This window comes from Salinispora sp. CH2A1_6, assembly GCF_056820975.1.
The window spans coordinates 169,149-215,000 of the sequence record NZ_JBXEDG010000001.1; the positions used below are offsets into that span (position 1 = coordinate 169,149).

Genomic DNA, 45,852 nt, shown 5'->3' on the forward strand with positions numbered 1-45,852 from the left:
GACCCGCGCCGACATCGCTGACCTGGTGGCCGACCGTACGGTCTTCGTCGGTGCCGCTCCCGCCCAGGTCCAGGCGGTGGTGCAGCGAGTCGCGGCGGTTCTCGACCGCCACCCTGGCGCCGCCGGGTACAGCCCGCCGCCGATCCTCTGATCGCCGCCGTCCTGGCCCCGGCGTCCTCGGCCACCGGCGTCGGTCCTCGCGGGTCGGGACGCGGTGGGTCAGGGTTCGGGGGTGGGGGTCTCGGCCGCGCTCCGCAGGTCGGGGGCGGTGGCCGGCTCGCCGATACCGCTGGGCTCGGGCGTGATCGTCGGCTCGTGTGCGGTCTCCGCCGCCACCAGGGGCTGGTCGGCGGGCATGACGTCGGGGACCCGGGGCACCACGATCACCGCCGTGCCGTAGGCGCAGATCTCCATCCACATCTCGCCGCAGTCCCGACTGTCGAACCGCATCCCGATCACCGCGTTAGCGCCGAGCCGGCGGGCCTCCTCGCCGAGGCGGGCCACCGAGTCGGCCCGCCAGCGGGTGAGGTTGTCCGGCGCCATCGGGTCGTACGCGCCGCCCCGGAGGTTCTTCACGCCCTCGCGGTACGGGTTACGGGTCCTGGCCATCGAGGAGACCACCTCGCCGAGGATCTGGCGGACGTCATAGCCGGGTAGTTGATCCGTCGTCACGACCAGCACGCTTCTGATGCTGTCAGCCGGCGCTGGGGTCGAACGTGGGCCTTGTTCACCTGATCGGATGGTGAAAAACAACGCAGCGCGGACGGTTGGCGCTTGCGCGGTCACCTGCGTCGTGGAGGCGTTAACTGTCAGACACCGGAAATCGAGATGATCCAGGAACGGTTCTTCGCGGCACTGCCGCCGGATCCGCAGTCCGACGCCGCTGGCGACGCGGACCTGCTGGTTGATGGGACTCCGGAGCCGGTTTCCCGGATATGCATTGAAGAGGCTAGATTGATTTGGGTATGTCGCCCGGTGGTGGACCCCTTCCCTACGCGATAGCTGGCAACGAAATCGCATCGGGAGTACAACGGAAAGGCATCGGTCTTGGTGCTCGGCCTTAACCACGCCGGAGATGGCCCAAACCGCGTGCGGCCGGTGCGGCCCGCGGGATATCTGCCAGGTAGGCTGGCTCCGCTCGCCCCTAGTGGGTCGGCACCCAACTGCGTACACAGTCAGGAGTGCCCAGTGCCTCGCGTCGTCGTCGACGTCATGCTCAAACCTGAGATCCTCGATCCGCAGGGACAGGCCGTCGCTAACGCGCTGCCCCGGCTCGGCGTCACCGACGTCGCCTCGGTCCGGATCGGCCGACGGATCGAGATCGAGTTCACCGGGGAGCCAGATCTGAACCAGACCCGGGAAATCGCCGACAAGCTGCTCGCCAACCCGGTCATCGAGGATTTCACCATCCGTCTGGCCGAGGATGGCGAGACCGTGGACGCCCAACCGTGACCGCCCGAGTAGGCGTGGTCACGTTCCCCGGTTCGCTCGACGACGGGGACGCCGCTCGGGCTGTCCGGATCGCCGGCGCCGAGCCGGTCCGCCTCTGGCACGCCGACCCGCAGCTGCACGGGGTGGATGCTGTCGTCCTGCCCGGCGGCTTCTCGTACGGCGACTATCTGCGCTGCGGCGCCATCGCCCGGTTCGCCGGTGTGATGGAGACGATCGTGGACGCCGCCCGAGCGGGTCTGCCGGTGCTCGGTATCTGCAACGGCTTCCAGATCCTCTGCGAGGCCCACCTGCTGCCCGGTGCGCTGACCCGAAACCAGCACCTGCACTTCCGTAACCGGGACCAGGTCCTGCGCATCGAGTCGGCCGGGACCGCCTGGACCAACGCGTTCCAGCCCGGCCAGGAGGTGCTGATTCCGGTCAAGAACGGCGAGGGCTGCTACGTCGCGGACGCCGCGACGCTGGACCAGCTCGAAGCCGAGGGTCGGGTGGTCGCCCGCTACGTGGGCAACCCGAACGGGTCCCAGCGGGACATCGCCGCGATCACCAACTCCGCCGGAAACGTCGTCGGCATCATGCCGCACCCGGAGCACGCGGTGGAGGAGCTCACCGGCCCCTCCCTGGACGGCCTCGGCTTCTTCACCTCGGCGCTCAAGCACCTGGTGGAGACCGCGGCGTGACCGCAGGCGCCATCATCGGTCGGCTTACCCGCCCGACGGGCGGCCCGCTGCGTAACAAGGAGAGGCCATGACCACGCAGGACCCGGCCCGGGACACTTCAGCGGCCGCAGCAGCCGGACCGACGGCTGCGCTGGACCGAGGCGCCGACGTTATCGGCTGGGCCGGGGGCGTGGACACCGTCCCCCATGCCGGCGACAGCCCGGACGAGCTTCAGCCCTACGCCGACCTCGGTCTCCGGGACGACGAGTACCAGCGGATCCGGCAGGTGCTTGGCCGACGGCCCACCCAGTCCGAGCTGGCCATGTACTCGATCATGTGGAGTGAGCACTGCTCCTACAAGTCGAGCAAGGTGCACCTCCGCCAGTTCGGGGAGAAGGCCCCGGCCAGCGACCGGCTACTCGCCGGTATCGGGGAGAACGCGGGTGTGGTTCGGGTCTCCGACGAGCTCGCGGTGACCTTCAAGGTCGAGTCGCACAACCACCCGAGCTTCGTCGAGCCCTACCAGGGGGCGGCGACCGGGGTCGGCGGCATCGTCCGGGACATCCTCGCCATGGGTGCGCGTCCGGTTGCGGTGATGGACCCGCTGCGCTTCGGCGCGGCCGACCACCCCGACACCGCTCGTGTGCTACCCGGCGTGGTCGCCGGGGTCGGCGGCTACGGCAACCGCCTCGGTCTGCCGAACATCGGCGGCGAGGTCGTCTTCGACCCCTGCTATCAGGGCAACCCACTGGTCAACGCTCTCTGCGTCGGGGTGCTGCCGATCGACCGACTTCAGAACAAGGCCGCCGCCGGCGACGGAAACGTCGTGGTGCTGATGGGCGCCAAGACCGGCCGGGACGGCATCGGCGGCGTGTCGGTGCTGGCCAGCGCCACCTTCGATGAGGGCAGCGAGCAGCGCCGCCCCTCCGTGCAGGTGGGTGACCCGTTCATCGAGAAGCTGCTCATCGAGGCCTGCCTGGAGCTCTACGACGAGCAACTCGTCGTCGGCATCCAGGACCTCGGCGGCGCCGGGCTGACCTGCGCCCTCGCCGAGACCGCCGCCGCCGCGGGTACCGGGATGCGGGTCTGGCTCGAACGGGTTCCGCTGCGGGAAGCCTCGATGGAGCCGCACGAGATTCTCGCCAGCGAGTCCCAGGAGCGGATGCTGCTGGTGGTCGAACCGGAGAAGCTGGAGGCGGTACTCAAGACCGCCGAGAAGTGGGGCGTGCTCGCCACCGCGATCGGCGAGGTCACCCCGCGCGGTGCGGACGGGGAGCCGGGCCGCCTGGTCGTAACCTGGCGAGACCATCTGGTCGTTGACGTCCCGCCGGGTTCGTTGGCAGACGACGGTCCGGTATACAACCGGCCGATGCGGGAGCCGGCCGACCTGATCCTGCTTCAGGCCGACCGGGCGGAGACCCTGCCCCGGCCGAGTGATCCGGAGGCCCTGCGGCAGACGGTCCTGCGGATGATCGCCTCGCCGAACCTCGCGGACAAGACCTGGGTCACCGAGCAGTACGACCGGTACGTTCTCGGCAACACCGTGCTCGCCCAGCCCGAGGACTCGGGTGTGATCCGGATCGACGAGCGTAGTGGTATCGGCATCGCGCTCTCCGTTGACGGCAACAGCCGGTACGCGCGCCTCGACCCGTACCACGGTGCCAAGCTCGCGTTGGCTGAGGCGTACCGGAACGTGGCGGTCAGCGGCGCGAAGCCGATCGCCGTCACCGACTGCCTCAACTTCGGCTCGCCGGAGGACCCGGGCGTGATGTGGCAGTTCGCCGAGGCCGTCCGGGGCATCGCCGACGGCTGCGGTGAGCTGGGCATCCCGGTGACCGGCGGTAACGTCAGCTTCTACAACCAGACTGGTGCGGCAGCCATTCATCCGACCCCGGTGGTGGGCGTTCTCGGTGTGCTGGACGACGTGGCCGACCGGGTCCCGATGGGCTTTGTCCCGCGGGATGACGGTCACGACCAGATCTACCTGCTCGGTGAGACGCACGTGGAGTTGTCCGGCTCGGAGTGGGCGTGGGCTACCCACGAACACCTCGGCGGCGTACCTCCTCGGGTGGACCTCGACCGCGAGCGGTCGATCGCCGACCTGATGGCGGTGGCAGCCCGGGGTGGGCACCTCAGCTCCGCGCACGACCTCTCCGACGGCGGTCTGGCGCAGGTTCTGGTCGAGTCCTGCCTGCGCCGGGGCGTTGGTGCCCGGGTCACCCTGCCGGAGCGGTTCACCCACGGCTCGATGCCGTTCGTCTTCCTGTTCAGCGAGTCCGCTGGCCGGGTGTTGGTCTCGGTGCCGCGCGGGCACGAGAAGGCGTTCACCGGGCTGGCCGCCGAGCAGGGCGTGCCGTGCGAGCTGATCGGCGTCACCGATCCAGCAGGTGGTGCACTGGAACTGCACGGGCAGTTCCAGCTCAGCCTGGCGGAGCTGCGTGCGGCGCACAGTGCGACCCTGCCCCGCCTCTTCGGCGGAGCGGAACTCGTCACCCCGCCGGTCGGACAGCAGGCCGAAGAGTCGGCCGCGACCGCAGCGCCGACTGCGCCGGTTGAGGAACCGGCCGTGACCGCTGCACCGGTCGAGATGGCGACGCCCGCCAGCGTCGAGTCGGAGCCGGGGGGACCGAGCGAATCGGCGTGACCACCGCCGCACCGGCCCCAACCGGTTCCGGCACCCGATCCGAGTAGGGAAGATCCGGCCCGGCTGATCTCAGCCGGGCCGGATCTGCTGCCGGAGGATCAGCGCAAACCCCAGGACAGACGGTTGAGGGCCACCCGAAGTCGGGTGGCCCTCAACCGTCTGTTGTCAGTCGTCCAGCCAGTCCAGCCGGCGACCACCCCGGTCCGGCGGGGGAGCGTCGGACCGGGCCCGACCGGCCTGCGTCGGGTCCCCGTAGCCACCACCGTAGCCGCCCTGGCCGTAGCCGCTGTGCTGCGCGGGTGGCTCCTGGCCGTAGCCGCTGTGCTGTGCGGGTGCTTCCTGGCCGTAGCCGCTGTGTTGTGCGGGTGGCTCCTGGCTGTAGCCGTCGTAGCCGCCGCGTTGGGTTGGCAGGTCCTGGCCGTAGCCGCTGTGCTGCGCGGGTGGCTCCTGGCTGTAGCCGTCGTAGCCGCCGCGTTGGGTTGGCAGGTCCTGGCCGTAGCCGCTGTGCTGCGCGGGTGCTTCCTGGCCGTAGCCGCCGTAGCCGCCGCCCTGTTGGTCGTAGCCGTAGCCCGCGTAGCCGCCCTGTTGGTCGTAGCCCGGGGCCGGCTCGGCACCGTGTCCGTACGCGGGTTCGGCCTGGCCGTAGCCGGCGTCCTGCTGGTACCTCCCGGTGGGGTATGGGTCGGCCGGGGCCGGGTACTGCGTGACGCCCGCTTGGTAGCGGCCGGTCGCTTCGTCGTACCGCTCCTCGTGACCGTAGGACCCGCCGGAGGTGGGGGGGTAGCCGGTTCCGGCCGGCGAGGACATGCCGTAGTCGTTGGCGCCGTAACCACCGCCGGAGGCGGGAGATGCGGCGCCGTAGCCGCCGTCGGCCGGCCCGCTGACACCGAAGTCCCCGGTGCCGTAGCCGCCTGGCTTGTCGCCGTAGCCGCTGTCGGCCCAGGTGGACTGGCCGGCGGCCGCACCGTAGGGCTGCGGTGGAGCGCCGTAGGGGTCCGGTGGGACGTCGTTAACCACCGGGCTGTGCATCATTGTGGGCGCCTCGGCGAGGGACGGGTCCCCGCCGACCATCGTCGGCGTCGCCGCGGTCGGATTCACGATCCGCGTCTGGTCGTCGGCGCCACCGTAGCCACCGCCGGCGACCGGGACGGTACCTGTGGCCGCGCCGGAGGGGTGGACGCCCGCCTCGTCCTCGTCGTCGCTCTCCTTGCGGCGCAGCCAGAGCAGCACCATGGTGCCGACGCCGGCTGCCACGAGGAGGCCACCGAGCAGGATGATCAGCAGTGAGCCGGTGCCGCCGGAGTCCTCGTCGCTGGCGTCCGCGACGGGGGCATCAACGATGGCTTCGACCGGCTCCTCGGTTACCTCCTCCACCCCGACGGTCGGTGCGGGCTCGACACTCGAAGACGGGGTGGGGCTCGGGGTCGGCTCCTCCTCGATCTTGAGCGAGATTCGCTGGCCAGAGACGCTCTGCCCGGCGGAGGCATTCAGTGTCTTGGTGGCGTTGGTGCCGTCGATGCTCGCGCCGATGGCGAGTTGGCCGGGGGCGATCGGGTTCTGGGTGCTGCCGGTGAACCGGAAATTTCCGCCGTTGTCGGTGATGGTGTCGAATCTGTTGTTCTGGGAGTCCTTGAGGATGACCTGGGCTCCCGGTACCGCGCTGCCGGTGCTCTGGTTGACCACCTCGCCGGAGACCGATTTCACCGTCTGCACCTGGGGGGCGGCCGTGGTCGGGCTGGGCTGCGGCTGCGGCTCCGGCTTGCCCACCAGGGTGACCTTGGTGGTCCCGCTATGATCATCGCCGTCGGTTTCGTCGGCGGTGACAGTGATTGTCGCCTTTCCGTCGGCGGCGTCGTCCGCCAGTCGGAAGGTGGCCTCGAAGTTCGCGCTTGCATCGACGTTGCCATGGCTGCAACCGCTGACGCAGCCGAGCTTGCCGTTGTCGGATGACACCGCCACATTGACGGTCGTGCCTTCCGAGACCTCGACCGAGAAGCGGACCGTCGTGCTCCCGCCCGCCTCGACCCGGCTCGGTGAGGCCGAGACATTGCTGACTTTGGCGGCGGCGGAGGCCGGGGTGGCGGGGACGGTGAGTAGGGCGCCGAAGAGCAACGCCACGACCACGCCGGCCCGCTGCTTCCAGGCACGTCGGTGTGTTGACACGTCCACCGCCTTCCACTGGAGTCCCACGTGGCCGGCGGTCGCCGGGCCGGGATCATCACGGTACGAATACGCCGTGGGCTACTATGCCTTGTCCAGTCGGATCGGCGCGACCCAGGGCCGGTGTGAGAGCATCCGCGCGTGCGCCGTATCGTCCCGCTGTGCCCCCTTCGTACGCTAGGACGCCTGCCGTCGCGGCAGCGCTGTCGGCGCTCGACGCGGGGTATGCCCCCGATCGTCCGGTGCTCCGGGCGGCGGTCCGTGCCCTGTTGACCCTGCTCGCGGAGCGGGTACCCGGTCGGTCGGTGGAGGTGCGGGTCCCGCCCTACGGCGCGGTGCAGTGTGTCCCGGGTCCCCGGCACACCCGCGGCACCCCCGCGAACGTGGTCGAGACCGACCCGGAGACCTGGTTGCGGGTCGCGACCGGGCGGGTCCCCTGGGCGGAAGCGGTTGCCGAGGGTCGCGTACGGGTCAGTGGGGTGCGGTCGGACCTAGCCGCTCACCTGCCGCTTTAGCAGGTGGCAGCGGGCTGGGCGTTACAGGATGCAGTGATTTCGTGACTTTCTGTGTAGGTGGGGGTTCGCGTACACTGTCAGCGACGACAAGCGGTCCCGGCCGAGGAGCGAATCCCGTGATTCGCCTGGCCAGTCCAGCAAGAGGGAGCGGCAGGTGCCCCGAGGCGATGGCCGGTTGAGCCACGACCTTGACCCCCAGCGTCCCGGCCCCCAGGACGCCTGCGGCGTCTTCGGTGTCTGGGCGCCCGGCGAAGAGGTCGCCAACCTGACCTATTTCGGGCTGTACGCGTTACAGCACCGGGGGCAGGAGGCGGCTGGCATCGCAGTCAGTGACGGCACGGGCGTGGTGGTCTACAAAGACCTTGGCCTGGTGGCCCAGGTCTTCGACGAGCCAACCCTGGCCAGTCTGCGCGGGCATGTGGCGGTCGGCCACGCGCGTTACTCGACCACCGGCGCTTCCACCTGGGAGAACGCCCAACCGACCATCCGCTCCACCGCCTCCGGCACGACGATCGCCCTGGCCCACAATGGCAACCTGGTCAACACGGCCGAGCTGCAGCGGGAGGCCGGCGAGCGGGCCATGGCCGGTGACGGGGCCACCAACGACACCTCGCTGGTGACCGCGCTGCTGGCCAGCCGGCCCGACCTCTCGGTGGAGGCCGCCGCGCTGGAGGTGTTGCCGCAGCTACGGGGGGCGTTCAGCTTCGTCTTCATGGACGAGTCAACGCTCTACGCGGCCCGCGATCAGCACGGGGTCCGTCCGCTGGTGCTGGGCCGGCTGGAGCGCGGTTGGGTAGTGGCTAGTGAGACGGCCGCGCTCGATATCGTTGGTGCCAGTGTGGTCCGCGAGGTCGAGCCGGGTGAGTTGATCGCCATCGACGAGGATGGGCTGCGCTCTGCCCGCTTCGCCGCCCCGGAGCCGAAGGGCTGCCTCTTCGAATACGTCTACATCGCCCGTCCAGACGCCACGATCGCCGGCCGGAACGTACACGCGGCTCGGGTGCAGATCGGTCGACAGCTGGCGCGGGAGCACCCGGTAGCGGCCGATCTGGTGATCCCCGTGCCCGAATCGGGCACCCCCGCCGCGATCGGCTACGCGGCAGAGTCCGGCATTACCTTCGGGGCCGGTCTGATGAAGAATCCGTACGTCGGGCGCACCTTCATCCAGCCGTCGCAGACGCTGCGGCAGCTCGGTATTCGGCTCAAGCTCAACCCGCTGCGGGAGAACGTACGGGGTAAGCGGCTGGTCGTTGTGGACGACTCCATCGTCCGCGGCAACACCCAACGGGCCATTGTGCGGATGCTGCGCGAGGCCGGCGCGTTGGAGGTGCACGTTCGGATCTCCTCACCGCCGGTCGCCTGGCCGTGCTTCTACGGCATCGACTTCGCGACCCGCGCCGAGCTGCTCGCCAATGGTCTGGATAACGAGGGCGTCCGGCGGTCGATCGGCGCCGACACGCTCGGTTACGTGTCGCTCAGCGGTTTGATCGCGGCCACCGAGCAACCGAAGAGCCGGCTCTGCCGTGCGTGCTTCGACGGCGACTATCCAATCGAACTGCCCGCTGACAGCTTGATCGGCAAGCACGTGCTCGAGGGGGTTGGTCGGCGGGTCGCCGCCGAGTCCGCCGAACCGCACGTCACTCCGTTCGTCGCCGCCCAGAGCGGTTATGACGCGTTCAGCTCGGCGCGGGTGCCGCGCCCCGACCCGGAAGAGCCGAAAAACCACATCCGGTAGCACCGCCCGGGTGCGGTCCGGCCACCGCCGGTTCGCACCAGGACCATCTAAGGGGAGAACCGTGACGCACGTGTCCGAGCGCAGCGGCGCAGGAAGTAGCCAGACCGGTGCCGGCGGCGACCGCCAGCCCTGGACCACCGCCACCGGGCGCCCGGTGCGCAAACGCTCGGCCTCGTACCTGGATGCCGGTGTCTCGATCGAGGCGGGCGACCGCGCGGTTGAGCTACTCAAGTCGAAGGTGAAGCAGACTCGGCGGCCAGAGGTCATGGGCGATCTGGGGGGCTTCGCCGGCCTGTTCCGGTTGGATACGAAGAAGTATCAGAATCCGATCCTCGCCTCCTCCACCGATGGCGTCGGTACAAAGCTGGTGATCGCGCAGCAGCTCGACATTCACGACACGGTGGGCATCGACCTGGTTGCCATGGTCGTGGACGACCTGGTGGCGTGTGGTGCCGAGCCGCTGTTCCTGCTCGACTACATCGCCACCGGGGAGGTTGTTCCAGACCGGGTTGCCGAGATCGGCGCGGGTATCGCCGATGGTTGCCGATACGCCGGTTGTGCCCTGCTGGGTGGGGAGACCGCCGAACACCCCGGTGTCCTCCGTCCGGATGAGTACGACATCTCGGCCACTGGCGTGGGGGTGGTGGAGGAGAGCGGAATCCTCAGCTCCGAGCGGGTGGAGGTCGGCGACGTAGTGATCGCGATGCGCGCCTCCGGCCTACACTCGAATGGATTCTCCCTGGTCCGGCATGTGCTGCTCGGTGCCGGCCGGATGCGGCTGGACGTGGTCATCGAGGACTTCGGCCGGCAACGCACCCTCGGTGAGGAGCTGCTGACTCCCACCAAGATCTATGCGCAGGACTGCCTGAAGCTGATCGCTGAGGCGGAGGTCCGGGTGTTCGCCCACGTGACCGGGGGCGGCATTCCGGGGAACCTGGTCCGGGTCCTGCCGGAGCACGTGGACGCGGTGGTCGATCGCGCTACCTGGAAACCGCAGCCGATCTTCGACCTGGTGCAGTCCAAGGGGCGGATTGAGGCGCCGGAGATGGAGGCGACGTTCAACATGGGCGTCGGCATGTTCGCGATCGTCTCCGCCGAGGATGCCGACCGCGCGCTGGCCACCCTCACCGGCCGTGGCGTGGACGCGTGGCAGGTCGGCGAGATTGTCGAGGGCACGGGCAATGTGCAGATGGTCGGGCAGCACACCCGTGGCTGATTGCTGCGGTGCGCGGTCGGACTGCCGATCAGGGCTTCACCCGGGTGGCCGACTCCGCCTAGCCTGAGGAGTGCCCTCCACGTCGCCAGGCGCGTCGGGGTGTCGACACCGCGCCCAGGCCTGGTAGAGGAGGGCGATGGCGGTACGCGGGCAGTCGACAGGTGGGATGCGCGGTTTGGCCGCCGTCCCAGCCTATGTGGTTATGCAGCCCACCACGCTCTGCAATCTCGACTGTGAGTACTGCTATCTCCCGCTCCGGAAGGTCGACCGGCGGATGCCGGTCGAGGTGGCGGAGGCGGTGGCCGCATCGGTCAATCCATGGGCGCGAGCTGGGCGATTCTCCGTGGTGTGGCACGGTGGTGAGCCGCTCGCCGCCGGGCAGGAACTCCTTGCCGCGCTGATTGCCCCGTTCGGGCCGGAGGTCGAGCATCATGTCCAGACCAACGCGACGCTGATCGACGACTCCTGGTGTCGGTTCTTCGCGGAGCACCGGGTCCGGGTGAGTGTCAGCGTGGACGGGCCGCGGGAGCGCAACGCGGATCGGGTCACCCGGGGTGGGCGTCCCGCGTACGCCCAGATCATGCGGGGAGTCGAGGCGCTGCGTCGACATGGGCTGCCGTTTTCGGCGCTGGCAGTGGTGGGGCGCCCCGAGCCGAATCTCGCCCGCGAACTGTACGATTTCTTCCTCGACCTCGGCCCGGACGTGTTGGGCGTGAACATCGAGGAGACCGAGGGGGTCAATACCCGGGCCAACCGCCACGACGCGGCTGCGGTGACGGCCTTCTGGGCAGAGCTGGTGGCGGCCTGGCGCCGGAACCCCCGCATCCACCTGCGGGAGATCGAGTGGTCTCTGCGGTACGCCGCGGCGGTGTTGGACGGCGTCGAGGAGCAGCTGCTGCCCCGTCGGCTGGACCCGATTCCCACCGTCGGGCACGACGGTTCGGTGACCGTGCTCTCGCCCGAACTGGCCGGCTTCACGAACCCCCGGTACGGCGACTTCAGCAGCGGAAATGTGCTGGTCACGCCGCTGGCGGAGATCCTGGCCGAGGCCGCCGGGACATCCTGGGTCGGGGAGTTCCTCGCCGGGGTGGAGGCGTGTCGGGAATCGTGTTCCTACTTCGGCTTCTGCGGCGGTGGCCATGCGGCCAATCGCTACTTCGAGCAGGGACGATTTGACGGTACGGAGACCGAGCACTGCCGCAACAGCAAGATCCACCTACTGGAGGGAGTGTTGGAGCATGCCCGAGAACACCGGTTCCCGGCAACCTGAGCGTACGGTGGGCGCGATCTCGGACGACGTGGTTGATCGGGTCCGCGCCGCTGGCGCCGACCTCACCACGTTGCTTCACGAGGCCGAGGCGGCCCGCCACCTACGGGCGGAGGCGGCGGGAGACGGCACCTCCAGCGCGGTCTGCGCCTGGAATCATTTCGAGAACATCCCGACGTTCTACAACTGGAACAACCGCCCACGCTGAGCCCTGACTGGCCGCCCTGGGGCCGACTGGCCACCCGAGCCCTCCATGCTGCGCTGGCGCTCCCCGGTACCTGCCGAACAGGGCGTGTCTCGGAGCCATTGCCAGTCACTCCGAGACACGCCCTGCCTCCGTCGGGGACCGCTGACCGATGGGCACAGACATGAGCACGCGGATCGACCGCGTGCTCAGTTGCGACCAGGGGTCAGCGGTGGGGACGAGCCCGGTTGTCCGGGTCGTCGTCCACGTGGTCCTCGTCATCGTCGTCGACATACTCTTTGTAGTCGTCGTCGAAGTCGTGGTCCGACTTGTGGCTGCCGCCGAGTTCGCGTTGCAAGGCGGCGAGGTCGGTGTTCGGGGAGTGGTACTTCAACTCCCGGGCCACCTTTGTCTGCTTGGCCTTAGCTCGGCCGCGCCCCATGGCTCGACCCCCTCGCACAGAATGCGGGGCAGCCCGAAGGCGGGCCCCGATGACGTCAGGCATCTCTCGTGGCTCTTACGGTACATGGAGATGCCATCGTTCGGCACCTCGGGTTACCGTCGCCCGGCTCCGCGCGTCGCGGCGGGCCGGTCGTCACCCAGTGTACTCGGTAAGGGCCAATCCCGGGAGCGCCCCTAACAGCAGGCGAATCACCGTGAATCCAGCTTAACCGCGTCGCGTCGCTGCGGCGGCCCAGGGGCGGAACCAGCCCGACCCGCCCCCGGGACGTGATCAGGGCAGCAGAATGGTCCGCAGCCGGCCCACCTCAGCCATCCGCCGCTCGGCCAGCCGGTCCGCGGCCACCGCCGGTGGCACCCCTTCGGCATCGGCGAGCGCCAGGATCTCCCGGGTGGTCTCGTAGATCTTGGTCGCCCGGAGCTTGGCGCGTTCGAAGTTGAAGCCCTCGATTTCGTCGGCGACCTGGATCACGCCACCGGCGTTGACCACGTAGTCGGGCGCGTACAGGATGCCCCGATCGGCGAGGAGTTTTTCGATGCCCGGGTGGGCGAGCTGGTTGTTCGCCGCCCCGGCGACCACCTTCGCCCGCAGCGCCGGGACGGTGTCGTCGTTGAGCGTGCCCCCAAGCGCGCACGGCGCGTACACATCAATGTCGGAAGCGGTCAGCGCGGTGGCATCGTCTATCAGCGTCACCTGCGGATGGTTCGTCCGCGCCCAGGCCAGGGCCCGTGGGTTCACGTCGGTCGCCACGACCTCGGCGCCGTCGTCGAGGAGGTGGCCGACCAGGTACTTGCCGACCTTGCCCAGGCCGGCCACGCCGACTCGTCGTCCGCGCAGCGTCGGCGTGCCCCAGGCGTGCTCAGCCGCGGCACGCATGCCCTGGAACACGCCCCAGGCGGTGAGGATCGAGGAGTCGCCGGCGCCCCCGTGCTCCCGGCTTCGGCCGGTCACGAACCGGGTCTCCCGGGCGACCACGTCCATGTCGGCCACGTAGGTGCCAACGTCGCAGGCGGTGTAGTAGCGGCCGCCCAGGGTGTCCACGAAGCGGCCGTAGGCGCGCAACAGGGCCTCGCTCTTGAGCTGTTCGGGATCTCCCCAGATGACTGCCTTGCCGCCGCCCAGGTCCAGCCCGGCGAGAGCGTTCTTGTACGCCATCCCGCGGGAGAGGTCGAGCACGTCGGCGAGGGCCGCCTCCTCGCTCGCGTACGGGTAGAACCGGGTGCCGCCGAGCGCGGGTCCCAGCGCCGTGGAGTAAATGCCGATGATCGCCCGAAGGCCGGACTGTTTGTCCTGGCAGAACAGAACCTGCTCGTGGCCGACCGACCCGGGGTCGTCGGTGGTGGCGAATACGCCCATGACTCACTCCTGGTGTGGTGTGCGGCCTTGTGGGCCGCGGACCTGCGGACGCCGGCGGGATGCTGCCGGTGCCGCTGAGCCTAGTATCGGCCGACATCGTCTCCGTCGTGACCGGCGTGTGCGTCCGTACGGCGGAGTCAGCTACGCGGCGACCCCGGAGTGCACCCGAAACTGTGCCACCAGGGATTCGCAGCCGACTCATGGGAGGATCGCGCCGTGCCCTCGCTCTTCGCCGCATACCTGCGCGTGTACGAACCGTTGACCGCCTTCGACCGTGACCGCCAGGCGTACTGGCGGAGGTACGTCGAGCAGGGACGGGCTGTCGCCCCGGCGGAGGGGCCCGGCCGGCAACTCACGTCGGTGATCGAGGCGCTCGGGGCGGGCTGGACGCGGTTGCCGAATCTGCCGGACGAGGCGTACGTGCTGGAGGCCGACGACACGCTGCTGGTCTGCCCGTGGAACCTGCGCATCCGGGTCGCCGAGGCGGCGCTGAACGCGCGGGATGGCGTACCCCCGGTGTTGGCTGACGCCTTTGTGCCGCCGGTGCTTGCCGGGAAGGCCAAGGCGGTGGTTGACGACTGGCGTAGCGGGGCGCGTGTCCTGGAGCACGGCGTTCCCCGGGTGCACGAGCAGATCGCCACGTGGGGCGTGCCGCTGCGATGGTTTGTCCTCTTCGAGCCGGCGGAGCGGCACCAGGTCACCGAGCCCGGCCGGCGGGCGCTGCGGTACCGCACCGAGATTTCCAAGGCCCGCCGTCGCTCGTCGCGGGCCCTTGCCGTGTTACGCAAGTCGGTCGGTGCCGCGCCGATCACCGAGGCGGTGGAGGAGGCCGCCCGCTGGCTGGAGGAGTTCCATCCACGGTCGGTGGTGGAACTGGACTACGGCGGGCTGGTGTCGCTGCTCTCCGACGAGACCCTTGCGGCGGACGACTCGCCGGAGTTGGTCGCCGCCGGCCTGGCCGGGCTGGCTCGGGGCGAGGCGGAGGAGGCGTCAACGGCTTACGACAAGCTGGTCGCACGGTGGCGTGCGGTGCAGTTGCTCGAGCGGTGCAACTGACCCCGATCCGGTCGATTGTCCCTCGTTGAACCCCGGGAGCCATTCACGATTGATACGTCACGAGCCGTTATCGTGAGACCACATGAGGTGCCTCCTGTCATATTAAAGGCGAATAATTCGGTCATGGTTCATCCGTCCGTCTAGGGACGTTCGGCCGTTCGGCCCATGTCGGACATCGGGGACTAGCCGGACCATGGGAGACGCGTCGGCCGGCGGGACCCCGGCCGGTGTCTATACATGTGGAGGAGTGACCCATGGCATCGCGAACGCACGAACCGGAGCCGCTGCTTACGCCGGCCGAGGTGGCGTCGATGTTCCGTGTCGACCCGAAAACGGTGACCCGTTGGGCCAAGGCCGGCAAGCTGAGTGCAATCCGGACTCTTGGCGGGCACCGCAGATACCGGGAGTCGGAGGTCAGAGCGCTGCTGCAGGGGCAGATCCCACAGCAGCGTCAGGGGGACTGATCGGGTGAGAGCCAGCGGACAATGCGCGTAGGGCGGTGGACGATCAGTCCACCGCCCTACGGCATTTCTGCGGGGGCGGACGCGGCCCGGCCCGGAAGGGCTCGACATGGCTCAGCCCCGGGAGGGCTCGACCGCGGCTCCGCCCCGGGAGGGCTCCCTGGGCGGGCGCGACTCAGTCCTTGAGCGTGACCCGAACCCCCACCGTGCCCTCCTCGCCGCGGCGTAGCCGGCTCCCCAGCAGGGTGAGCCGGCCGAGTACTCGGTACTTCTCCTTGATCAGGCCGCGGACCCGCCGGGTCCCCGCCGAGTCGGCGAGCGCGGCGTATCCGGGGACCGCCGGGCCGTGCGGTCGACCTCGGACATCGCAGGGGGCGACGGTCACATCGCCGCTGCGCCGGATCCGCTTCACCTTGCCGGAGCTGGCAACTGTCCACACTACGAGCGCATCGCCGTCACGGACCGCCCAGACCGGGGTCGGCACCGCACGGCCGTCCTTGCGGAAGGTCGTGAGCAGGATGTATTTCTCGGTCGCGAGTCGGTCCAGCGTGGTCACGCCGCCAGGATACGGCCCCGCGGCCGGTTGACCGGGCAGTAAGCCGGACCGGCGTGCCGTACACCGCAGAACTGGTCGTGGAGCTGCCGCAGCGGTGTCCATCCGGGAATTTCCGCCCGGTGCCGGGCTGCCGCGTGCCGCCACCCAACCAATAGGGTCGCGGGGACGAGCGACACGGACAGGCGGGACGGCGTGGGTGATCCGGGTCCCCGCCGGAGGGAGGAGGCGCCATGGGCGACCGTTGGGTCGTGATCGGGGCCGGCACGATGGGCCTTGGGATCGCGTACGCGGCCGCCGGTGCCGGCTACGACGTGGACCTGGTTGAGGTTGATCCGGTCCGGGGTGAAGCCGCCGCGGTGCGCCTCGGTGAGCTGTGGGACCGGGCCGTTGGCCGCGGCCGGATGACGGTTGAGCAGGCCGGCGCCAGCCGGTCTCGGGTGACTGTTCGGGGAACCCTCACCGAGCTCGGTGCCGGCCCGGACGTCGTGGTCGAGGCCGTCCCGGAGCGGGCCGACCTGAAGCGCTCCGTGCTACGCGACGCCGAGAGCCTGAGCCCCGCGCTGTTGGCCAGCAACACCTCCAGCATCTCGATCGCCGAGCTGGCCGAGGGGCTGACCCGCCCGGACCGCTTCCTCGGCCTGCACTTCTTCAACCCGGTCTGGGCGATGACGTTGCTCGAGGTCGTGGTCGGCCCGGGGACCGCACCGCAGAGCACGGACGCGGCGGTCGCGCTCGCCGCTCGGCTGGGCAAGGATCCGGTCGTCGTACGGGACCTGCCCGGCTTCGCCACCTCCCGGCTTGGGGTGACGCTCGGTCTGGAGGCGATTCGAATGGTCGCCGACAAGGTGGCGGAACCAGCGGACATCGACAAGGCGATGGTGCTCGGCTACCGGCATCCGGTGGGGCCGCTGGAGCTCACCGACCTGGTCGGACTGGATGTGCGGCTCGATATCGCCCGCACCCTGGCGGCCGCGTACGGGGAGCGGTTCGCGCCGCCGCCGCTCTTGGTCGAGATGGTGGCCGCCGGGCACCTCGGCAAGAAGTCCGGCCAGGGTTTCTACCGGTGGGAGAACGGGGTGAAGGCGTGAGGGGCCTGCGGATCGACGAACAGGCCGACCGGGTGGTGGCGGTGCTGGACCGCCCGGAGAAGCGCAACGCCATCGACGTTGACCTCGTCCACGCGCTCCACGAACTCTGTGCCGAGTTGGAGGCCCGGCCCCGGCTGCTGCTGCTCACCGGAGGCGCTGACGGTATCTTCGCCGGGGGCGCCGACATCGGGCAGCTCCGCGAGCGCGACCGGCTGGATGCCCTCGCCGCGATCAACTCGGCCGTCTTCGCCCGGATCAGGGCGCTGCCGATGCCGACCGTGGTGGCTGTCGACGGGCCGGCCCTGGGCGGCGGCGCCGAGTTGGCGTACGCCGGCGACCTACGGGTGTGCACCTCGCGGGCCGTCTTCGGACAGCCCGAGGTGCGGCTCGGCATCCTGGCCGGGGCGGGGGCGACGCACCGGTTGCCGGTGCTGGTCGGCGAGGCGCGGGCGAAGGAGCTGCTCTTCACCGGCCGGCGGGTGGACGCTGCGGAGGCCCTGCGGATCGGTCTGGTGAACCGGGTGGTCGCTGAGCCCGCCGAGCTGCTGCCGGCGGCGCACGCCCTGCTCGACGAGGTGGCGAAGGGCTCCGCGCTCGCGTTGCGGCTGACCAAGCTGGCCGTGGACGCTCCGGCCGCCGCACACCCGCACCTGGATCTGGTCAGTCAGGCGGTGCTCTTCGAGGACGAGGAGAAGCACCGGCGGATGACCGACTTTCTCGAGCGTCGGCGCCGGCCCTGAGCCGGGGTGACGTCGGCGGCGCGGGGCACGTAGCTGGCCGAGTGGGTGCCGGGCCGGCCGGGTGGGTGCGTAGCCGGCGGGGCGGGTGCGTAACTGGCCACGTGGATGCGTAGCTGGCCGGGCGGGGCCGCACCGTGCTTCGGTGCGGCCAGCACCCGACTGCGGCTCAGCGGTGCAGCGGCACCCCTGCGTCGGCGAGGGCCCGGATCAGCCCAGCCGACTCATTGAACCCAATGATCACAACAGCGTCGGACCCAGCTTCCTTGATCTCGCGGACCACGGACGTGAAGTCGACCGGTGCCGCCTCGGCGCCCTCCGGTGGCTGATAGGTGTTGAGCTTGAGCCGGCCCGCGTCGATGCCAGCCCGTTCCAGCTCGGATCGGACGATCTCCTGTAGCCCCTCGCCATAGGAATCCTGACGGGCCACGATGGCGATCTGCTGCGGGCCGTCCCGCAGGATGACGTCAGCCAGTGCCCGGCCCTGCAAGCTGTCTGGCGGAGCGGTCCGGAAGTAGCGGTTCTCGTCGTCCAGGTCGGTGAGGCTCGCTTCGGTGTTCGATGGGGAGAACAGCACCATCCCCGCCTGCACCACGTCGGGTAGCACCGCCCGCGAGACGCCTGATGCGCCGGCGCCGATGATGACGTGGACGCCGGCGGCGGCATGGCTGGCCACCGTCGCCTTGGCGACCGCCGGATCGGTGCCGTCATCGCCGTCGATCCAGGTAACCGGGGCGCCAAGGACGCCACCGGCAGCGTTGATCTCCTGGATGGCGAGCGCGGCGCCGGCGGCGAGGGGTGGGTTGGACAGCACGAGGGCGCCGGTCTGCGGTAGCAGGCCCCCCAGCACCAGCGGGGCTCCGTCCTCGTCAGCCGCCCCGGCCCCCGGCGGTGACGTGTCGCTCGCGTCGGACTCGAAGCCCGCACCGACGAACTCCGTCTTGGCGTCGTTGATCTGCGTGCCGTCGAAGTGCAGGGTGGCGTAGCTGGCGGTGGAGGGCTCGCCGGCGGCAGTGAACCCGCCTCGGGTGATCGAGACGCTGCGGTACTCGATGTCCTGCCCGTCCCGGGCCAGCGTGAGGCAGGTCACGGCGGTCTCACACCGCTGGCCACCGTTGGTGATCCCGACGATCTGTGCGGCGATAGCCGCCGGATCGGTGGTGCCCGCGAGCTGCGCGGCCAGCGCGCTGATCAGCACCGCGTCGTAGGCCTCCGCCGCGTAGACGAAGCTGGTCAGATTGGAGTCGATCGACCGCAACCGGTCCTTGAAGTCCTCCGGCAGCGGCGTCAGCGGTGTGGTGCCCTTCATCCCGTCAACCAGGTTGGCCTGGGCCCCCAGCTCGGTGGGAAACGAGTTGAGCATGGTGCTGTCGGTGCCGTAGAGACGTACCGAGGTAGCGGTGGCCTCGTCGGAATCGTCGGCCCCGCAGGCGCTGCTGGCGAGCAGGAACGTCGCACAGGCGGCCAGGGTGGCAGCTCGCGTGGCGCGTGGGATCAGCATCGCAGTCCTTCCTCGGGCGAAGTAACGCTGCGCAGAGTAGCGCGCCGGGCAAGCTGCCCGGGACTCTGGCTGTCGCTATCCGCAGGTCGGCCGCCTTGGTTACGCAGCGTGTTGAAAGTGGTGGGGTGCAATCGAGCCAGTGCCTCAGCCCAGGGTGCGCTTCGCGACCACGATCGCGTAGCGGGCGAGGAGTTCGGACCAGCCAGCGGTCAACGCTCGGCGGTAGCCCTCCGCGGCCGGGCCGTGCCGATCGAAGTGTCGGTGTTCCACCTCCACGCGGGTCTGCCCGGACCGGTCGGGCCGGAAGAGTGCCTCGACCTCGCTGGCCCGGGCCGGATCGGGCGCTGGGACGCGGTCTGCCCCGATCTGCCAGGTGAAGACGAGCCGGCGGGGCGGGGTCCAGGTCAGCACCCGGCCCCAGTCGTTGCGGAAGCCGTGCGGGCCGATTTCGTACAGCATCCCGCCGGTCCACGGTTCCATCTCCAGCGTGGTCAGTAGGCCGGGGCCGGACCAGGTGTACTCCATGACCCACCAGTCGGCTATCGCGCCGGTGAATACCGCGAATGCCTGCTGCGTCGACGCGGGAACGAGGAGCGAGCTGCGGAGTGAGTGCCATGCGAAATCCTGCTGGACATTGATTGGATCGACCATCCCCTGTCCCATAAGCCCGGACCATACCGGCTGATGCGTGCCGGTGCAGCATTGTGAGGTGCGTGATTCCCGCTGTTTAGCTGCAGTCACGCAGAAGGGCAGATCGTCAACACCTCCCTCGGGAATATATTCGTGGTGGAAATTCTCGTATTTCGCTCTGGCCTGGTTTTCGTCCCAGGTCTAATTTCTTGTTTAGAAAGTTCTGAACGTTCGAGACTATTGCATCAGGAGGGGAGCTTATGGACCCGGAGGCTGCCCGGCGGTACGCCGAGGAGGTCGGCGTCGTCCTGGCTCGGATGGGCACCACCCCCGCCTTCGGCAAGTTGCTGGGCTGGCTGCTCATCTGCGACCCCCCGAAACAGACCACCGCGCAGTTGTGCGAGGCGATGGGGCTCTCCAAGGCCTCGGTATCCACCGGTATGCGGGTGCTGGAACAGTCCGGCCTGGTCCGACGGGTGCCGAGCCAGGGCCGGGCACACGCGTACGAGATGCATCCGGATGCCTTCGCCCGTGCCATCGACCCCACCGACAAGATGCGCGTCTTCATCGAGCTGATGCAGCGCGGTATCGATCTGGTCGGCGACGCGACGGCACCTGAGGCCAGCCGGTTACGCCACACCCGTGACTTCTACGCCTTCATGGTCGAGCGCACTCCAGCCCTGCTGGAGGAGTTCCGTCGACAAGCACGAAAGGACAGCTAGGATGCGAATCCTTGTGATCACCGTAGGGTCGCGAGGGGATGTCCAGCCGTATGTGGCCCTCGGCAAAGGTCTCCAGTCAGCCGGCCATGACGTCACTCTGGCCACCTGCGCCCGGTTTCGGTCGTTCGTCACCGACCAGGGTCTGGCGTACGGCGAGCTCAGTGATGACATATTGCAGCTGCTGGATTCGGCAGCAGGTCGGGCCGCGATGGAGGACACCACCGGGGTGCTCGGGGCGGTCAAGACCAACATCAGGCTGGCCCGTCAGGCGAGTCCGCTCAACCGGCGACTGCTGGCCGATGCCTGGACGGCAGCCCGGCAGGCCACGCCAGATCTGGTCGTCTATCACCCGAAGGTGCTGGCCGGTCCGCACATCGCCGAGAAGCTCGGAGTGCCGGTAGTACTGGCCCTGCCCGTGCCGGTCTCCGTGCCGACCGGTGACTTCCCCCTCGTCGGGCTGCCCGAACTGCCGCTCGGCCGGTGGTACAACCGACTGACCTATCGGCTGGCCGGCGCCGGATACCGGATGTACGACGGCATGGTGAACACGTTTCGTCGGGACACGCTCGGACTCGCGAAGACCAGCGGTGCCGCGCTGACCACCCGGCTCCCCGACGGGCGGCCGATCCCGGTGCTGCATGGCATCAGTGAGCACGTCCTGCCGCGCCCCGCCGACTGGCCCGGGCACGCGCACCTCACCGGCTACTGGTTCCTTGACGACGCCACCAGCTGGCAGCCCCCGACCGCACTGGTCGACTTCATCGCGGCGGGCGACCCGCCGGTCTACGTCGGCTTCGGCAGTATGGCCGGGCGCGACCCGCGCCGACTCACCCGCCTCGTCGGCGAGGCGCTGCGTCAGTCCGGTGTCCGCGGCATCGTCGCCACCGGCTGGGGCGGCCTGGCGGAGACCGAGCCGTCAGACACCATCTGGCACCTCACCCAGGCCCCACACGACTGGCTCTTCCCGCGGATGTCCGCCGTCGTGCACCACGGTGGGGCCGGCACCACCGCGGCGGCGCTACGCGCTGGCAAGCCCTCGGTGATCTGCCCGTTTCTCCTGGACCAGTTCGTCTGGGGACGGCGGGTCTTCGCGCTCGGCGCGGGCAGTGCGCCCATACCGCAGCGGAAGCTCACCGCGCAACGGCTGGCTACCGCCATCCGTACGGTCACCACCGACGCCGACATCCGGGCCACCGCGGTCAAGCTGGGAAGGAGCCTCGCGGCCGAGGACGGCATCGCGAACGCGGTCCGCAGGATCGACGCTCTTCTCCACTCGGCGGGTTAGGGCCACCAGCGGCACCCAGGGGCTGCGCCCGGGGCCGCCCCTGACCGGAGAACGGCTGCGGCTTCCGGGAAACGACACCGGAGAGTGACGTCGGGGAGTGCTGCGACGCGTCACTGTGCCCGATCACCATCAGTAGCGCAGTGGGACGTACTCGCGCCCCATCCCCGTTCCTACCTGCGATCTCGCGGCGATCGCCACACTACGCAGCCCCCGTGGCTGGAGTAGGTTGTCTGATTTGCCGGCTTGGCTAATCTACGAATTCACCATATCCTACCGGTGTAGCACCTGTTGCCTCCGGCCCTGGCGGGTCGGAGGCTGTGTTTGGGCCCTGAGTTTGCAATCCGGAGTAAAGGGAGTCAAAGCGTTGACCGACGAGTCCGGTAAGGCCAACTTCAGCGGAATCTACAACCAGGAGACGCCGAGCGCGTATTACGCTAACCTGCGCCGGTTGAAATACGAGATCCCGCAGCATGGGGCTACCGTATTCAACCAGCTGATCGATGCCCAACCGTGGGGTGACGGCTATCGCCCCACCGTGCTCGACGTGTGCTGTTCCTACGGCATCGTCGGGGTGCTCACCAAGACCGATCTTGAGCTGGACGACGTGTACTCGTACTACCAGGGTGCCAGCGACGACGGGCGTACCGTGGATCAGGTGCGCCGCGCCGAGAACGAATTTCTAGGTCAGCGGGCCCGGCCGGACGCTCCGCACGTCATCGGTTTGGATGTCGCCGAGAATGCTACTCGGCACGGGGTGGCAGTCGGTGCGCTCGACGATGCCTTTGTCGAGAACCTGGAGGCGACAAAGCCATCGTCAGAATTGGCAAAGAAGATGCCGGAGGTTGACCTCATCACGACCACGGGTGGCATTGGCTATGTCACCGAGCGAACGTTCGAGCGGCTACTCACCTGCACCGAGGATCCGCCCTGGGTCGCCGCGTTCTGCCTCCGGACGTACGACTACGAGCCGATTTCAGACGTGCTCGCGCAGTACGGGCTCGTGACTGAGAAGGCGGATCAGGCTGTTCGGCAGCGGCGGTTTATCGACGATACCGAACGGCAGTGGGCGATGGCGGAGCTGGCGACGCGGGGTGTCGACCCGGCCGACATGGAGAGCGCGGGATACCTGTACGCCGATTTCTACCTCTCCCGGCCGCGAGAAGATGCAACGGAGAAGCCGCTGGCAGATCTGGTGACGATTCCCGCCAACTAGGTGACTCTGTCCCCGGCCTCGTCAACACTGCGCTGGAGGCGTTAGGTGAGTCGGTGAGAGCGCCGTCCTTCGGGCTCGCGGGAGCACGGTTGCGGTGACTTCTGCCGCCCGGTTCGAGGGCTGCTACGACGTGGGAATGGGGCTTGGGGACTGCTGCCCTGGACGGGAGCGAAGTCCCCAAGCCCCTCCCAGGTGGATGTGGTGTTGGGGACCCGGGCGTTGAGCTCGCCCCGGGCGGTGCCGGTGGCGCCGGCGATGTTACGTCGTGCCCCGCATGAGGCCGAGCAGCATTCCACACACGATCACCGTTTGGATCGAGTGCGGAATGACCGAGAGCCACATGCTCCGATAGCGCCGCACCGGCAGCGACATGATCACTCCGCTGGTCAGCATGATGCCGCCGGCGGTCCAGGGCTGATGCACGTGGTACAGGCCGAACAAGAGTCCGTTGACGAACCAGTCTGCTGACCCGAACACGCCCTGCATTCTGGGTAGGAGGATTCCGCGGAAGAGGAACTCCTCACCGAGGAAGACGTTGAAGATGCTGAGCGTCAGGAACAGTGCGAGAAACCACCACGCCCCTTTCATCTGTGGGGCGACTTCGGCCGAGAACAGCGTTTCGGCTTTTTGGAAGGGCAGTGGAGCCGGTCCGGGTAGCAGGTACTGCTGCAGGTTCTCAACCACCGGTGCCACGTACATCATGTTGAGCACGAACGCGATTCCCAGTGGTGCTAGCAGCCACAGGAGGCGTTTGCGGGGTCGGCCGTTCACCGGGTCTCTGGGAACCTGTAGCCACAGCCGACGGACCATGGCGGCGCGACCTATCGACCCCTCCTCGCGCCGAAGTATCAACAATGCCAGCACGAACTGCCAGATCAGGCCGGCCGCCAACGTGACGGTAGCCAGCACCACGGTGTCGTAGGGGCCGTCGGCGAACGCGGGGGTAACCACCCAATAACCCAGTCCCATGGGTAGGGTGGCGGCCGCCCAGATTCCCAGGATTTTCGCCAGCGAGTACTGCACCGGCAGGCCAGTCGACGCCGGGGGGGATGTGCCCGGCGGGCCCAGCCGATTCTGTGTGGTGCCACCGCCCATGCCGCTCAGCTCCTCGAAATGTGCTGCGCCCCTGGCTTCGGGCCTAATTCTGGTGCCGGCTTAAGGCGTCCGTCCATGGCGGTCAGCCCGCCAATCTCGGGCAGGGGTACCCCTACCGTCCGGCTTGGGGTTCTCCCTACCTCTCTGCCGGGATTCAAGAACGCTTCGGCGTGCACGGGGTTCGCTGCCGCCCTACCCGTAAGCGTTTTTGGTGGTTATCCGGATAACTGTCGGTATTCGTGCCCGCTGTCGTCATCGCTGACAGCGCTCGGACACTTGCATGTATAGCGATGTGAGCATATGTTCGTGGCGGCGGTGATTGGCGAGAAGGGAGAGGCGGATGGGTGCGGGGCATGATCACGGTCAACAAGCGGCGCGGGCCGGTGCGAAGCACCGGGGTCGGCTGTGGGCGGCCTTCGGGCTGCTCCTTGCCTTTATGGCGGTGGAGGCGGTCGCGGCGGTTATGACCGGTTCCTTGGCGCTGCTCTCCGACGCCGGCCACATGTTCACCGATGTCCTCGGCATCGGTATGGCCCTGGCCGCGATCACCGCCGCCAGCAGGGCGTCCCGGTCTGGCCAGCGCACGTTCGGGCTCTACCGGATGGAGGTGCTGGCGGCGTTGGCCAACGCCGTCCTGCTGTTCGCGGTGGCCTGCTACGTGGTGGTCGAGGCGGTACGTCGGTTCAGTCAGCCGCCGGAGGTGCCGGCGGTGCCGATGCTGGCGGTGGCGGTAGCGGGCCTGGCGGCCAACGTCGTCGCCTTCTTTCTCCTGCGTGCGGGCTCGCGGGAGAGTCTGAATGTGCGGGGCGCCTACCTGGAGGTTTTGGGAGACCTGTTCACCTCCGTCGGCGTGATCGTCGCCGCGGTCGTGATCGCCGTGACCGACTGGTGGTACGCCGACCCGCTGATCGCGGTGGCGGTGGGGCTGTTCATCCTGCCCCGTGCGTACCAGTTGGGTCGCGCCGCGCTGCGGGTGTTGGTGCAGGCCGCGCCGGCACATCTGGACATCTCCGCGGTGCGGGCGGCGCTACTCGCCGTGGATGGGGTAGCCGACGTGCACGACCTGCACGTATGGACGCTAACCTCAGGGATGGACGTTGCTTCGGCGCACCTGGTGCTCGAGCGTGATGCCGATCTTGCCGCAGTGCTGGCCCGGTCCCGGCGGCTGCTGCAGGATCGTTTCGCAATCGAGCACGCCACCCTGCAAGCCGAACCGGCGGAGCCGGCCGACGCGGACGCTGTCTGCCACGGGAGCGGGTGGTGACCTGCGTCGCTCCTGGAACCAGCGGGCGCAACCGGCCGACTACCTGATGTCTCGCCACCTATCTGGGAGCTGTTCGTGAACCGCCCATCCAGCCCGACTTCCCGCCGGGCCGCCGCCTCGCGGGAAGTCGCCGGTCTTCGGCCGGTCCCCCGCCACCTGCGTCGGTTGGCGACCCGGTGATGAGTCTCGCCACCGTCCGGCATCGGCCGTTTCTGCTGTCGGCGGGGACGGTGCTGGTGGCCGCCGCCGTCGGTGCGGTGCTGCTGTGGTGGGGTGGCGGTGCGGTCGCGGAGGCCCCGCCCGGGCTGCCGGACCCAGGACCAACCACAGCCTGGTTGCTGCCGGCCTCCCGACTGGGCATGCAGATCAGCGCGGTCGCCACGGTCGGTTTACTGCTGGCGGCGGCGGCGCTCTCGCCCCGGGACGACGGCGGTCGGTTGTCCCCGATCGGCTACCGGCGCATGCGCGCTGCCGCCGGCGCGGCCTCGGTGTGGGCTGCGACGTCCACGGTTGCGCTCTGTTACGCCCTGGTCGATCTCTTCGGTCTCCCCGCCGCGCAGGTGTTGTCCTTGCGGGCGGTGCTCAACTTCGCCACCACCGTTTCGCTCGGGCAGTCCCTGGCGCTGAGCGGCGTCCTGGCCCTGACCGCGGCGGTGGTCGCGGCGACCAGTTTGCGGCCCGGCGGCGCGCTGACCGCTCTGCTGCTGGCGCTGGGCGGCCTGGTGCCACCGGTCTTCACCGGGCACGCCGCGGCCAGCGGCGACCACCAGCTGGCGGTCTCCGGGCTGCTCCTGCACGTGCTGCCCGTCACCCTCTGGGCCGGTGGCCTGCTCGCCCTGGCCGTTACCAGTCGCGGCACGACCGCCGACCTGGCGCGGGCCGTACGCAGATTCTCCCCGCTCGCCGTTGGCTGCCTGACCGCGGTGGGTCTGTCCGGGCTGCTGTCAGCCGCTGTGCGGCTCCCGAGCGCCGCCGACCTGCTGGGCACCCGCTACGGACAGGTGCTTCTGATCAAGGCTGCTGCGCTCGTCGCGATCGCCGCCGCGGGCCTGGCGCACCGTCGCCGGGCCGTGCCGGCCCTGGTGGCAGGTCGGCGCGGGCCCTTCCTGCGGGTCGCAGTCGTCGAAACGCTGCTCTTCGCCGCTGCGATCGGTACCTCGGTCGCCCTGTCCCGCACCCCGGCGCCCATCGGCGAGGAGACGGAGGATCTCGCCACCTCGCTACTCGGTTTCCCGATGCCGCCGCCGCTGACCATCGGCAACCTCGCCACCGCGTGGCTGCCCGAGCCGCTGATTATGGCGGCCGCGCTGGCCGCCGCCGGGTTCTACACGGCCGGGGTGTGGCGGCTGCGCCGCCGCGGCGATGCCTGGCCCGTCTCCCGTACCGCCATGTGGCTGGTGGGCTGTGCCCTGATCATCGTGGCCACCTCAAGTGGTCTGGCCCGCTACGGGCCGCTGCTGTTCTCGATCCACATGATTCAGCACCTGCTGCTGATGATGATCGCCCCCATTCTGCTCGCGCTCGGCGGTCCCATCACCCTGGCGCTGCGCGCCCTGGCCCCGTCGACCGACCCGCGCTGGCCGGGCCCCCGCGAGTGGCTGCAGGTGGCGCTGCACTCGCGGCTCTCGCGTGTCCTCACCAACCCGGTGGTCGCGTTGGTGATCTACGTCGCCAGCCTCTACCTGATGTACTTCACCGGCCTGTATGAGCTGGCACTGCGCTCGCACGCCGCGCACCTGGCCATGGTGGGACACTTCCTCGGCGCCGGCTATCTGTTCTTCTGGGTCGTCATCGGTGTTGATCCCGCGCCGCGCCGCATCCCACATCCGCTGAAGTTGATCCTGGTCCTGATCAGCATGGTGCTGCACGCCTTCCTCGGCGTCACGCTCATGCAGTCCACCACCCTGATCGCGGAGAACTGGTGGATCGCGCTGGACCGACCCTGGGGCGCTGCCCCACTGGAGGACCAACGCACCGCCGGCGGCATCGCCTGGTCCTTCGGTGAGTTGCCCACCGTCGTCGTGCTGGGCGCGTTGATGCGCCAGTGGATGAAGGCCGACGAGCGGGAGGCCCGTCGCCGGGACCGGGCCGCCGACCGCGCCGAAGCCGAAGGGCGCGAGGACGCCGAGCTGGCCGCGTACAACCGGATGCTGGCGGATCTGGCCGACCGCGACCGGCACGTCCGTCGGTGAGTAGGCGATTGGCCCGCCTCTCCGCGGGCGTCAGCGAGCTGGATCATGGTCTGGTTGGCCCCGCCGCTCGGTGTGGCCTTGCCCGCTCCGCGCCGAACAGGTGAATCACAGTGATCCGTGGCGGTGCGCCCGGTACCTTTGCGTCCGGCGCTTCGCCTGCTCAGGGCGGTCGCTGCAGGATCGGACAGACCGACAGGAGACGGAGATATGACGAGGAACATCCGGCTGACCCTTGCCGCGGTCGTGGCGTTGATTCTGGTGGCGGTCGTCGTGCTGGCGGTCAACCGCCGTGACGCGATTCCCAGCGCGGAGACGACCGGCGGCACGGTCGAACCCACGGTCCTGGTCCGGGAGGACAGTCACCGGCTGACCTCCGCTCCCGACGGCAGGGTCACCCTGGTGGAGTTCCTCGACTTCGAGTGTGAGGCATGCGGGGCGGTGTACCCGACGGTCAAGGAGATCCTCGCCGACTACGAGGGGCAGATCACCTTCGTGGTGCGATACTTCCCCATCTCCAGCCACCCCAATGCCGAGCTGGCCGCCCGCACCGCGGAGGCCGCCGCCAACCAGGACCGCTTCGGCGAGATGTACCAGCTGCTCTTCGAGAACCAGGACGTCTGGGGCCACCAGGAGGAGCCGCAGACCGAGGTCTTCCTCGGCTACGCCCGTACCCTCGGTCTGGACATCGACCGCTTCCAGCGCGATCTGGACGACCCCGCCACCGCCGCCCGGGTGGCGAAGGATCGGACCGACGGTGAGGCCGTCGGTGTTCAGGGCACCCCCACCTTCTTTCTCAACGGGGAGCCCCTCTCCGATCTGCGCAGCAAGGACGATCTGACCGCCATGATCGACACTGCCCTGGCCGGATGACGACCGCCACCGCCGATAGACCCGTCACCACCTCCGCGGAGCGTCACTTCCTGACTGTCGTCACCGCGTGGGTCCTCGCCATCGGCGGTGGCGTCGGCCTCCTCGCCGCCGCCACCCTCACCGTCGAGAAGATCAACCTGCTGGCCGACCCCGGGTACGTACCCACCTGCAGCATCAACCCGATCCTGTCCTGCGGCTCGGTGATGAACACTCCGCAGGCCGCGGTGTTCGGATTCCCCAACCCGCTGCTCGGCATCGCGGGGTTCGCCGTGGTCACCACGCTCGGCGTCGTCCTGCTCGCCACCGGAGGTCTCCCCCGCTGGATGTGGCTCGGTCTGCAGGGAGGCGTCACCTTCGGGGTCGTCTTCGTGCACTGGCTCATCTACCAGAGTCTCTATGTGATCGGCGCGCTCTGCCCGTACTGCATGGTGGTCTGGGCGGTCACCATTCCGATCTTCCTCTACACCACGTTGCAGACCCTGCGCGACAACGCGACCGTACTGCCGCGGGCGCTGCGGCGCGCGACGGAACAGGTCGCCCTTTACCACACCCTGGTCCTCGTCATCTGGTTCGCGTTCATCGTCGCCGCGATCCTGCACCGCTTCTGGGACTACTGGATCACCCTGGTCTGAGGTCGTCGCCGCTTACGGCCGGCGCTCGGCGAACCTGGTGGCGGACACCCAGGTGCGAGCGTGCCAGCATCACCACCGCGACGGTGGGGCATGGGGCCGGCGACCGGCACGGGGCCACCGGGCGCCAACCGGTGGGAACAGAAGAAGCCGGGCTGACCTCGTTGCCGGTTTCAACGAGGTCAGCCCGGCCGTAACTGCGCCCCAGGTCCGTGGTCGGTTGGAGCGGGACGGGACGGTCAGCTGGGCTTGGGTGCTCCCGGGCGCGCGTAGCGTTGCCAGGTGATGACGACGCAGAGGGCAGCGAATGCCAGCCCGACGAGGTAGAACGCGGTCGGGGACATGATCGTCAGGCCGATGCCGAAGAAGAACGGGCCGAAGGCGGCGATCGCCGCGGTCCAACCGATGACCCCACCGGCCTGCCGGCGCTCGAAAATCATCGGCATCTGCTTGAAGGTGGAGGCGTTACCGATCCCGCTGAACAGGAAGATCGCGAGCATTCCCCAGAGGAACCGGTCGAAGCCGGCATCCAGCGCCGCGGCCGAGCTGGTGTCTGGCTGCAGTGCGGTGATGGTGAAGGCGATGGAGACGACGAGGCCGATTCCGGAGATCAGGGTCCACCGGGCGCCACCGAACTTGTCCGTCAGCGGCGAGAACGCGACGCGGGCCGCGGCACCGACCAGCGGGCCGAGGAAGACGAACTTGACCGGGTCGGGCACGGCGTAGCCGTCCACGAGCAGCTGCGCAGCGGCCCCGCTGCCCTGCACGATGTCCGGGTTGCCGGCACCGTAGAGGTTCTTCATCAGCAGCCCGAACTGGGCGGACAGGCCGGCGAAGGTGCCGAAGGTCATGATGTAGAGCAGCGTCATCCACCAGGTGTCAACGTTGCGGAAGATGTCGAACTGCTGCCGGATGTTCGCCTTGACGGGGACCGACCGCAGCATGGTCCAGGCGAGCACGGCACCGACGATGATGAACGGGATGTAGATGTACGCCGCGTTCTGGTACCAGACGTCCCGGGCGGGTTCGCCCGGCGAGGTGGCCATCGGCCGGGAGCTGCCGAGGAAGCCGATCAGCGAGAAGCCGATGACCCACGGGGTCAGCAGCTGAACCAGCGAGACGCCGAAGTTGCCGATGCCGGCCTGGACGCCCAGCGCGGTGCCCTGGAGTCGGCGGGGGAAGAAGTAGGAGGTACTCGGCATGAAGCCGGAGAACGCCCCGCCACCGATTCCGGAGAGGAACGACAGCGACAGCAGCACCCAGTACGGGGTGGACGGGTCCTGCACAAAGATTCCCCAGCCCAGGACGGGCAGGAGTAGGAGCACGGTGGTCAGGGTGACCATCTTGCGGGTGCCCATGATCGGCGGCAGCACCATCCAGATCAGGCGCATGAGACCGCCGGCCAGGCCGGGCATGGCGGTGAGCCAGTAGAGCTGGGCGGTGCTGAGGTCGAAGCCGAGGTTCGTCAGCTTCGGGGCGATCGCCGAGGCGAGGAACCACGAGGTGAAGCAGAGGGTCAGCGTGAAGGTGCTGATCCAGAGGGTGCGCCACGCCAAGCCCTTGTCCCAGGAGTCAGCGTCTTCCGGATTCCAAGACTCCAGCCACTCGCGGTTGCCGGCTCGGCCGGTCCGGGAGGAACTCGAGGTGTTCATTCGTGGGCCTCCTTGGGCGCACGGGTCGCTTCCGAGGCGGGAGCGGCCGATCGGTTCGTGAAGTCGGGCTTCTCGAAGTGGTCAGCGAGCTGGGGTGATTCGCCGTGCAGCATGCGTACGACGGTGAGGTGCATCCAGACCGCACAGATGACGGTGAGGATGAACAGGACCAGGAAGGTGCTCGACGGGAGGCCAGTCCAGGTCTTGGTGTAGGCGAACAGCGGAGGCAGGAAGAATCCGCCGAGGCCGCCGAGCATGCCGACCAGGCCGCCGACGGCTCCTACCTGGCTGGGGAAGTACTCCGGGATGTGCTTGTACACCGCGGCCTTGCCGACGCCCATGGCGCAGCCGAGCAGGACGACCAGCAGGGTGAAGGGCACGATGCCGAGCTGGTAGGCGAGGTGGGTGGTCTGGGTGCCGTCGGGGTGGTTGACGACGATGTGGCCCGAAGGCATCATCAGAATGCCCGTACTGAGCAGCATCAGACCGAATGTCCAGTACATCACCCGACGGGCCCCCAGGCGGTCGGAGAGTGATCCGCCGACCGGCCGGAGCAGCGAGGCGGGGAAGATGTACAAGGCGGTCAGGTAGGCCGCGGTCTGCAGGGACACGTCGTAGTTGTTCATGTAGTAGGTCGGCAGCCACGCGGCGAGCGCCACGTAGGCACCGAACACCGCCACGTAGTACAGGCTGAATCGCCACACCCGCAGCTGCTTGAGCGGCTCGAGCTGCGCGCGGAGCGGAGTGCCGTGGCTCGGCACCCGATCCCGGCGCGGCGTGATGAACCAGGTGGCCGCCGCGAGGACGAGCAGCAACACCGCGTAGACGACGGGGACCAGCCGCCAGCCGCCCTCGATGACGCCGAGGTAGGTGGCACCGGCGGTACCGGCGATCAGCGGCGGGCCGATGAACTTGGTGACGGAGGCGCCGACGTTGCCGGCGCCGAAGAGGCCGAGCGCGAATCCCTGCTTTTCCCGCGGCTGCCAGGCGGAGTTCCAGGCGATACCCGCGGTGAAGGAGTTACCGGCGAAACCGACCAGGAACGCCAGCACCAACAGCATCGCGTACGAGTTGGCGAGGGATACCAGGAATGAGGCGACCGCGGTCACGAGGAGCATCGCGGTCATTACCCGGCGGCCGCCGATCCGGTCCGCCACAATCCCGGCGGGGAGCCGCCAGAGCGAGCCGTTGAGCACGGCGGCGGCGATGATCCAGGACAGCTGCACCTCGGAGAGCCCGAACTCCTCGCTGATCGGCTTGCCGAGGATGCCGAACATGAGCCACACCGCGAACATGACGGTGAAGCCGATGGTGGACAGGGTCAGGACCCGGGTACGCCCACGATCGTTACGGCTGTTCTGCTCGGCCGCCGTGTTGTCCGGCGTCGGGTCGTCTGGAGCGGGTTTGACGTGCACGGCAATTCCTCGATCAACGGTAGAAGGAGGTCGGCGCTAGCGTCACTGGCGCGACTGTGTACCCAAGGCTGCTGTCGTTTATCAGCAGCGGGTAGGGACCTTCTGCCCCGTCTGGCTGGCAGCAGGTCCCGTCGGTCGCACTCCACGCGGTCGAAACGGGGGTGGCCGGGACCTTGGTCCCGACGGGTCGGGACCGCGGCCTCCCGATCTGGCGGTTGAATTCGCGAACCCTGGTATGCGTGGCGCACTGCCGTGTGCCGCCGACAACCCTCGCGTTGTCGCTCGCCGCCGGAGGAGTGCCCACGTGTCAGCGCACCGCCCGCCAGAAGCTCATGATCCTGCGACGGACCAGGTCCCCGGCGCGGCGCCGTTGCTGGCTGCGCGGCGCTTCCTCCGCCGGGAGGCGGTCGGTGACCACGGCCGGACGCTGCACCAGGTGGACGACGGCGACTGGGAACGGTTCTACCGCGACCGGTGGCGCTACGACCGGGTGGTGCGCTCCACCCACGGCGTCAACTGCACCGGCTCCTGCTCGTGGAACGTCTTCGTCAAGGACGGCCTGATCACCTGGGAACACCAGGCCACCGACTACCCGACCACCGGCCCGGACTCGCCGGACTACGAGCCGCGCGGCTGTCCCCGCGGCGCCTCCTTCTCCTGGTACGAGTACTCGCCCTCCCGGGTGCGTCACCCCTACGTACGCGGGGTGCTGGCCGAGATGTTCCGCGACGGGCTCGCGCGCCTGGGTGATCCGGTGTCCGCCTGGGCCGACATCGTGGAGAACCCACTCAAGGCGCGCGCCTACAAGACCCAGCGGGGACGTGGCGGCTTCGTCCGCGCCAGCTGGGACGAGGTGACCACAATGGTTGCCGCAGCACACGTGTACACCACGAAGACGTACGGACCGGACCGGGTGGTGGGTTTCTCGCCGATTCCCGCGATGTCGATGGCGTCCTTCGCCGCCGGCACCCGCTACCACGCCCTGCTCGGCGGCACCCTGCTGAGCTTCTACGACTGGTACGCCGACCTGCCGATCGCCTCGCCGCAGATCTGGGGCGACCAGACCGACGTACCCGAGGCCGGCGACTGGTGGAACGCCACCTACCTGATGATGTGGGGTTCGAACATTCCGGTCACTCGTACGCCGGACGCCCACTTCCTGGCCGAGGCCCGCTACCGGGGCACGAAGGTCGTCGCGGTCAGCCCGGACTACGCCGACAACGTCAAGTTCGCTGACGACTGGCTGGCCCCGCACCCGGGTACCGACGGCGCGCTGGCGATGGCGATGGGCCACGTCGTACTCACCGAGTTCTTCCGGGACCGCACGGTCGACTACTTCGCCGACTACATTCGCCGCTACACCGACCTGCCGTTCCTGGTCACGCTGCGACCCACTGCGGACGGCCGGTGGACCACGGACCGGTTCCTCACCGCGGCAGACCTGGGCCAGGAGGACGGAGCGCACAAGACCGTCCTGGTTGACGAGCGCACCGGCGAGTTGGTCGTGCCGAACGGGTCACTGGGCTTCCGGTACGGCGAGGCCGGTCAGGGACGCTGGAACCTGGACCTGGGCGAGGTGCTCCCCGCGCTCGGACTGCTCGACCGGAGCGACGAGGCGATCGAGGTCGAGCTGGCGCGCTTCGACATCGGGGAGACCGAGGGCGGGGCCACCATCCGCCGCGGCGTACCGGCCGTGCGGGTCGGCGAGCAGCTGGTCACCTCGGTCTACGACCTGGTGCTGGCGCAGTACGGGGTGCGCCGCGGTGACCTGCCGGGGGAGTGGCCGACCGGCTACGACGATCCGGACTCCCCGAACACCCCGGCCTGGCAGGAGCGGATCACCGGGGTGCCGGCCGCGGTGGCGGCCCGGATCGGCCGGGAGTTCGCCCGCAACGCCGAGCGTAGCCAGGGGCGCTCGCTGATCGTCCTGGGTGCCGGCGCGAACCAGTGGTTCCACTCCGACATGACCTACCGGGCGCTCATCTCCCTGGTCACCCTGACCGGCTGCCAGGGCGTCAACGGTGGCGGCTGGGCGCACTACGTGGGGCAGGAGAAGGCCCGGCCGATCACCGGCCAGCAGCACATGTCCTTCGGGCTCGACTGGCAACGGCCGATGCGGCACCAGGCGAGCACCCCGTTCTGGTACCTGCACACCGACCAGTGGCGGTACGAGCGGGTTCCGGTCGACGAGCTCTCCTCCCCGTTGGGTACCGGCCGGTTCGCGGGGATGGCCTTCGCCGACACCGTCGCCGCCGCGCAGCGGATGGGCTGGAGCCCCGGCCACCCGTCGTTCAACCGCAACCCCCTTGACCTCACCGATGAGGCGGCGGTGGCCGGGGTGACGGTGCAGGAGCACATCGTCGCCGAGCTGAAGGCTGGCCGACTGCGGTCGGTGGCGGAGGACCCGGACGACCCGGCGAACTTCCCGCGCTGCCTCACCCTGTGGCGGGCGAACCTGCTCGGCTCCTCCGGCAAGGGCAACGAGTACTTCCTGCGGCACCTGCTGGGGATCGACTCGACCGCCACCGCCTCGGAGTGCGACCCGGAGCACCGCCCCCGGGACCTGGTGTGGCGAGATGAGGCACCGACCGGGAAGCTTGACCTGCTCACGGCGATCGACTTCCGGATGACCAACACCGGCCTGCACGCCGACGTGGTGCTGCCCACGGCGACCTGGTACGAGAAGCATGACATCTCCACCACGGACATGCACCCGTTCGTGCACGCGTTCAGCCCGGCGGTGGAGCCGCCCGCCGACGCCCACTCCGACTACGACACCTTCCTGGCGCTCGCCGACCGGTTCAGTGAGTTGGCCGTCGACCACCTGGGGGTGCGGCGGGACGTGCTGGCCGCGCCACTGCAGCACGACACCCCGGACGAGTTGGCCATGCCCAGCGGGCGGGTGCGGGACTGGAAGGCCGGCGAGTGCGAGCCGGTCCCCGGCTCCACCATGCCGAAGCTCATCGAGATCGAGCGGGACTACGCCCAGATCGGCGCGAAGATGCGTGCCGTCGGCCCGCTCCTCGACCGGCTCGGCACCAGCACGAAGGCGCTCACTGTGGACGTGACCGCGGAGCTGGCGTACCTGCGGGAGCGAAACGGGGTCGTCGCCGACGGGCCGTTCGCCGGCCGGCCGTCACTGGCCACCGCCGACCGTATGTGCGAGGCGATCCTGGCGCTGTCGGGCACCACGAACGGTCGGGTCGCCGCGGCCGGTTTCGCGGCGTTGGAGCAGCGGACCGGACAGCCGTTCGCGGATCTGATCGCCGGGCACGAGACCGACCAGATCACGTACGCGGACACCCAGCGGGCACCGCAGTCGGTCTTCACCAGCCCGGAGTGGTCCGGCTCGGAGAAGGGCGGCCGTCGTTACTCGCCCTTCACCCTCAACGTGGAGCGGCTCAAGCCGTGGCACACCCTCACCGGCCGGCAGCACTTTTTCGTGGAGCACGACTGGGTGGCGGAGTTGGGCGAGCAGCTGCCGGGCTTCCGCCCCCCACTGAACATGGCCCGGCACTTCGGTGCCCCGGGTGAGTTCGTCGATGGCGGCGTCACCGTACGCTTCCTGACCCCGCACGCGAAGTGGTCGATCCACTCGATGTACCACGACAACGAACTGATGTTGGCGTTGTCGCGGGGTGGGCCGGTGATCTGGATGAGTGTGCCGGACGCCGCCAAGGTCGGGGTTCGGGACAACGACTGGGTCGAGGCGCACAACCGCAACGGAGTCATCGTGGCCCGGGCGGTGGTCAGTCACCGGATGCCGGAGGGCACGGTGTTCCAGTACCACTCGCCGGAGCGGACGATCAACGTGCCCAAGGCCGAGAAGAGCGGTCGCCGCGGTGGCTACCACAACTCGTTGACCCGGCTGCTGGTCAAGCCCACCCACCTGGCGGGCGGGCACGCCCAACTCACCTACGCCTTCAACTACTACGGCCCGATCGGCAGCCAACGCGACGAGATCACGGTGATCCGCCGCCGCGACCAGGAGGTGGAGTACTGATGAGGATCCGAGCGCAGGTCGCCATGGTGATGAACCTGGACAAGTGCATCGGGTGTCACACCTGCTCCGTAACCTGCAAGCAGACCTGGACCAACCGGGACGGCACCGAGTACGTCTGGTTCAACAACGTCGAGACCAAGCCGGGCATCGGCTACCCCAAGCACTACGAGGATCAGGACCGCTGGCACGGGGGCTGGCAGCTGGACGAGAAGGGCCGGCTGAAGCTGCGCTCCGGTGGCCGGGTCAAGCGGCTCAGCCGGCTGTTCGTCAACCCGGATCTGCCCTCGATCGACGATTACTACGAGCCGGCGACCTTCGACAAGGACATCCTGGTCAACGCCCCTGCCGGGCTCAAGGACACTCCGGTGCAGCAGCCTCGTTCCGCGTTGACCGGCGAGCCGATGGCCCTCAGCTGGGGGGCCAACTGGGAGGACAGCCTCGGCGGAGCCCATGAGCACGGCACCGGTGATCCGAACCTCGCCCGGATGTCGGCGGAGGCGGCGGCGCGGGTGAAGTTCGAGTTCGAGAAGACCTTCCTGTTCCACCTGCCGCGCATCTGCGAGCACTGCCTCAACCCGGCGTGTGTCTCGGCCTGTCCTTCCGGCGCGATGTACAAGCGGGAGGAGGACGGCATCGTCCTGGTCGACCAGGACCGCTGCCGGGGTTGGCGGATGTGTGTCTCTGCCTGCCCGTACAAGAAGGTGTACGTCAACCACAGCACCGGCAAGGCGGAGAAGTGCACTCTGTGCTTCCCGCGGATCGAGGCCGGGCAGCCGACAATCTGCTCCGAGACCTGTGTGGGGCGACTGCGCTACCTGGGCATCGTGTTCTACGACGAGGACGCTGTGCTCGCTGCCGCTTCGGTGACCGACGAGCACGACCTGCTCGAGGCGCAGCGGGCGGTCTTTCTCGATCCAACCGACCGGGCCGTGCAGGAGGCCGCCCGGGCCGCCGGCATGCCGCAGGAGTGGCTGGACGCCGCCGAACGGTCCCCGGTGTGGCGGCTGATCAGCGAGTACCAGGTGGCGCTGCCGCTGCACCCGGAGTATCGGACGCTACCCATGGTCTGGTATGTCCCGCCGCTGTCGCCGGTGCTGGATGCGGTGGGGGAGGCTGGCCGGGACGACACCGACGCCGACGACATCTTCCACACCATCCGGGAGCTGCGGATTCCGGTGGAGTACCTGGCCGAGCTCTTCACCGCCGGTGACGTGGAGGCGACCGCCGGGGTCCTGATGAAGCTGGCGGCCATGCGCTCCTACATGCGCGCTCGCACCCTCGACGGTACCGTCGCCGACGATCTGCTCGACGGAATCGGGATGACCGCGGACCAGGTCGAGGCCATGTACCGGTTGCTGGCCATCGCCAAGTACGACGAGCGCTATGTGATTCCGGCCGCCTACCGCAAGGACGCCGCCGCGTTGGAAGCGCAGGCCACCGCGAATCAGGACTGCGCGCTGGACTGCGAGGGCGGCCCGGGAATGACCACGCAGGCCTCCGCGGAGAGTTTCCACCTGGTCGAGGATGATCAGGTTCGTCCCGGCCGGCCCGGACTCTTCTCCCGTCGCGCCGACGGCCGGCGTGGCTTCACGATCAACCCGCTGCGAGGCGGCGCATGACCGCCGCGACCGACCGGGCCCGCATCTTCGAGCTGGTCTCGCTGCTGTTGACCTACCCGGATGACGAGCTCCTGAGCGCCGCGGACGAGCTTCGTGGCGCCGCCGCGCAGATCGAGACGCCGGAGGCCCGGGAGCGGATCGACGGATTCCTGGACTGGCTGCTGGAGAATACCCCGATCGACGTACAGCAGCACTTCGTACAGACCTTTGACCTGCGCCGCCGCTCCGGTCTCTACCTCACCTACTACCTGCATGGAGACACCCGTAAGCGGGGAATGGCGCTGCTGGTGCTCAAGCAGCGGTACCGGGCGCACGGACTGCGGCTCGCGGATGGCCAGCTGCCGGACCTGCTGCCGGTGGTGCTCGAGTTCGCCGCCATGGTGGGTCCCGGCGAGGGGGAGGCACCCCTACGCCAGCATCGGCAGGGCATCGAGCTGCTCCGCGCCGCACTGACCGACTGCGGCACCCCCTACCGCTTACTGCTGGACGTCGTCTGCGCCGTGTTGCCGGCGCTGACCGACGCCGACCGGGCCGCCATCGCGGCGCTCGCCGTTGACGGACCGCCGGTGGAGACGGTCGGCCTGGATTCTCTCGGCGACGGTCCGGACCTGCACGCCGCCGCGCTTGCCCCTTACCCCGTCTGCTCCCCGTCGGAGGCATCGCGATGACCAACCTCGTCTGGACCGTCCTGCCGTACCTCTGCCTCGTGGTCTTCGTCGCCGGCCATGTCTGGCGGTGGCGCCACGACCAGTTCGGCTGGACCACGCACACCAGCCAGGTGTTGGAGAATCGCCTCCTGCGGCTCGGCTCCCCGCTGTTCCACCTCGGGGCTCTCGGGGTTGTCGGTGGGCACGTCATGGGCCTGCTGGTGCCCGCGTCGGTGACCGAGAGGATCGGGATCAGCGAGCACGCCTACCACCTCACCGCGGTCTGGGGCGGTACGGTGACCGGCCTGATGCTGATGACCGGTCTGGTCTTGCTGATCATCCGGCGGGTGGTCAACGGCCGGGTCCGTCGGGTGACCACCCGGATGGACAAGGTGCTCTACGCCGCGCTCGCCGCCATGGTGGCGCTCGGCATGATCGCCACGGTCGGGGTGAATCTGCTTGGCGGGGGCTACGACTACCGGGAGACGATCGCCGTCTGGTTCCGCGGGATCTTCTGGTTCCAGCCGGACCCCACCCTGATGGCCGGGGCTCCCCTGGTCTACCAACTGCACGCGATCGGTGGTTTCCTCTTCCTGGCGCTGTGGCCGTTCACCCGACTGGTCCACGTCTGGTCGGTGCCGCTGGCGTACCTGTGGCGTCCGTACGTGGTCTACCGTCGGCGCCGCGGCCCGGCGCCGACCGCGGCCGCCTCACCGGAGCAGGTACGGGACGCTGCCCGGGCGCCGTCGGCTCGGCGGTGACCGTCGCGTGGTGGCGGGTCGATCGGAGGCGCTCCCGACGCGGCGGCCGCCGCGTCGGGAGTTCTGCCTGGATACGTCCTCGGACCACGGTGACCACAGCTCGAGGCTAATGTGTCAATATCGGGCGGTAGCGGAGGGTGATATGCAGCAGCAGTATCTTCCGGATGTCTACGTGAAGTTCCTGGAACGCTTTCCGGATGTCGCAGAGGCGCAGGGCGTGCTGGCGCGGACGGTGCGGGAGCGTAACTCCTTCGACGACCGGACCGACCGGTTGATCAAGTTGGCGGTGGCGGTTGGGGCCGAGGCGGAGGGAGCGGTGCGCTCCAATGTCCGTAAGGCGCTTCAGCATGGTGCGACCGTGGACGAGGTACGAGCCGTCGCGCTCGCGGCCATCACCACCTGTGGCTTTCCTACCGCCGTCGCGGCCTTGGGCTGGATCGATGCGGTTGTCTTGGCGCCGTCGGACGAGTGATGCCGGTCGTAACACCCCCGCGCGGTACCGGTGGTGCGGGTTGACTTCACACCGCGGGCGGTGCGGCCTCCCGCCACTGGGTGGGGGTGACTCCGTGGCGGGCACGGAAGCGTTTGCTGAAGTAGCTGGTGTCGGGGTACCCGACCCGGCGGCTGATCGCACTGACGGCCAGGTCGGTCTCGGTGAGCAGTAGGCGTGCCTGCTGCATTCGGCGTTGGGTGATCCACTGGGTTACGGTTCGGCCGGTTTTGCGACGCACGGCTGTGGTGAGGTAGCCGGTGGTCAGCGCGAGGTCGGCGGCGATATCGGCGAGGGAGATGGGCTGGTGGTAGCGCGCCTCGATGGCCTCGAAGACGGCCGCCAGCAGCGGTTCGTCGGCGCAGCGTAGGTGGTCGGCGAGGTCGGTCGTCAAGCGGGCCACGGTCACGAGCAGCAGGGTCAGGTGGGCGAGGGCGGCCTCTTGGTGACCGTCGCGGCGGGTCCGGATCTCGGCGTCGAGTGCGGCGAAGCGCTCCATCAGGCTGCCCCGGTCGACCGGTGGGACCGGTAGCCGCTGGGCCCGGTTGCTGCCCTGCGCGAACGGAAAGAGCAACGGATGCGTCCGCCAGGATGAGTAGGCGCCGGGCATCCCGGGCCGGACGACGTCGGCCGGGAACCAGACCGTCCAGCCGTCGCTGGTGACCTCCGCAAACGGGTCGCTGGAGGAGACGACCTGCCCGGGTGCGATGACGAAGAGGTCTCCGTCGGCCACTGTCCAGGTGCGGTCGTCGATGCGTACCGTTCCCTGAGCCACGTGGGCGTAGTAGAGCACCAGGAAGTCGTGGGTGTGGGCGCCGACGGTGGCGAGGTCGAGGAACGGCTCGCCGTGGGGGTGGTGGGCTACCGCGACCGGGGCGATGCCGGGCAGGTGGCCGAAGCCGAAGACCGGCACGCCCTGTCCGGTGACACCGACCTGGCGGGATGGGGGAGCCAAGTTCCGTCGCATCCGGTCCACAGTTCCGCCATTGTCCGCAGCTTCGCTGTCCATGAGGCTGAGGGTACGACCGAGTTTCCGCTATTACCGGAGCGTGCCATGACCGGACAGCACAACTCCCATTCTGAGAATCGGGCCTATCTCCCCGCCATGGGCAAGCAATGGTTGCTGCCCCTCTACGATCCGTTCGCCCGCTTTATTGGTATCGGACGGGTTCATGCGAGCTTGCTGGACCGCGCGAATCTTCGGCCGGGACAACGAGTCCTGGAGATCGGCTGTGGCACCGGCGATCTGCTGCGCACGCTCAAGCGCCGCCACCCGGAGGTCAACGCAGTGGGAATCGATCCGGACCCCAGCGCCCTGCGCCGTGCCCGCCGCAAGGCGGCCCGGGCCAGGGTGCAGATCCAGTACGAGCGCGCCTTCGCCGATGACCTGCCGTTGCTGGACGACAGCGTCGATCGGGTGCTCTCCTCGTTCATGCTGCATCACATCGACGAAGAGGATTGGGTGCGAGTGCTGCGCGAGGTCCGGCGGGTGCTGCGTCCCGGCGGGGAGCTGCATGTCGCCGACATCGACGGCAGTCTTCCCGGACACGAAGGCGGCCATGTCCACCGCTCTGGCCAGACCGGGGACAGCCTCCCCGATCGGGCCCTCTCCGCGTTGGTTGACGCCGGGCTGACCGGCGTCCGGGAGAACGGCTACGGCCGAGCCCGACTGGGCCGATACGTCTTCTATCGGGCTGATGTCGGTTGAGGGAGAGTGCTTTCGCCCGAGGCGGCGGCTGGCCGTCGAGGACGGTGGTCTGACCCAGCCGCAGCCGCGCGCGGCATGTCAGCCCCGGACCCTCGGGGGCACGTCGAGGTCCTGGGCGTCGGCCACGTCGGCGCAGGGGACGACTCTGACGAGGTCACGATGCTGATGGAGGTAGTCCCGAGCGCCCCGGTCCCGGGTGGCACTCGCGGCGACGCCGGCCCAGTGCGCACGCCCGAGCAGTACCGGGTGTCCCCACCGGCCGTCGTGGTAGCCGGCGACCGCCAGGGAGTCGGGTCGGGCGACGGCGGCCACCCGGCGTACCGCCTCGACTCCCACCCCGGGCATGTCCACCAAGGTCACGACAACAGCCGACGCGGCGGTTACCTCCAGCGCCGCCAACCCCGCGCGCAGCGATGAACCCATGCCGGTCGGCCATGCCGGGTTCCGGACGACACCCGAGCGGACCAACTCGGTCACGGCCTCCGCCCGCGCCCCCACCACGACCAGTACGGGGGCGCAGCCGGCGGTCACCAGCACGTCTCGGCTCCGCAGCACCAGGGGCCGGCCCCGGAAGACCACGAGCGCCTTCGGCCCGCCGTACCGCCGTCCCGCCCCAGCGGCGAGCAGCAGACCCGCGACGCCCCCGGCGCGCTCCGCGTCCGGTCCTACGCCCGCCGGTGCCCAGACCGGGCCATGCCGTCGTTTCCGCATGGTCAGCTGACTGGGACGCTGGCGCGTCGGTGGATAGGGCCAGCCAGGTAGGTCAGGGGCTGACCGGTGCCCCCGGTGCCGGCGACCGCGATCACTTCGGCGCAGATGGACACGGCGGTTTCCTGGGGAGTTTGGGCACCCAGGTCGAGGCCGATGGGCGCCCGAAGACGGCCGAGTTCGTCCTCGGTCAACCCGGCCGCGGTGAGCCGGAGCAGCCGCTCGCGGTGCGTTTCTCGGCTGCCGATCACGCCGACGTAGCCGGCGCGCCCCCGTAGGGCCAGCGACAGCAGCTCGGTCTCGTGGCGATCATCATGGCTGAGCACCACGATGGCGCTCCGGGTGTCGGTCTCGATGTTGCTCAGGTGACGGTGCGGCCAGTCACAGACCACCTGGTGGGCGTCCGGGAAGTGCTCTGCCCGCATGAACACCGGCCGAGGATCACACACGGTCACCTCGAAGCCGAGAAAGCGTCCGAGTTGGCTCATCGCTCGGGCGACCGGACTCATTCCGTAGAGCACCATGCGGGGTGCCGGCTGGTGTCTGGCGAACAGGACGTCAATCGGCTGCCCGTCGCCGTCGGCGATGCGTTCGACCTGCCCCGCTCCGATGCGTTCGAGCGGCCCCGCCCCGGTGGACGTCCGTTCCCGGAGTCGGCGTGCCACGAGCTCATCCACCCTCGGATCGCCCGACGATCCCCACCACTCATCCGGGTCTGCCACCAGCAGCGTCGCTCGTGGGCCGGCGGGTAGCACCAGAGCGGAACCGACCGTCCGGTTCGCCAGCAATCGATCGAGCAGCGGTGCCATGACCTCCACCGCCGCGGGCAGCACCACCACGTCGATCTCACTACGACAGGAGAGGCCGAGCACCGGCGAGCCGTCGCTCTGGTGGGTGTAGCGGTTCCGGTGCACCCGACCAGAGCGGATCGTGTCCTGGGCCGCGGTGAGGACCGCGCCGTCGATGCATCCGCCGGCCACGCCACCGGCGACCTCGCCGGTGGCGCAGCTGGCCATCACCGTCCCAACCGGACACGGCGCACTCCCCCTCACCCCGACGACAACAGCCATCGCGAAGGAGAGGTCGGCCGAACACCACCGCCGTAGGGTCGGCGCGATGTACCTGATCCCCGCTGTCATCAGACTCCCTGCCGGCCCGCGGCGAGCGGCCCAACGCGGTGTGGACAAGCCCCGGGCCGTTACCGAGCCGGCTCCGTCATGAGGTCCTCGATGCGGACGGGCAGACGCCGGACCCGGATCCCGGTCGCGTGGTGGATGGCGTTGGTGATCGCCGCTGCCGCCCCGACATGGACGACCTCGCCCAGGTTCTTGAGGCCGAACGCGCTGAACGACGGGTCCGGCTCGTCAATGAAGTCGACGTCGAGTGCGGGCACGTCGGCGTTCACCGGAACCAGGTAGTCGCACAGGTTGGTGTTGAGGAAGCCGCCGAAGCGAGGGTCCACGGTGCTCTCCTCGCAGAGCGCGGTGCTGATGCCCCACACCAGGCCACCCAGGGCCTGGCTGGTGGCGGTGCGCCGACTGATCACCCGCCCGCAGTCGATGACCGACAGCATCCGGGTGACCCGCGGTCGGCGGATCCGGGGACCGACGCGGACCTCGACGAAGTGGGCGACATAGGAGCAGGTGACGAAGTCGGGGAAGACCGGGCCCACCCGGGCGTTGTCCACGTCCGCCATCACCGCGCTCATCGGCGCCGTGGCGGTGTCGGGTGCTTCGGTCGGGCTTCGCCCTGGGGCGAAGTACTGCCCGGGGGCCTCGACCGAGGGGAAACCGGCGGCCATGAGAAGCCCGGCTATCGGTGGCCCCGAGTTGTCTGGGCCGACCAGCCGTCCCTCCGCCAGGCGGCATTCGCTGACGTCAATGTTGGCAACCGGCTCGCCATGCGTGGCGGCGATTTGATGCAGCTGGGCTCGGATCCTGATGGCCGCTTCCCGGATGGCCGGCATGGCGGAGACGGTTCCCCACGAGGCACCGGTTTCTGGCTGAGGAGCGACCCGGGTGTCACCAACGGTTACCCGAATGTTGCTGGGCGACAGGCCGAGGGAGTCGGCCGCGGCCAGCGCGATCACGGTGCGGATGCCTTGGCCCATCTCGTGTCCGCTGATCGCGACCTCCGCCGTGCCGTCGTCACACAGCCGTACGTGCGCGCCGGCGGCGGAGGCAAGGCCGGGATAGCAACCCGTCGCCACGCCCCAGCCAATGAGGCTGCCATCGTCGCCGCGCATCGACCCGATCGCCGGGTCGCGATCCGACCAGCCGAACCGCTCAGCGCCCCGATCAAGGCACTGCTTGAGCCGCCGCGAGGAGAATGGTTTGCCGGTTGCCGGGTCGGTAGCGGTGTCGTGGCGCCGCCGTAGCTCGACCGGGTCGACGCCCACCCGCTCGGCGAGTTCGTCCAGGGCGCTCTCCAGCGCGAACATCGTCGCCATCTCCATCGGCGCGCGCATGTAGCCGGGGGTCTGGGTGTCGAGTCGCACCAGGGTGGTGGTGCCGCGGAAATTCGGGATGCCGTACATACTTCCCGAGACCTGCGGCCCCCAGAACGGCATCAGGTCATGGCGTGATGTCTGCGCGAATGCGTCGTGCACCAGGGAGGTAATCGTGCCGTCGTCCCGTGCACCGAGCCGGATCCGGTGCCGGGTCGCGGCCCGAAAGTGCACGCTGTGGAAGACGGCGGACCGCGGGACGATCAGCATCACCGGCCGGTCAACCCGCCGGGCGGCCAGGGCGGCCAGGGTGGTGCTGTACGTCTGACCGGTGCGCTGGCCGAAACCGCCACCGAGGGTCGGCGAGACGACCTGGACCAGCTCCATCGGGATCCCGAACTGCTTCGCCAGGGCGTGCCGGACGCGTCCCGCCGCCTGAGTGCCCTCATGGATCAGGAGCGCCCCTTCGTGCCACTCGGCAAGGGTGGACAGCAGCTCCAGTGCGTTGTGGTGCTGCGCGGGGGAGCGGTAGGTGGCGTCGACCACAACCGGTGCCTGGTCGAGTGGCCGGTCACCCTCACCGATTTCCACCACGGGGAACGCGGGCACCGCCTCTGCCTGGTCGACCCGCTCGCCCCCGGGGTCGTCGAGTTCCACCGCGAACGGCTCGGCGTCGTAGCGGGCGGTTACCAACGCCGCGGCTTCCGCTGCGGCCTCCAAGGTCTCCGCCACCACGATCGCGATCGGCTGACCGCGGTAGGCCACGGTGTTGTCGCGCAGCGGTTGGAAGCTTTCGCTCGCGCTCCCCAACCCGAAGGAGAATTCGGACGGGTGCAGGCGATCCAGGTTCTCGTGCGTGAGCACCGCGAGTACCCCCCGCACCCGTTCCGCCTTGGCGGTCTCAAGCGTCGTGATCCGACCGCGGCCCACGGTCGCACTGACCGGAACCGCGTACGCCATCGCCGCGGCCGTGCGGTCGGCACCGTAGATCGGTTCGCCGCGGACCTTGTCGGCGCCGTCGTGGCGGACGTGGTCGGAGCCGATCCAGGCCATGGCGTTCATCCCATCCTCTGCTGAGCCGTCGCGACGGCCTCGAGTACGGTCTCCACCGCCAGCCGTACCCGGAAGTGGTTCTGCGGCGTGGTGCGAGCCGACCGGAATTCCGGCTCCAGCGCCCCACGGATGGACTCCTCGTCCAACTGGGTACCGGTCAGTGCTTGTTCGGCCTCCCGTGCCCGCCACGGCACGGTGCCCAGACTGCCGAGCGCGATCCGTATCTCGCTGGCGGTACCCCCTGCGTCGAGGTGGAGCCCGACGGCTGCCGACGCGAGGGCGAACGAGTACGAAAGCCGGTCGCTGACCTTCTGGTAGCTGGACGACTGCGCCGCCGGTGTCATGGGCACCCGGACGGCAGTGATGAACTCGCCGGGCTCGAGGGTCGTCTCCCGGTGTGGTGTGT

The 45,852-nt window shown here is 69.2% G+C and carries 41 protein-coding genes (2 of these 41 running past the window's edge); 26 read left to right on the top strand and 15 right to left on the bottom strand.

Features of this window, described 5'->3' with window-relative positions; all coding sequences use genetic code 11:
* Window positions 1-151 carry the final stretch of an adenylosuccinate lyase gene (purB, locus tag AC1UKG_RS00840; protein WP_482642783.1) on the top strand. It extends 1,274 nt beyond the left edge of the window, so the window shows 151 of its 1,425 coding nt (coding positions 1,275-1,425); its start codon lies beyond the left edge, outside the window; the stop codon is at window positions 149-151.
* 68 nt (window positions 152-219) lie between these two features.
* On the opposite strand, the gene AC1UKG_RS00845 is transcribed toward purB, so the two are convergent.
* Window positions 220-786, bottom strand: a complete 567-nt coding sequence (locus AC1UKG_RS00845) for a YbjQ family protein (protein ID WP_026271293.1) — start codon at window positions 784-786, stop codon at window positions 220-222.
* A gap of 402 nt (window positions 787-1,188) precedes the next feature.
* Here AC1UKG_RS00845 and purS point away from each other — a divergent pair, with 402 nt between their 5' ends.
* From purS to purL, 3 genes are all read left to right on the top strand, one after another.
* On the top strand, window positions 1,189-1,452 hold the full coding sequence (gene purS, locus AC1UKG_RS00850) for a phosphoribosylformylglycinamidine synthase subunit PurS (RefSeq protein WP_018254791.1): 264 nt from the start codon (window positions 1,189-1,191) through the stop codon (window positions 1,450-1,452).
* Window positions 1,449-2,129 carry a phosphoribosylformylglycinamidine synthase subunit PurQ gene (gene purQ / locus AC1UKG_RS00855; RefSeq protein WP_018730830.1) on the top strand — a complete coding sequence of 227 codons (681 nt, stop codon included), beginning with the start codon at window positions 1,449-1,451 and terminating at the stop codon, window positions 2,127-2,129. Before purS ends, purQ begins: the two co-directional genes overlap by 4 nt.
* 67 nt (window positions 2,130-2,196) lie before the next feature.
* A complete protein-coding gene (gene purL / locus AC1UKG_RS00860) occupies window positions 2,197-4,752 on the top strand; it encodes a phosphoribosylformylglycinamidine synthase subunit PurL (protein ID WP_482642782.1) in 2,556 nt (851 codons plus the stop codon).
* A 165-nt stretch (window positions 4,753-4,917) separates the two neighbouring features.
* On the opposite strand, the gene AC1UKG_RS00865 is transcribed toward purL, so the two are convergent.
* Window positions 4,918-6,942, bottom strand: a complete 2,025-nt coding sequence (locus tag AC1UKG_RS00865) for a hypothetical protein (protein ID WP_475890150.1) — start codon at window positions 6,940-6,942, stop codon at window positions 4,918-4,920.
* A gap of 131 nt (window positions 6,943-7,073) precedes the next feature.
* Between AC1UKG_RS00865 and AC1UKG_RS00870 the strand changes: the two genes are divergently transcribed.
* The 5 genes from AC1UKG_RS00870 (at window position 7,074) to amcA (ending at window position 11,853) form a co-directional block, all read left to right on the top strand.
* Complete coding sequence (locus tag AC1UKG_RS00870) at window positions 7,074-7,427, top strand: sterol carrier family protein (protein WP_482642781.1); 354 nt, start codon at window positions 7,074-7,076, stop codon at window positions 7,425-7,427.
* Window positions 7,428-7,581: 154 nt separating this feature from the next.
* Window positions 7,582-9,162 (top strand): amidophosphoribosyltransferase, encoded by a 1,581-nt coding sequence (purF, locus tag AC1UKG_RS00875; RefSeq protein ID WP_018813876.1) that lies wholly within the window; start codon window positions 7,582-7,584, stop codon window positions 9,160-9,162.
* 61 nt (window positions 9,163-9,223) lie between these two features.
* A complete protein-coding gene (purM, locus tag AC1UKG_RS00880) occupies window positions 9,224-10,378 on the top strand; it encodes a phosphoribosylformylglycinamidine cyclo-ligase (RefSeq protein ID WP_018743661.1) in 1,155 nt (384 codons plus the stop codon).
* A 166-nt stretch (window positions 10,379-10,544) separates the two neighbouring features.
* Window positions 10,545-11,648 (top strand): cyclophane-forming radical SAM peptide maturase AmcB, encoded by a 1,104-nt coding sequence (gene amcB, locus AC1UKG_RS00885; RefSeq protein ID WP_018743662.1) that lies wholly within the window; start codon window positions 10,545-10,547, stop codon window positions 11,646-11,648.
* Window positions 11,617-11,853 (top strand): multiple cyclophane-containing RiPP AmcA, encoded by a 237-nt coding sequence (gene amcA, locus AC1UKG_RS00890; protein ID WP_026271291.1) that lies wholly within the window; start codon window positions 11,617-11,619, stop codon window positions 11,851-11,853. Before amcB ends, amcA begins: the two co-directional genes overlap by 32 nt.
* 202 nt (window positions 11,854-12,055) lie before the next feature.
* Here the strand turns inward: amcA and AC1UKG_RS00895 are convergent, their stop codons facing one another.
* Together AC1UKG_RS00895 and AC1UKG_RS00900 are read right to left on the bottom strand one after the other, a co-directional pair.
* Window positions 12,056-12,271 carry a DUF3073 domain-containing protein gene (locus AC1UKG_RS00895; RefSeq protein ID WP_018813874.1) on the bottom strand — a complete coding sequence of 72 codons (216 nt, stop codon included), beginning with the start codon at window positions 12,269-12,271 and terminating at the stop codon, window positions 12,056-12,058.
* A gap of 291 nt (window positions 12,272-12,562) precedes the next feature.
* Window positions 12,563-13,645, bottom strand: coding sequence for a Glu/Leu/Phe/Val dehydrogenase dimerization domain-containing protein (locus tag AC1UKG_RS00900; RefSeq protein WP_018743665.1), 1,083 nt, complete (start codon window positions 13,643-13,645; stop codon window positions 12,563-12,565).
* Window positions 13,646-13,861: 216 nt separating this feature from the next.
* On the opposite strand from AC1UKG_RS00900, the gene AC1UKG_RS00905 reads away from it, so the two are divergent.
* Window positions 13,862-14,701 carry a DUF8083 family protein gene (locus tag AC1UKG_RS00905; protein WP_029123414.1) on the top strand — a complete coding sequence of 280 codons (840 nt, stop codon included), beginning with the start codon at window positions 13,862-13,864 and terminating at the stop codon, window positions 14,699-14,701.
* A gap of 254 nt (window positions 14,702-14,955) precedes the next feature.
* Window positions 14,956-15,165 carry a BldC family transcriptional regulator gene (locus AC1UKG_RS00910; RefSeq protein WP_007073996.1) on the top strand — a complete coding sequence of 70 codons (210 nt, stop codon included), beginning with the start codon at window positions 14,956-14,958 and terminating at the stop codon, window positions 15,163-15,165.
* A gap of 172 nt (window positions 15,166-15,337) precedes the next feature.
* Here AC1UKG_RS00910 and AC1UKG_RS00915 read toward each other — a convergent pair whose 3' ends face one another.
* The gene (locus AC1UKG_RS00915; protein ID WP_018730820.1) at window positions 15,338-15,718 is read right to left on the bottom strand and encodes a PPOX class F420-dependent oxidoreductase; all 381 of its coding nucleotides are present in this window, start codon (window positions 15,716-15,718) and stop codon (window positions 15,338-15,340) included.
* A 230-nt stretch (window positions 15,719-15,948) separates the two neighbouring features.
* Between AC1UKG_RS00915 and AC1UKG_RS00920 the strand changes: the two genes are divergently transcribed.
* Together AC1UKG_RS00920 and AC1UKG_RS00925 are read left to right on the top strand one after the other, a co-directional pair.
* The gene (locus AC1UKG_RS00920; RefSeq protein WP_482642780.1) at window positions 15,949-16,806 is read left to right on the top strand and encodes a 3-hydroxyacyl-CoA dehydrogenase family protein; all 858 of its coding nucleotides are present in this window, start codon (window positions 15,949-15,951) and stop codon (window positions 16,804-16,806) included.
* Window positions 16,803-17,546, top strand: a complete 744-nt coding sequence (locus AC1UKG_RS00925; RefSeq protein ID WP_029123413.1) for an enoyl-CoA hydratase/isomerase family protein — start codon at window positions 16,803-16,805, stop codon at window positions 17,544-17,546. Before AC1UKG_RS00920 ends, AC1UKG_RS00925 begins: the two co-directional genes overlap by 4 nt.
* 166 nt (window positions 17,547-17,712) lie before the next feature.
* On the opposite strand, the gene AC1UKG_RS00930 is transcribed toward AC1UKG_RS00925, so the two are convergent.
* Window positions 17,713-19,044, bottom strand: a complete 1,332-nt coding sequence (locus AC1UKG_RS00930) for an ABC transporter substrate-binding protein (RefSeq protein ID WP_018743669.1) — start codon at window positions 19,042-19,044, stop codon at window positions 17,713-17,715.
* A gap of 144 nt (window positions 19,045-19,188) precedes the next feature.
* Entirely contained in the window at window positions 19,189-19,707 is a 519-nt protein-coding gene (locus AC1UKG_RS00935) for an SRPBCC family protein (RefSeq protein WP_018813871.1), read from the bottom strand.
* Between the two features lie 227 nt (window positions 19,708-19,934).
* Here AC1UKG_RS00935 and AC1UKG_RS00940 point away from each other — a divergent pair, with 227 nt between their 5' ends.
* From AC1UKG_RS00940 to AC1UKG_RS00950, 3 genes are all read left to right on the top strand, one after another.
* Window positions 19,935-20,396 carry a MarR family transcriptional regulator gene (locus tag AC1UKG_RS00940; protein ID WP_018743671.1) on the top strand — a complete coding sequence of 154 codons (462 nt, stop codon included), beginning with the start codon at window positions 19,935-19,937 and terminating at the stop codon, window positions 20,394-20,396.
* Window position 20,397: 1 nt separating this feature from the next.
* Entirely contained in the window at window positions 20,398-21,681 is a 1,284-nt protein-coding gene (locus AC1UKG_RS00945; protein ID WP_026325263.1) for a glycosyltransferase, read from the top strand.
* A 364-nt stretch (window positions 21,682-22,045) separates the two neighbouring features.
* The gene (locus AC1UKG_RS00950; RefSeq protein WP_018743673.1) at window positions 22,046-22,894 is read left to right on the top strand and encodes a hypothetical protein; all 849 of its coding nucleotides are present in this window, start codon (window positions 22,046-22,048) and stop codon (window positions 22,892-22,894) included.
* 258 nt (window positions 22,895-23,152) lie between these two features.
* Here AC1UKG_RS00950 and AC1UKG_RS00955 read toward each other — a convergent pair whose 3' ends face one another.
* On the bottom strand, window positions 23,153-23,989 hold the full coding sequence (locus AC1UKG_RS00955; RefSeq protein ID WP_018813869.1) for a CPBP family intramembrane glutamic endopeptidase: 837 nt from the start codon (window positions 23,987-23,989) through the stop codon (window positions 23,153-23,155).
* Window positions 23,990-24,329: 340 nt separating this feature from the next.
* Here AC1UKG_RS00955 and AC1UKG_RS00960 point away from each other — a divergent pair, with 340 nt between their 5' ends.
* The 4 genes from AC1UKG_RS00960 (at window position 24,330) to AC1UKG_RS00975 (ending at window position 28,947) form a co-directional block, all read left to right on the top strand.
* The gene (locus tag AC1UKG_RS00960; protein ID WP_018743675.1) at window positions 24,330-25,253 is read left to right on the top strand and encodes a cation diffusion facilitator family transporter; all 924 of its coding nucleotides are present in this window, start codon (window positions 24,330-24,332) and stop codon (window positions 25,251-25,253) included.
* Window positions 25,254-25,432: 179 nt separating this feature from the next.
* A complete protein-coding gene (locus AC1UKG_RS00965; RefSeq protein WP_482642779.1) occupies window positions 25,433-27,445 on the top strand; it encodes a bifunctional copper resistance protein CopD/cytochrome c oxidase assembly protein in 2,013 nt (670 codons plus the stop codon).
* A 207-nt stretch (window positions 27,446-27,652) separates the two neighbouring features.
* Entirely contained in the window at window positions 27,653-28,315 is a 663-nt protein-coding gene (locus AC1UKG_RS00970) for a thioredoxin domain-containing protein (protein ID WP_018743677.1), read from the top strand.
* Window positions 28,312-28,947: a vitamin K epoxide reductase family protein gene (locus AC1UKG_RS00975; protein ID WP_018743678.1), complete on the top strand. Its 636-nt coding sequence runs from the start codon at window positions 28,312-28,314 to the stop codon at window positions 28,945-28,947. Before AC1UKG_RS00970 ends, AC1UKG_RS00975 begins: the two co-directional genes overlap by 4 nt.
* Before the next feature lie 236 nt (window positions 28,948-29,183).
* Here the strand turns inward: AC1UKG_RS00975 and AC1UKG_RS00980 are convergent, their stop codons facing one another.
* A complete protein-coding gene (locus AC1UKG_RS00980) occupies window positions 29,184-30,596 on the bottom strand; it encodes an MFS transporter (protein WP_475890160.1) in 1,413 nt (470 codons plus the stop codon).
* Window positions 30,593-32,011 carry an MFS transporter gene (locus tag AC1UKG_RS00985; RefSeq protein WP_018743680.1) on the bottom strand — a complete coding sequence of 473 codons (1,419 nt, stop codon included), beginning with the start codon at window positions 32,009-32,011 and terminating at the stop codon, window positions 30,593-30,595. The genes AC1UKG_RS00980 and AC1UKG_RS00985 overlap by 4 nt, the downstream gene beginning before the upstream one ends.
* Before the next feature lie 304 nt (window positions 32,012-32,315).
* Here AC1UKG_RS00985 and AC1UKG_RS00990 point away from each other — a divergent pair, with 304 nt between their 5' ends.
* From AC1UKG_RS00990 to AC1UKG_RS01010, 5 genes are all read left to right on the top strand, one after another.
* On the top strand, window positions 32,316-36,014 hold the full coding sequence (locus tag AC1UKG_RS00990; protein ID WP_482642778.1) for a nitrate reductase subunit alpha: 3,699 nt from the start codon (window positions 32,316-32,318) through the stop codon (window positions 36,012-36,014).
* Entirely contained in the window at window positions 36,014-37,633 is a 1,620-nt protein-coding gene (narH, locus tag AC1UKG_RS00995; RefSeq protein ID WP_018813866.1) for a nitrate reductase subunit beta, read from the top strand. The genes AC1UKG_RS00990 and narH overlap by 1 nt, the downstream gene beginning before the upstream one ends.
* Window positions 37,630-38,301 carry a nitrate reductase molybdenum cofactor assembly chaperone gene (gene narJ / locus AC1UKG_RS01000; protein WP_482642777.1) on the top strand — a complete coding sequence of 224 codons (672 nt, stop codon included), beginning with the start codon at window positions 37,630-37,632 and terminating at the stop codon, window positions 38,299-38,301. Before narH ends, narJ begins: the two co-directional genes overlap by 4 nt.
* Window positions 38,298-39,041: a respiratory nitrate reductase subunit gamma gene (narI, locus tag AC1UKG_RS01005; RefSeq protein ID WP_018743684.1), complete on the top strand. Its 744-nt coding sequence runs from the start codon at window positions 38,298-38,300 to the stop codon at window positions 39,039-39,041. The genes narJ and narI overlap by 4 nt, the downstream gene beginning before the upstream one ends.
* 142 nt (window positions 39,042-39,183) lie before the next feature.
* A complete protein-coding gene (locus AC1UKG_RS01010; protein ID WP_018743685.1) occupies window positions 39,184-39,513 on the top strand; it encodes a carboxymuconolactone decarboxylase family protein in 330 nt (109 codons plus the stop codon).
* 46 nt (window positions 39,514-39,559) lie between these two features.
* On the opposite strand, the gene AC1UKG_RS01015 is transcribed toward AC1UKG_RS01010, so the two are convergent.
* Window positions 39,560-40,444, bottom strand: coding sequence for an AraC family transcriptional regulator (locus tag AC1UKG_RS01015; protein WP_018743686.1), 885 nt, complete (start codon window positions 40,442-40,444; stop codon window positions 39,560-39,562).
* Window positions 40,445-40,585: 141 nt separating this feature from the next.
* Between AC1UKG_RS01015 and AC1UKG_RS01020 the strand changes: the two genes are divergently transcribed.
* The gene (locus AC1UKG_RS01020; protein WP_026325264.1) at window positions 40,586-41,239 is read left to right on the top strand and encodes a class I SAM-dependent methyltransferase; all 654 of its coding nucleotides are present in this window, start codon (window positions 40,586-40,588) and stop codon (window positions 41,237-41,239) included.
* Between the two features lie 78 nt (window positions 41,240-41,317).
* On the opposite strand, the gene AC1UKG_RS01025 is transcribed toward AC1UKG_RS01020, so the two are convergent.
* The 4 genes in view from AC1UKG_RS01025 to AC1UKG_RS01040 are tightly spaced (at most 59 nt apart) and all read right to left on the bottom strand, a layout consistent with a single transcriptional unit that may run on beyond the window.
* Window positions 41,318-41,950, bottom strand: a complete 633-nt coding sequence (locus tag AC1UKG_RS01025; RefSeq protein WP_482642776.1) for a nucleotidyltransferase family protein — start codon at window positions 41,948-41,950, stop codon at window positions 41,318-41,320.
* Between the two features lie 2 nt (window positions 41,951-41,952).
* Complete coding sequence (locus AC1UKG_RS01030; protein WP_482642775.1) at window positions 41,953-43,086, bottom strand: XdhC family protein; 1,134 nt, start codon at window positions 43,084-43,086, stop codon at window positions 41,953-41,955.
* A gap of 59 nt (window positions 43,087-43,145) precedes the next feature.
* On the bottom strand, window positions 43,146-45,455 hold the full coding sequence (locus AC1UKG_RS01035; RefSeq protein WP_482642774.1) for a xanthine dehydrogenase family protein molybdopterin-binding subunit: 2,310 nt from the start codon (window positions 45,453-45,455) through the stop codon (window positions 43,146-43,148).
* On the bottom strand, window positions 45,452-45,852 hold the end of the coding sequence (locus AC1UKG_RS01040) for an FAD binding domain-containing protein (protein WP_482642773.1). Its footprint extends 598 nt past the window's final position; 401 of the gene's 999 nt are visible here — the last part of the coding sequence; the start codon falls outside the window, past its right edge — the gene reads right to left on this strand; it ends in the stop codon at window positions 45,452-45,454. The genes AC1UKG_RS01035 and AC1UKG_RS01040 overlap by 4 nt, the downstream gene beginning before the upstream one ends.

Coding starts and splice junctions, on each gene's coding strand:
- purL (WP_482642782.1), top strand. CDS start 2,197: ATGACCACGCAGGACCCGGCCCGGGACACTTCAGCGGCCGCAGCAGCC.
- amcB (WP_018743662.1), top strand. CDS start 10,545: ATGCGCGGTTTGGCCGCCGTCCCAGCCTATGTGGTTATGCAGCCCACC.
- amcA (WP_026271291.1), top strand. CDS start 11,617: ATGCCCGAGAACACCGGTTCCCGGCAACCTGAGCGTACGGTGGGCGCG.
- AC1UKG_RS00895 (WP_018813874.1), bottom strand. CDS start 12,271: ATGGGGCGCGGCCGAGCTAAGGCCAAGCAGACAAAGGTGGCCCGGGAG.
- AC1UKG_RS00900 (WP_018743665.1), bottom strand. CDS start 13,645: ATGGGCGTATTCGCCACCACCGACGACCCCGGGTCGGTCGGCCACGAG.
- AC1UKG_RS00910 (WP_007073996.1), top strand. CDS start 14,956: ATGGCATCGCGAACGCACGAACCGGAGCCGCTGCTTACGCCGGCCGAG.
- AC1UKG_RS00920 (WP_482642780.1), top strand. CDS start 15,949: ATGGGCGACCGTTGGGTCGTGATCGGGGCCGGCACGATGGGCCTTGGG.
- AC1UKG_RS00930 (WP_018743669.1), bottom strand. CDS start 19,044: ATGCTGATCCCACGCGCCACGCGAGCTGCCACCCTGGCCGCCTGTGCG.
- AC1UKG_RS00935 (WP_018813871.1), bottom strand. CDS start 19,707: ATGGGACAGGGGATGGTCGATCCAATCAATGTCCAGCAGGATTTCGCA.
- AC1UKG_RS00940 (WP_018743671.1), top strand. CDS start 19,935: ATGGACCCGGAGGCTGCCCGGCGGTACGCCGAGGAGGTCGGCGTCGTC.
- AC1UKG_RS00945 (WP_026325263.1), top strand. CDS start 20,398: ATGCGAATCCTTGTGATCACCGTAGGGTCGCGAGGGGATGTCCAGCCG.
- AC1UKG_RS00955 (WP_018813869.1), bottom strand. CDS start 23,989: ATGGGCGGTGGCACCACACAGAATCGGCTGGGCCCGCCGGGCACATCC.
- AC1UKG_RS00960 (WP_018743675.1), top strand. CDS start 24,330: ATGGGTGCGGGGCATGATCACGGTCAACAAGCGGCGCGGGCCGGTGCG.
- AC1UKG_RS00965 (WP_482642779.1), top strand. CDS start 25,433: ATGAGTCTCGCCACCGTCCGGCATCGGCCGTTTCTGCTGTCGGCGGGG.
- AC1UKG_RS00970 (WP_018743677.1), top strand. CDS start 27,653: ATGACGAGGAACATCCGGCTGACCCTTGCCGCGGTCGTGGCGTTGATT.
- AC1UKG_RS00975 (WP_018743678.1), top strand. CDS start 28,312: ATGACGACCGCCACCGCCGATAGACCCGTCACCACCTCCGCGGAGCGT.
- AC1UKG_RS00980 (WP_475890160.1), bottom strand. CDS start 30,596: ATGAACACCTCGAGTTCCTCCCGGACCGGCCGAGCCGGCAACCGCGAG.
- narH (WP_018813866.1), top strand. CDS start 36,014: ATGAGGATCCGAGCGCAGGTCGCCATGGTGATGAACCTGGACAAGTGC.
- narJ (WP_482642777.1), top strand. CDS start 37,630: ATGACCGCCGCGACCGACCGGGCCCGCATCTTCGAGCTGGTCTCGCTG.
- narI (WP_018743684.1), top strand. CDS start 38,298: ATGACCAACCTCGTCTGGACCGTCCTGCCGTACCTCTGCCTCGTGGTC.
- AC1UKG_RS01010 (WP_018743685.1), top strand. CDS start 39,184: ATGCAGCAGCAGTATCTTCCGGATGTCTACGTGAAGTTCCTGGAACGC.
- AC1UKG_RS01020 (WP_026325264.1), top strand. CDS start 40,586: ATGACCGGACAGCACAACTCCCATTCTGAGAATCGGGCCTATCTCCCC.
- AC1UKG_RS01025 (WP_482642776.1), bottom strand. CDS start 41,950: ATGCGGAAACGACGGCATGGCCCGGTCTGGGCACCGGCGGGCGTAGGA.
- AC1UKG_RS01030 (WP_482642775.1), bottom strand. CDS start 43,086: ATGACAGCGGGGATCAGGTACATCGCGCCGACCCTACGGCGGTGGTGT.
- AC1UKG_RS01035 (WP_482642774.1), bottom strand. CDS start 45,455: ATGAACGCCATGGCCTGGATCGGCTCCGACCACGTCCGCCACGACGGC.